At 65.4% G+C, this 47,462-nt stretch carries 50 protein-coding genes and 2 pseudogenes; 20 read left to right on the forward strand and 32 right to left on the reverse strand.

The genetic code is table 11. The annotated features are described in order from the left end of the window. Positions 1–164: 164 nt before the first annotated feature. Entirely contained in the window at positions 165–1,082 is a 918-nt protein-coding gene (locus tag NQJ30_RS16680) for a LysR family transcriptional regulator (RefSeq protein ID WP_255771235.1), read from the reverse strand. A 232-nt stretch (positions 1,083–1,314) separates the two neighbouring features. On the opposite strand from NQJ30_RS16680, the gene NQJ30_RS16685 reads away from it, so the two are divergent. Continuing rightward, a complete protein-coding gene (locus NQJ30_RS16685) occupies positions 1,315–2,703 on the forward strand; it encodes a short-chain fatty acid transporter (protein WP_255771236.1) in 1,389 nt (462 codons plus the stop codon). A 29-nt stretch (positions 2,704–2,732) separates the two neighbouring features. On the opposite strand, the gene NQJ30_RS16690 is transcribed toward NQJ30_RS16685, so the two are convergent. Then, entirely contained in the window at positions 2,733–3,386 is a 654-nt protein-coding gene (locus NQJ30_RS16690; protein ID WP_255771237.1) for a septum formation family protein, read from the reverse strand. A gap of 270 nt (positions 3,387–3,656) precedes the next feature. Between NQJ30_RS16690 and NQJ30_RS16695 the strand changes: the two genes are divergently transcribed. Together NQJ30_RS16695 and NQJ30_RS16700 are read left to right on the forward strand one after the other, a co-directional pair. After that, the gene (locus NQJ30_RS16695) at positions 3,657–3,890 is read left to right on the forward strand and encodes a DUF3073 domain-containing protein (RefSeq protein ID WP_190991276.1); all 234 of its coding nucleotides are present in this window, start codon (positions 3,657–3,659) and stop codon (positions 3,888–3,890) included. 231 nt (positions 3,891–4,121) lie between these two features. Further along, complete coding sequence (locus NQJ30_RS16700) at positions 4,122–4,901, forward strand: VOC family protein (RefSeq protein WP_255771238.1); 780 nt, start codon at positions 4,122–4,124, stop codon at positions 4,899–4,901. Between the two features lie 73 nt (positions 4,902–4,974). On the opposite strand, the gene purM is transcribed toward NQJ30_RS16700, so the two are convergent. The 3 genes from purM to NQJ30_RS16715 form a co-directional block, all read right to left on the reverse strand. Further along, entirely contained in the window at positions 4,975–6,144 is a 1,170-nt protein-coding gene (gene purM, locus NQJ30_RS16705) for a phosphoribosylformylglycinamidine cyclo-ligase (protein WP_255771239.1), read from the reverse strand. Continuing rightward, positions 6,141–7,829 (reverse strand): amidophosphoribosyltransferase, encoded by a 1,689-nt coding sequence (purF, locus tag NQJ30_RS16710; protein ID WP_255771240.1) that lies wholly within the window; start codon positions 7,827–7,829, stop codon positions 6,141–6,143. The genes purM and purF overlap by 4 nt, the downstream gene beginning before the upstream one ends. 80 nt (positions 7,830–7,909) lie before the next feature. Next, positions 7,910–8,224 (reverse strand): hypothetical protein, encoded by a 315-nt coding sequence (locus tag NQJ30_RS16715; protein ID WP_255771241.1) that lies wholly within the window; start codon positions 8,222–8,224, stop codon positions 7,910–7,912. A gap of 168 nt (positions 8,225–8,392) precedes the next feature. On the opposite strand from NQJ30_RS16715, the gene NQJ30_RS16720 reads away from it, so the two are divergent. Next, positions 8,393–9,631 (forward strand): GAF domain-containing sensor histidine kinase, encoded by a 1,239-nt coding sequence (locus tag NQJ30_RS16720; RefSeq protein ID WP_255771242.1) that lies wholly within the window; start codon positions 8,393–8,395, stop codon positions 9,629–9,631. Between the two features lie 75 nt (positions 9,632–9,706). On the opposite strand, the gene NQJ30_RS16725 is transcribed toward NQJ30_RS16720, so the two are convergent. From NQJ30_RS16725 to NQJ30_RS16740, 4 genes are read right to left on the reverse strand one after another with little or no spacing between them, the layout of a single operon-like run. Next, entirely contained in the window at positions 9,707–10,132 is a 426-nt protein-coding gene (locus NQJ30_RS16725; protein WP_255771243.1) for an ATP-binding protein, read from the reverse strand. Next, on the reverse strand, positions 10,125–10,457 hold the full coding sequence (locus tag NQJ30_RS16730) for an STAS domain-containing protein (protein WP_255771244.1): 333 nt from the start codon (positions 10,455–10,457) through the stop codon (positions 10,125–10,127). The genes NQJ30_RS16725 and NQJ30_RS16730 overlap by 8 nt, the downstream gene beginning before the upstream one ends. After that, positions 10,447–12,417, reverse strand: coding sequence for a glycosyltransferase family 2 protein (locus NQJ30_RS16735; RefSeq protein ID WP_255771245.1), 1,971 nt, complete (start codon positions 12,415–12,417; stop codon positions 10,447–10,449). The genes NQJ30_RS16730 and NQJ30_RS16735 overlap by 11 nt, the downstream gene beginning before the upstream one ends. Continuing rightward, positions 12,414–13,526, reverse strand: coding sequence for a PP2C family protein-serine/threonine phosphatase (locus NQJ30_RS16740; RefSeq protein ID WP_255771246.1), 1,113 nt, complete (start codon positions 13,524–13,526; stop codon positions 12,414–12,416). Before NQJ30_RS16740 ends, NQJ30_RS16735 begins: the two co-directional genes overlap by 4 nt. A 245-nt stretch (positions 13,527–13,771) precedes the next feature. On the opposite strand from NQJ30_RS16740, the gene NQJ30_RS16745 reads away from it, so the two are divergent. After that, the gene (locus tag NQJ30_RS16745; protein WP_255771247.1) at positions 13,772–14,059 is read left to right on the forward strand and encodes a hypothetical protein; all 288 of its coding nucleotides are present in this window, start codon (positions 13,772–13,774) and stop codon (positions 14,057–14,059) included. Positions 14,060–14,344: 285 nt separating this feature from the next. On the opposite strand, the pseudogene NQJ30_RS19155 reads toward NQJ30_RS16745, so the two are convergent. Both NQJ30_RS19155 and bcp read right to left on the reverse strand, forming a co-directional pair. Next, a pseudogene (locus NQJ30_RS19155) lies at positions 14,345–14,425 on the reverse strand (GNAT family N-acetyltransferase); the annotation flags it as partial. Beyond that, positions 14,426–14,905, reverse strand: a complete 480-nt coding sequence (gene bcp, locus NQJ30_RS16750) for a thioredoxin-dependent thiol peroxidase (RefSeq protein WP_255771248.1) — start codon at positions 14,903–14,905, stop codon at positions 14,426–14,428. It abuts the pseudogene before it with no gap. A 255-nt stretch (positions 14,906–15,160) separates the two neighbouring features. Here bcp and NQJ30_RS16755 point away from each other — a divergent pair, with 255 nt between their 5' ends. After that, entirely contained in the window at positions 15,161–15,559 is a 399-nt protein-coding gene (locus tag NQJ30_RS16755; RefSeq protein WP_255771249.1) for a cupin domain-containing protein, read from the forward strand. A gap of 12 nt (positions 15,560–15,571) precedes the next feature. Here NQJ30_RS16755 and NQJ30_RS16760 read toward each other — a convergent pair whose 3' ends face one another. Together NQJ30_RS16760 and NQJ30_RS16765 are read right to left on the reverse strand one after the other, a co-directional pair. After that, positions 15,572–16,222, reverse strand: a complete 651-nt coding sequence (locus tag NQJ30_RS16760; protein ID WP_255771250.1) for a LysE family translocator — start codon at positions 16,220–16,222, stop codon at positions 15,572–15,574. A gap of 4 nt (positions 16,223–16,226) precedes the next feature. Next, a complete protein-coding gene (locus NQJ30_RS16765) occupies positions 16,227–16,571 on the reverse strand; it encodes a hypothetical protein (RefSeq protein WP_255771251.1) in 345 nt (114 codons plus the stop codon). A 448-nt stretch (positions 16,572–17,019) separates the two neighbouring features. On the opposite strand from NQJ30_RS16765, the gene NQJ30_RS16770 reads away from it, so the two are divergent. Further along, positions 17,020–17,322: a DUF4193 domain-containing protein gene (locus tag NQJ30_RS16770; RefSeq protein ID WP_255771252.1), complete on the forward strand. Its 303-nt coding sequence runs from the start codon at positions 17,020–17,022 to the stop codon at positions 17,320–17,322. A 92-nt stretch (positions 17,323–17,414) separates the two neighbouring features. Here the strand turns inward: NQJ30_RS16770 and NQJ30_RS16775 are convergent, their stop codons facing one another. The 5 genes from NQJ30_RS16775 to NQJ30_RS16795 all read right to left on the reverse strand — a co-directional run bounded on the left by NQJ30_RS16775 (position 17,415) and on the right by NQJ30_RS16795 (position 22,670). Continuing rightward, on the reverse strand, positions 17,415–18,236 hold the full coding sequence (locus NQJ30_RS16775; RefSeq protein WP_255771282.1) for an SDR family NAD(P)-dependent oxidoreductase: 822 nt from the start codon (positions 18,234–18,236) through the stop codon (positions 17,415–17,417). Positions 18,237–18,331: 95 nt separating this feature from the next. Further along, positions 18,332–19,300 (reverse strand): PEP/pyruvate-binding domain-containing protein, encoded by a 969-nt coding sequence (locus NQJ30_RS16780; protein WP_255771253.1) that lies wholly within the window; start codon positions 19,298–19,300, stop codon positions 18,332–18,334. 126 nt (positions 19,301–19,426) lie between these two features. Further along, positions 19,427–21,307, reverse strand: coding sequence for a PEP-utilizing enzyme (locus NQJ30_RS16785; RefSeq protein WP_255771254.1), 1,881 nt, complete (start codon positions 21,305–21,307; stop codon positions 19,427–19,429). Then, complete coding sequence (locus NQJ30_RS16790; RefSeq protein WP_255771255.1) at positions 21,304–22,161, reverse strand: HAD-IIA family hydrolase; 858 nt, start codon at positions 22,159–22,161, stop codon at positions 21,304–21,306. The genes NQJ30_RS16785 and NQJ30_RS16790 overlap by 4 nt, the downstream gene beginning before the upstream one ends. Beyond that, positions 22,158–22,670 carry a hypothetical protein gene (locus NQJ30_RS16795; RefSeq protein WP_255771256.1) on the reverse strand — a complete coding sequence of 171 codons (513 nt, stop codon included), beginning with the start codon at positions 22,668–22,670 and terminating at the stop codon, positions 22,158–22,160. Before NQJ30_RS16795 ends, NQJ30_RS16790 begins: the two co-directional genes overlap by 4 nt. A 195-nt stretch (positions 22,671–22,865) precedes the next feature. Here NQJ30_RS16795 and NQJ30_RS16800 point away from each other — a divergent pair, with 195 nt between their 5' ends. Further along, positions 22,866–23,783, forward strand: a complete 918-nt coding sequence (locus NQJ30_RS16800) for a LysR substrate-binding domain-containing protein (protein ID WP_255771257.1) — start codon at positions 22,866–22,868, stop codon at positions 23,781–23,783. Between the two features lie 212 nt (positions 23,784–23,995). On the opposite strand, the gene NQJ30_RS16805 is transcribed toward NQJ30_RS16800, so the two are convergent. The 5 genes from NQJ30_RS16805 to NQJ30_RS16825 all read right to left on the reverse strand — a co-directional run bounded on the left by NQJ30_RS16805 (position 23,996) and on the right by NQJ30_RS16825 (position 28,218). Then, a complete protein-coding gene (locus NQJ30_RS16805) occupies positions 23,996–24,403 on the reverse strand; it encodes a hypothetical protein (RefSeq protein ID WP_255771258.1) in 408 nt (135 codons plus the stop codon). Positions 24,404–24,450: 47 nt separating this feature from the next. Further along, positions 24,451–25,695 carry an ABC transporter permease gene (locus NQJ30_RS16810; RefSeq protein WP_255771259.1) on the reverse strand — a complete coding sequence of 415 codons (1,245 nt, stop codon included), beginning with the start codon at positions 25,693–25,695 and terminating at the stop codon, positions 24,451–24,453. Beyond that, positions 25,695–26,423, reverse strand: coding sequence for an ABC transporter ATP-binding protein (locus NQJ30_RS16815; RefSeq protein WP_255771260.1), 729 nt, complete (start codon positions 26,421–26,423; stop codon positions 25,695–25,697). The genes NQJ30_RS16810 and NQJ30_RS16815 overlap by 1 nt, the downstream gene beginning before the upstream one ends. A 6-nt stretch (positions 26,424–26,429) precedes the next feature. After that, positions 26,430–27,971 (reverse strand): efflux RND transporter periplasmic adaptor subunit, encoded by a 1,542-nt coding sequence (locus tag NQJ30_RS16820; RefSeq protein ID WP_255771261.1) that lies wholly within the window; start codon positions 27,969–27,971, stop codon positions 26,430–26,432. Between the two features lie 118 nt (positions 27,972–28,089). Further along, entirely contained in the window at positions 28,090–28,218 is a 129-nt protein-coding gene (locus NQJ30_RS16825) for a hypothetical protein (RefSeq protein WP_255771262.1), read from the reverse strand. Positions 28,219–28,411: 193 nt separating this feature from the next. On the opposite strand from NQJ30_RS16825, the gene NQJ30_RS16830 reads away from it, so the two are divergent. Continuing rightward, complete coding sequence (locus tag NQJ30_RS16830) at positions 28,412–29,023, forward strand: NADPH-dependent FMN reductase (protein WP_255771263.1); 612 nt, start codon at positions 28,412–28,414, stop codon at positions 29,021–29,023. 24 nt (positions 29,024–29,047) lie between these two features. Here the strand turns inward: NQJ30_RS16830 and NQJ30_RS16835 are convergent, their stop codons facing one another. The 8 genes from NQJ30_RS16835 to NQJ30_RS16870 form a co-directional block, all read right to left on the reverse strand. Then, positions 29,048–29,521, reverse strand: a complete 474-nt coding sequence (locus tag NQJ30_RS16835; protein ID WP_255771264.1) for a sensor histidine kinase — start codon at positions 29,519–29,521, stop codon at positions 29,048–29,050. A gap of 139 nt (positions 29,522–29,660) precedes the next feature. Next, complete coding sequence (locus tag NQJ30_RS16840; protein ID WP_255771265.1) at positions 29,661–30,524, reverse strand: 3-hydroxyacyl-CoA dehydrogenase family protein; 864 nt, start codon at positions 30,522–30,524, stop codon at positions 29,661–29,663. After that, positions 30,521–31,312: an enoyl-CoA hydratase/isomerase family protein gene (locus tag NQJ30_RS16845; RefSeq protein ID WP_255771266.1), complete on the reverse strand. Its 792-nt coding sequence runs from the start codon at positions 31,310–31,312 to the stop codon at positions 30,521–30,523. The genes NQJ30_RS16840 and NQJ30_RS16845 overlap by 4 nt, the downstream gene beginning before the upstream one ends. Continuing rightward, on the reverse strand, positions 31,312–32,523 hold the full coding sequence (locus tag NQJ30_RS16850) for a thiolase family protein (RefSeq protein WP_255771267.1): 1,212 nt from the start codon (positions 32,521–32,523) through the stop codon (positions 31,312–31,314). The genes NQJ30_RS16845 and NQJ30_RS16850 overlap by 1 nt, the downstream gene beginning before the upstream one ends. A 99-nt stretch (positions 32,524–32,622) precedes the next feature. Next, positions 32,623–33,243, reverse strand: coding sequence for a TetR/AcrR family transcriptional regulator (locus NQJ30_RS16855; protein WP_255771268.1), 621 nt, complete (start codon positions 33,241–33,243; stop codon positions 32,623–32,625). A gap of 98 nt (positions 33,244–33,341) precedes the next feature. Continuing rightward, on the reverse strand, positions 33,342–34,706 hold the full coding sequence (paaK, locus tag NQJ30_RS16860; protein ID WP_255771269.1) for a phenylacetate--CoA ligase PaaK: 1,365 nt from the start codon (positions 34,704–34,706) through the stop codon (positions 33,342–33,344). Positions 34,707–34,712: 6 nt separating this feature from the next. Further along, positions 34,713–35,177, reverse strand: a complete 465-nt coding sequence (locus NQJ30_RS16865; RefSeq protein WP_255771270.1) for a hotdog fold thioesterase — start codon at positions 35,175–35,177, stop codon at positions 34,713–34,715. A gap of 84 nt (positions 35,178–35,261) precedes the next feature. Beyond that, positions 35,262–35,708: a PaaI family thioesterase gene (locus NQJ30_RS16870; protein ID WP_255771271.1), complete on the reverse strand. Its 447-nt coding sequence runs from the start codon at positions 35,706–35,708 to the stop codon at positions 35,262–35,264. 141 nt (positions 35,709–35,849) lie between these two features. On the opposite strand from NQJ30_RS16870, the gene paaZ reads away from it, so the two are divergent. The 9 genes from paaZ to NQJ30_RS16915 all read left to right on the forward strand — a co-directional run bounded on the left by paaZ (position 35,850) and on the right by NQJ30_RS16915 (position 45,148). After that, positions 35,850–37,961, forward strand: a complete 2,112-nt coding sequence (gene paaZ, locus NQJ30_RS16875) for a phenylacetic acid degradation bifunctional protein PaaZ (RefSeq protein WP_255771272.1) — start codon at positions 35,850–35,852, stop codon at positions 37,959–37,961. 98 nt (positions 37,962–38,059) lie between these two features. Beyond that, on the forward strand, positions 38,060–39,085 hold the full coding sequence (gene paaA / locus NQJ30_RS16880) for a 1,2-phenylacetyl-CoA epoxidase subunit PaaA (RefSeq protein WP_255771273.1): 1,026 nt from the start codon (positions 38,060–38,062) through the stop codon (positions 39,083–39,085). Further along, positions 39,082–39,459, forward strand: coding sequence for a 1,2-phenylacetyl-CoA epoxidase subunit PaaB (paaB, locus tag NQJ30_RS16885; RefSeq protein ID WP_255771274.1), 378 nt, complete (start codon positions 39,082–39,084; stop codon positions 39,457–39,459). The genes paaA and paaB overlap by 4 nt, the downstream gene beginning before the upstream one ends. After that, on the forward strand, positions 39,456–40,373 hold the full coding sequence (paaC, locus tag NQJ30_RS16890) for a 1,2-phenylacetyl-CoA epoxidase subunit PaaC (RefSeq protein ID WP_255771275.1): 918 nt from the start codon (positions 39,456–39,458) through the stop codon (positions 40,371–40,373). The genes paaB and paaC overlap by 4 nt, the downstream gene beginning before the upstream one ends. After that, entirely contained in the window at positions 40,370–40,894 is a 525-nt protein-coding gene (gene paaD / locus NQJ30_RS16895) for a 1,2-phenylacetyl-CoA epoxidase subunit PaaD (protein ID WP_308215273.1), read from the forward strand. Before paaC ends, paaD begins: the two co-directional genes overlap by 4 nt. Positions 40,895–40,905: 11 nt before the next feature. After that, positions 40,906–42,147: a 1,2-phenylacetyl-CoA epoxidase subunit PaaE gene (paaE, locus tag NQJ30_RS16900; RefSeq protein WP_255771276.1), complete on the forward strand. Its 1,242-nt coding sequence runs from the start codon at positions 40,906–40,908 to the stop codon at positions 42,145–42,147. A 66-nt stretch (positions 42,148–42,213) separates the two neighbouring features. Then, positions 42,214–43,008 carry an enoyl-CoA hydratase/isomerase family protein gene (locus tag NQJ30_RS16905; protein WP_255771277.1) on the forward strand — a complete coding sequence of 265 codons (795 nt, stop codon included), beginning with the start codon at positions 42,214–42,216 and terminating at the stop codon, positions 43,006–43,008. Between the two features lie 146 nt (positions 43,009–43,154). Beyond that, positions 43,155–44,486, forward strand: coding sequence for an MFS transporter (locus NQJ30_RS16910; protein WP_255771278.1), 1,332 nt, complete (start codon positions 43,155–43,157; stop codon positions 44,484–44,486). 275 nt (positions 44,487–44,761) lie between these two features. Continuing rightward, on the forward strand, positions 44,762–45,148 hold the full coding sequence (locus NQJ30_RS16915) for a hypothetical protein (RefSeq protein WP_255771279.1): 387 nt from the start codon (positions 44,762–44,764) through the stop codon (positions 45,146–45,148). A gap of 11 nt (positions 45,149–45,159) precedes the next feature. Here the strand turns inward: NQJ30_RS16915 and NQJ30_RS16920 are convergent, their stop codons facing one another. Further along, complete coding sequence (locus tag NQJ30_RS16920; RefSeq protein WP_255771280.1) at positions 45,160–46,035, reverse strand: sugar phosphate isomerase/epimerase family protein; 876 nt, start codon at positions 46,033–46,035, stop codon at positions 45,160–45,162. Between the two features lie 245 nt (positions 46,036–46,280). Here NQJ30_RS16920 and NQJ30_RS16925 point away from each other — a divergent pair, with 245 nt between their 5' ends. Then, positions 46,281–47,273: a substrate-binding domain-containing protein gene (locus tag NQJ30_RS16925; protein ID WP_255771281.1), complete on the forward strand. Its 993-nt coding sequence runs from the start codon at positions 46,281–46,283 to the stop codon at positions 47,271–47,273. Positions 47,274–47,327: 54 nt separating this feature from the next. After that, a pseudogene (locus tag NQJ30_RS19160) lies at positions 47,328–47,462 on the forward strand (ABC transporter permease); the annotation flags it as partial.

Consider the following 47,462-nt stretch of genomic DNA (forward strand, 5'->3'; position numbering starts at 1 on the left):
CGGAAATGGCGCTGCCGGGTTGAAGTGTTGCGACGGCGTCGGGATGAATCGCGGGCGAGCAGGCACCGAGGACCGCGGCCATGGCAACGAGCCAGGCAAGGAGTCGGGCGCGGGCGCCGGTCATGATCCAGTTTAGCGCGGCGCGATATGCGGCGCGGTATGCCTCAGCTGAGCACGCGCCCGGCCGGCGCGGGCGGCGTCGGCATGATCTGCTCGAAGATGTCCAGCACTGCCTGGGTTGCCCGGCCAACGCCGTGCTGGCCCCAGACCACCGCGACGGCGAGGTGAACGGGCGGACCGGCCAGATCACGGTAGACCAGGCCCGGAGGGTTGATGTGCCGGACCGAGGACAATGTGAGGGTGACGCCCACGCCGGCGGCCACCAGGCTGAGGACGGCATAGGAGTCGGGCGCTTCCTGCATCACGTGCGGCGAAAAGCCTGCTTCGAGGGCGAGCCGGGTGGTGGCCTCCCGGAGGTTAGAGCCGATGGCTGCCGGTAAGGCGACAAAGGGCTCCTTCGCGAGATCCGCCAGCCGGACCGTATCCGCTGCGGCAAGGGGGTGGTCCTCCGGCAAGGCGACCAGCAGGCGTTCATAGGCAAACACGCGCGTCCGGACGTCCTTGTCCCGCACCGGAAGGCGTCCGAATCCGATGTCGATGGCTCCGGAGACCACCTCCGCCGGCGCGAGGCCACCGTAGACCAAGGACTTCAGCTGCAGTTCGATGCCGGGTTCTGCGGCCCGCACGGCCTTGGCCAGCGGCGGTACAACATCCCGGCTGCTGGCGCCGGCATACCCCACCACAACCTGGCCCACCACGGCAGAGGTTCCGAGCGTTGCAGCGCGCTCAATGAGGCTGGCGCTTTCCAAGGTCTGCAGGACGGGTCCGAGTACTGCCTGCCCTGCATCCGTCAGGCGGACCGCCCGCGAGGACCGTTCAAAAAGCTCGACGCCGAGTTCCTGTTCCAGCCGCCGGATCCACACGCTGAGCTGCGGTTGTGCCACCGCCAAGCGCTCGGCCGCCCGGCCGAAGTGCAGTTCCTCGGCAAGGACGGCAAAAGCACGAAGGTACTTCAGGTGCATCGCGCCTCAACCATTCATAAGGGTTTCGTAATCGGTTCCGTATGGAAAGTTTATTGGACAGCTATGGCTTGATTCCGGACCCTTAACTGTGCGCCAGGTAACCCCCGGCCGTGATCCTGCCCATGATGGCCGGTCCGCCGCAGGCTTTCCCGGCTTCTCCCCAAGGCCAACTGCAGGCACCCCCGTGCCTTGCCGGGCGCCAAAGACTTCGTACAACTCAATGAGGACAATCATGACCAAAACTATGGACAGGGCCGGGCTCCCCGTCGCCAAGCGTGCTGTTGGCATGCAGAAGGTGACCGGCTTCTTCACTGAGCTAATGCGGCGCTTCCTGCCGGATCCCTTTGTGTTCGCCATCATCCTGACCATCCTGACGGTCATAATGGCCATCGTGATCGAGGGCCAGAGCTTCGACGACGTCACGGCCTCCTGGGGCAACGGCTTCTGGTCCCTGCTCGCCTTCACCACCCAGATGGCCGTCATCCTGGCCATGGGTTACGTCCTGGCGAACGCGCCCGTCGTCGAGCGCTTGCTGAATGCGATTGTCAGCCGCGTGGAAACACCGCGCACCGCCGTGATCGTGGCAACGCTGGTGGGTGCCGTGGGCTCCTACCTCAACTGGGGATTCGGCCTGGTCATCGGCGGAATTGTTGCCAAGAAGCTTGCCCTCCACGTCAAGGGCGTCCACTACCCGCTGATCATCGCCGCGGCGTACAGCGGGTTCACCATGTACGGCCTGGGCCTTTCCGCCACCATCCCGATGGTCATTTCGACGCCGGGACACCCGATGGAGAAGCAGATGGGCCTCATTCCGCTGGCCCAGACCATTTTCTCGCTGCCCATGCTGGTCACCGCCGCCGTGGTCCTGGTGACGCTCCCGCTGCTGAACGCGATGCTGCACCCCAAGCCCGGCCAGCCGGTCACCGAGATCAACCGGGACCTCCACTTCGCCGAGCCCACCAAAAACGTGGTGGTGGATGGCGACGCCGGTACCTTTGCCTCAAAGCTCAATAACAGCCGGATCCTCGCCATGGCGATCGGCGCCCTGGGCATGGCCTACGTGGTGGTCCACTTCATCCGGGGCGGCGGCGTTGACCTGAACCTGATCAACTTCTTCATCCTCTTCCTCGGCGTCCTGCTGCTCGGCACTCCCAACGCCTACCTCAAGCAGCTCAACGAGGGCATCAAGACCATCTCCGGCATCATCCTGCAGTTCCCGTTCTACGCCGGGATCATGGCCATCATGGCCGCGTCCGGCCTGGTGGTCACCATCTCCGGCGTCTTCACCAGCATCTCGACGCCGGAAACCCTGCCGTTCTGGGGCCTGATCAGCTCCTTCGTGATCAACTTCTTCGCCCCGTCCGGCGGCGGCCACTGGATGATCCAAGGCCCCTTCATGATCGATGCGGCGAACGCCATCGGCGCCTCCACGGCCCAGACGTCCATGTCCGTCATGCTGGGCAACGCCTGGAACGACCTGGTGCAGCCGTTCTGGATCCTGCCGGCACTGGCCCTTTCCAAGCTCAAGCTCAAGGACATCATGGGCTACACCGTGATCATGATGTTCTGGGTGGGAATCGTGTACATCACCGCCATCCTCCTCTGGGGCTACCTGGGCTAAGCCCACCCGCTTTCGTGCTCCCCTCAAACTCAGGGGAGCACGCTGGCGTTAATGACGTTCCCGGCGTCGGCCGTCACGTAGCAGTCCACCCTGCGGTCACCGGAGTCCCAGCTTGTGCCGCTGGGATAGGCGCGCTGGAAGTTCAGCGTGTAGTTGTTGGACGCGGAATTCAGTGTCGCCGCCCGGCACGCCTCCAGGGCCTTGGCGGCGAGTGCCTCCCGGCCCGGGTACGAATCCTTGCCCGGGTACCGGAACACGGCCACCAGTTGGGCGGAGTGGCCGGTATCGCAGGCCACCACTGTTGACCGGAGGGCCGCAGGGTCAAAGTCCTTGAAACAGTCGCCCAGCCGGTAGTCCGGCGGCGTCACACCCTCCCGCGGCAGCGGGAGCGGGGTGGGCAGGGGAGTGGGGGAGGTCTCAATAGTGACCGAGCCCGGATCGCCGGGCGGGGCGGCCGGCTGGGATCCCAGCTGGTTGGCGAGCCACACCAGGGCCACCACCACGGCAATCAGGACCAGCGCGAACACGGCCTTCAGCAGCCATGACACGGCCCGGCGGGGCGTCGCCGGGGAGGGTTCCGGGCCCTCTGGCGGGGCAGCCGGCGCGGCCGTGACCTGCGGAAAGCCAACGGTGGGCGGGGCGGAAGGCCTGGGCGGGAGGGGGCGCTGTTCCTGGTTGTCCATCCAGATACCCTCCTGGGTTTTGGCCTCGTCCGTGTGCCGTTCCGTGCCCGGACCGGCAACTCTTGAAGAGACTCTATCCAACAAAAAAGCCGGGAACCCGCGGTTCGCCGCGGAAAGGGTACCGGACATGGCGTCCGGACGCACAGGCTGGCAAGCATCGGCCGCAGAAAGCATGTAATCTAGGTGTACGACAAATTGACCAAACATTCCGGGGCCTCACCGATAGCCAAGGTGACCACCTCCGGTCCGAGTACAAAAGGGGGTCACGCCATGGGGCGCGGCCGTCAAAAGGCAAAAGCTACCAAGCAGGCTCGGGATATTAAGTACTATTCCCCGAACACTGATTATTCGGCCCTTCAGCGTGAGCTCAAGGGTCGTGAAGGTCTTGCCACGAGCCATTTCGCGAATGACCCGGTTGAACCGGACTATTCGGCTTACGTGGATAAGTACGCGGAAGATTTGGAAGAAGACGACGACGAGGTGCACACCCGTCGGATCGGCTAGCTGTCGCAACCGGCCCGCCCCAGGCGGCCGGTCCCGTGGCACCGCAGTACGATCGGAAGCCATACCGGTTCACTGGTACGGCGCTTCTTTTCAGCACCTTGGTTCCAGAGGACCCCGGTGTTGGCCTCAGTTATCAGGCCCGTTGCCTGTACCGTAATCCGGTGCGGGCGGCGGGCTTTTTGGTGTTGACTGGACCCTGGACGCGATGTGCCACCCGCGAAAGGACGCCCGATGCCAGAGAATTCCCCCTCACCGCGCTACCGTCACGGCGAGCCGTGCTGGGCTGACGTCCAGACCCTTGACGTCCAGGCGGCCAAGGCCTTCTACGCCGCCGTGTTCGGCTGGACCTTCCAGGACCTGCCCACGCCCGATGGCCGCAGCTACGCCCAGGCCTTTGCAGACGGGGACCTGGTGGCAACCGTTGCGCCGCTGAGCCCGCACCGGGCAGCGCTGGGTACGGCCGCCCAGTGGAACATCTACTTCGCGGCGGAAGACGCCGCCGCGCTGGCCGGCGAAGTGCCCCACGCCGGCGGTGCCGTGCAGTTCGGGCCCGAGGAGATCGGGGACACCGGCGTGATGGTCTTTATGGATCCTCCCGGCGGCGGGACCACCGGCGTGTGGCAGCCCGGAACGCACACCGGCACCGCCAGGTACAACGAGCCCGGCGCCCTCTCCTGGACGGAACTTCTGACGCCCGAGCCGCAGGCCGCCGTCGGGTTCTTCCAGCAGCTGTTCGGCCACGAGGTGACCGAGTACCCCCAGGACGACGGCGGGACGTACTCAACGCTGATGGTGAACGGTGCGGAGGTGGCCGGGATCGTCGCGGCTGAGGCGCCCGCGCGGTGGCAGATCTACTTCGGCGTCGCCGACGTGGCCGATGCCGTAGGGAAGGCTGTGGCAGCCGGTGGCGAGGTGCTGATCGCCCCGGAGGCCGAGGACGACGAGACACCCGGCGCCACGGCCACCCTCAGGGATCCGCAGGGCGGAGTGTTTAGCCTGCTGGAGGTTTAAAAACGCATCGAGTGCTCCGTAAGCGCCGTTATGAGGGGTCATAAGGGCGCTTACGGAGCACTCGATGAGGAATCTATGCGTAGGCGTTGACCAGGCGGACGGCGCCGCCGTCCACACCCTTGGCGCCCTGCACGTAGTCCGGTCCGGTCTTGAGGATCGAATCTGAATCCTCGGTAACGGTGCCCATGATCCAGGACGGCAGGCCCCGGTCGTTGAGGCGTGCCACGGCGGCGTCGGCGGCTTCGGCGGACACGATGGCCACCATGCCCACGCCGAGGTTCAGGGTGCGCTCGAGGTCGGCCAGCGGGACGTTGCCCAGCTCGGAGACCAGCTTGAAGATGGCCGGCAGTTCCCAGGTGGCGCGGTCAACGGTGGCGACGAGGCCCTGCGGCAGGACCCGGGCCAGGTTGGCGGCCAGGCCGCCGCCGGTGACGTGGCTGAAGCCGTGCACGGCTGCACCTCCGGCGGAGCCGCTTACCGGGAAGGCGCGGGCCAGGTCCAGGCAGTCGGCGGCGTACACACGGGTGGGTTCGAGCAGTTCCTCGCCCAGGGTGCGGCCAAGTTCGGAGACCTGGCGGTCCAGGGCCCAGCCGGCGTGGTTGATGACGCGGCGCACCAGGGAGTAACCGTTGGAGTGCAGGCCCGAGGACGCCATGCCGATCACCACGTCACCGGCGCGGACACGTTCCGGGCCCAGCAGCTGGTCGGCTTCGATGACACCGGTGGCGGCACCGGCAACGTCATACTCGTGTTCGCCCAGCAGGCCCGGGTGCTCGGCGGTTTCGCCGCCCACCAGCGCGGTGCCGGCCACTGAGCAGGCGGCCGCGATGCCACGGACGATGTCCGCGATGCGCTCCGGCACCACCTTGCCGCAGGCGATGTAGTCGGTCATGAACAGCGGCTCGGCGCCCACCACCACGATGTCGTCCACCACCATGCCCACCAGGTCGAACCCGATGGTGTCGTGGATGTCCATGGCCTGGGCGATGGCTACCTTGGTGCCCACACCGTCGGTGGAGGTGGCCAGCAGCGGGCGCTTGTAGGTCAGCAGCTTGGAGACGTCGTACAGTCCGGCGAAGCCGCCTACGCCGCCAAGAACCGAGGAGTTGTGGGTGGCCTTCACGGCACCCTTCATCAGTTCGACGGCGCGGTCGCCTGCTTCAACGTCAACACCGGCAGAGGCGTAGGTGATGCCTGCGGGGGTACCGGGGGTGTGGCCGGCGGCGGGGGTTGCGGAAGTCATACGGACTCTTTCTTGTCGGCGCCGGGGATGGTGGCTGCGTGATGAATCTCGGGCACGCGGTCTTCTTCGGTGAGCAGGTCCTCAAACTCGGCATCCGGACCCGGATCGCAGCCGTCGGAGCCTTCGGCGTCGGCCGGATCCTCACGGTCATCGATGGCGGGCTCGGACAGCGCAGCTGTGGCGCCGGGCAGCGCCGAGGGCGACGGCGTGAGGCCGCCGAGGTCGGTGCGCTCCAGCAGGTTCTTGCCCAGTTTGTCCGCGCTGGGGAGTTCAATGGGGTACTTGCCCGTGAAGCAGGCGGTGCAGAGGCGTTCGCGGGGCTGCCGGGTGGCGTCGATCATGCCGTCTTCGGAAATGTAGGCGAGCGAATCGGCTCCGATGGCCTGGGAGATTTCCTCGATGGTGGCGCCGTTGGCGATCAGTTCCGCCCGGGAGGCGAAATCGATGCCATAGAAGCAGGGCCACTTGACCGGCGGGGAGGAAATCTTGATGTGGACTGACGCGGCACCGGCTTCGCGGAGCATCCGGACGATGGCGCGCTGCGTGTTGCCGCGGACAATCGAATCGTCCACCACCACAACACGCTTGCCGCGGATCACGGACTCAAGGGCATTCAGCTTGAGCCGGATACCCAGCTGGCGGAGCGTCTGCGAGGGCTGGATGAAGGTCCGGCCCACGTAGGAGTTCTTGACGAAGCCGTGCGCGAATGGGATGCCGGATTCCTCGGCGTAGCCTACGGCGGCAGGGGTACCGGACTCCGGCACCGGGATGACGATGTCCGCTTCCTGGGTGTTTTCGCGGGCCAACTGGCGGCCCATCTCAACGCGGGACTCGTACACGGAACGGCCGGAAATCGCGGCGTCCGGGCGCGCGAGGTAAACGTACTCGAAAACGCAACCCGCCGGCGTCGGCTCCGCGAAGCGCTGGGAACGTACGCCGTCTTCGTCGATGGCGATGAATTCACCAGGTTCGATCTCACGGATGAAGCTGGCGCCCACGGTGGCCAGGGCCGACTGCTCGGAGGCGACCACCCAGCCGCGTTCCAGCCGGCCCAGGACCAGCGGGCGGATGCCGTAGGTGTCGCGTGCTGCGTAGAGGGTGCCTTCGTCCATAAAGACAAAGCAGAAGCCGCCCTTGATCTTGGGCAGCAGTTCCATGGCGGTCTCTTCGAGGGTTTTGCCCTCTTCGCCTTCCAGGAGTGCGGTGACCAGGGCGGTGTCCGAGGTGTTGCCCTGCTTCATTTCGCCGCTGAGCTGGCCGCCGTTGCGTTCCTGGATCATGGCGTTGAGCTCTGCCGTGTTGGTCAGGTTGCCATTGTGCGCCAGCGCCACGGTGCCGGTGCTGGTGGCGCCGAGGGTGGGCTGGGCGTTGGCCCAGTGGCTGGCTCCGGTGGTGGAGTAGCGGCAGTGTCCCACCGCCAAGTGCCCGGTCAGGGTGTTCAGCGTTGTCTCGTCGAACACCTGGGAAACGAGGCCCATGTCCTTGTAGACGTTGATCCGCTTGCCGTCACTGGTGGCTATACCAGCCGACTCCTGACCGCGGTGCTGCAATGCATACAGCCCGTAATAAGTAAGTTTTGCTACTTCTTCACCTGGTGCCCAGACCCCGAAAACGCCACAAGCGTCCTGAGGGCCTTTTTCGCCAGGGAGAAGATCATGAGAAAGTTTTCCATCGCCGCGTGCCACTGGTCGATTATCTCACGAGATGCGGTATGACTTGGCCGCGCCCGGGTTTGTGACCCCCCGGCCGTGACCCGGCCGAAAACCTACTGGCCGGTACCGTCGTCGGGCTCGGAGTCAGGAACAGCTTCGACGACGGCGCGTTCCTGGCGCTTGACGCTGCGCCGGTCCAGGATGAGGGCCGCCACCGCGCCCAGGATGGCCCCACCGGCGCCGAACATGACCAGGAAGAAACCGAACACCGCTCCGGGATCGAAGCTTTCGTCACCGGGGATGGCAAACGCCACCACCGCGGCCACCGCGACGCCCACCAGTGCGCCGAGGATGAGGAACGGCACATACTTCGGTGCCCGGCGGACGGTAACCTGGCGCCGCTCGGCGGGGATTTCTTCGGAAGACATGCCCTCTAGCCTACTCATTCCCCCGAATCCCGCGTTCCCCGCCAGTTGCTCTATCACTTCCAGCTGCCAAACCGGCCGAATGGGAACCAGGAGTGATAGAGCATCCCGGCGGCCGGATAGGATCGTCGGAGGTCTGGGGCGTTGGACATACAGGGGGACACACAAAGCATGGATACCGTCACGTTCGGGTGGACGGCCACGGAGTCGGATCGCGCCGCCGCGATCAGGAACTACGGGCTGGCTCCCACAGCCGCCGGACGGCCGCCGGCCTTGCGCCAGGAAGACTCGGCGGGGGCGCTGACCAACCTTGTCACTCTTGCCGCCCGGCTGTGCGCCGTGCCGTTCAGTGTGGTGAACATCATCACCGAGGACCAGCAGGTGCAGATCGCGGCATGGGGCGTGGACCCCGGAGTGTGCTCCAGGGAAGACTCCATGTGCGCCAAGGTTTTCCTGAGCGGCCAGACAACCGTGGTGCCCGACGCGTCCCGGGATGTGCGGTTCGCTGACAATCCGTTTGTCACCGGCGAGATCGCCGCAGTGCGTTTCTATGCCTCTGTTCCGCTGGCAACGGCTTCGGGATTCGTGCTGGGCTCGCTCTGCATTTTCTCCGACGGCCCGGCCAGCCCGACGGCGGAGCAGATCGGGATGCTGGAAGTGCTGGCCCACCAGGTGGTGGAGGTCCTGGAGCTTCAGCACCGCACCCTGCAGCTGAGCGAGGCGCTGGCCGAACTGGAGCGCAGCAACGCCATGCTGGGGGAATTCGCCGGGCGCGTCAGCCACGACCTCCGGATCCCGTTGACCACCATGCTGGGTTACGTGGAGCTCGCCGAGGACGATCCGGACATCCCGCCCGGACATCCTGCCGTTGAGTACCTGGAATTCATCGGGGGCGGCGGGCGGCGCATGCTGAAGACCCTCGAGGACGTGCTTCAGTATTCCCGGGTGGACGGCGCACTGCACCGGGAACAGGTCTCGCTGCTGGCCGTCACCGAAATGGCCGCCCGTGATCTCGGCGTGGACCTTGGACCTTCGAGCGGCATCTTCTGCGATGACGCCGAGCTGCTCGCGGACCCTGTCCAGCTGCGGGTGCTGCTCCAGAACCTGATGGCCAACTCGCTGAATTACCGGAGCCCGGAGCGTGACCTCCATGTTGCCGTGTCTGCTTCGGCCGGCGAGCGCGGCGTGACGGTCAGTGTCGCGGACAACGGCGTGGGGATCAGCCCGGCGGACAGGAATCGTGCCGTGGAGCCCCTGGTCCGGCTGAACCGGGCAGGGGACGGCCCGGGCACAGGCCTGGGCCTGGCGACCTGCCGGCGGATCGCCCACGCCCATCTCGGGGAACTGGAGATCCGGGACTCGCCCGGAGGCGGAGCCACCATCTCGGTGCTGTTCAGCCGGGACCTGTAGGCACCTTCTGCTCCGCGAAACCCGGCCCCTGCCACGTCCTACGTCTCTGCCACGAAACCTGGGCGTGTTTGAGGCCTAAGCCTGCTGGGACTTGGACAGGATCCAGGTGTTGGTGCCGTCCTGCCGTTGAAAGGTCACGGTGGTCACCAGCGCCTCGATCAGTGCCAACCCGCGGCCGGACTCTGATTCGTCGTCCGGGGTCCCTGGTTCCAGGGGGCCGAACGGGGGCTTCGCATGGAAGGCGCTGACCCGGGCCTGCAGCAGGGTGGGTTGCACGCTGATATCCACGCCCAGCTCCACCGGCCGTTGGGTTTTTGCCGGTTGGGCGTGCTGGACAATGTTCGACGCCGATTCGATGACGGCCGTGGTGAACGTCATCTGGTCCATGGCCTGGACGAACGGGGCATCGTGCCAGAGGCCGTCCAGTTCGTCATGGACAGACTCGATGGCCTCCGCCGCCGCGAGCCCCCGGAAGCTGCGCTCGGCCAGGATGTCAGTCATTGCCGAACGCTTCGTCGGCGGAGGCGTAGGCGTTGAGCACCCGGTCCATGCTGGTCAGCTCGAGCACCATTTTGACCTGCGGCTGAACGGCTGCGATGCGGAGGTCACCGCCGGCCTGCCGGGCGGCCTTGAGGCAGCCGATGAGTGCTCCCAGCCCGGAGGAGTCCATGAACGCCGTGTTCTCCAGGTTCACCACGATCCGGGACGTCCCGCCCGCGATCACGTCCGTCACGAACTCGCGCAGCTTGGGCGCGGACACCATGTTCAGCCGCCCGTCCGCCCTGACTTCCGCGTACGAATCCTTGACCTCATAGCTAAACTTCACGGGGTTTCCTCTCTCCAGCATCAACGTCTTGAACGGGTTCGTAGCCCTTGTACATAACGGCCCGAACCAGGATGCTCATGACCACCAGGTCAAAAATAACCCAGGCCACGTTCACCAGGGTGCCAAGGGGCTCGGACAGTCCCGTGGCCAGGCGGACGATACCGACGACGGCGGCCACCGCCAGCAGCACCGCCACAATGATCTGCGGCTGGATCAGGCTCCAGCTGGGACCGCCGGTCTGGCGGGATTTCGGTGTCACCGCGAACCCCAGGGGGCGGCCGAACCAGACGTTCTTGGCCGCCGTCGAACATGCCTTGATCCAGGTGGGGAACAGCGCCAGGCTGTACTGCTGGCCGCGCCAGGTGGGGATGCCGCGGCCGGCGACTGCGAACAGCAGTTGGTTGGCAATCATGAACGGGATGAACCGGAGGAAGAAGTCCCAGCTCAGGCTTGTGACGGGCAGGATGCCCAGCAGCAGGTAGATGATGGGCGCCGCGAAGTAGATGACCGCCGCGTAGCCGCTCAGGTAGGTCCACATGGTGGCGAAGTACATCAGCCGCTGGCCGATTTTCAGGCCCTTCTGGACCAGCGGGTTCTCCCGGAGCAGCACCTGGATGGTGCCCTGCGCCCAGCGGAGCCGCTGGGTGAGCATGGTGGCGATGTCCTCGGGGGCCAGGCCATAGGCGAGGATCTCGTGGTGGTAGACGCTTTCCCAGCCCATGGCGTGCATCCGCATGGCGGTGGCCATGTCCTCGGTGACGGAGATGGTGGCCAGCGGCATGACCGGCTGGGCTTCATCATTTCGCTCGACGTTCAGGGCGTCCAGCACGGCCTGCACGGATTCCAGGGCACCCAGGGGGGACCAGTCGCGGGCGGACATGCGCTGCACGGCGTCGTCGGCCACCACGGGCACGCCGGCGTCGCCCACGTGCGCGAGTTCCATGGCGGCAATCTCTTCAAGGTCTGCCTGCAGGGCGGACATGTCTGCCGCTACCAGCGTCTGGACGGCGGCATCGACGCGGCGGCGCACCCGGTAGGTGATCTCGCTCATCGGCTCGCCGGCGGCCAGCTGTTCCTGGGCTTCCAGGGTGGCGGCCTCCACCTCGTCCAGCACTTCAGAGACCAGGGGAGCGCCGACGTCGGCCGATTTCCGTGCCTGGCGGATCGCGGAACGGGACGCCGTGAGGGCGCGGCGGATGCTCTTCTCGGTCTCCTTGACGTAGCCCACCAGGCCCAGCTGCATCAGCGCCTCGCGGCGCAGGATGGCGTTGGAGCCGCAGAAGAAGGCCGCGTTCCAGCCGTCCTTGCCCTGCTGGATGGGGCCGTAGAAGAGGGGCGCCTGGCTGCCCAGGGGATCGTCCGCGGGCACGTTGGTGAAGTATTGCGGAGTCTGGACCAGGGCCACCCGGCGGTTGTTGAAGTAGCCCAGGGTCTTTTCCAGGATGTCCGGTTCCGGGATCTGGTCGGCGTCCAGGATGAGCAGGAATTCGCCATGGGTGACCATCAGGGCGTTGTTCAGGTTGCCGGCCTTGGCGTGGCGCGGCACGTTGGCGGTCCAGTCTTCACTGCGGGTCACATAACCCAGCCCGTGCTCTTCGGCGAGGGCTTTCAGCGCGGGCCGCGCGCCGTCGTCGAGGATCCAGGTGCTGTGCGGGTGCCGGATCCGCTGGGCCGCCAGGGCGGTGGTCATCACCATGTCCAGGTCTTCGTTGTACGTGGTGATGAAGACGTCCACGGTTGCATCGGCGGGCGGTTCGGGGGCTGCCTTGCGGAGCTTGAGCTTCCACACGGTCATGCCGAACAGCATCACGTCGATCAGGCTGTATGTCTCTGCAACCACCAGGGGTACCGCAATCCACCAGGCGTCCCAGTTGAGGGAGGCGGCCCAGCGCCAGGCGACGTAGTTCAGGCCGAATATGACGGTGAGGACAACCACCACTCGCGTCCAGAAGCGCGTCACGCGGCTGATCCTTCCAACAGGCGGCGTACCACGACCACCGTGACATCGTCTTCAGCTGTTTCGGCAGGGGCCAGGGCCATGATGGCATCACTGGCTGACTGGGCGGACGCCTGGCCGTGGGCCGCGGAGCACACCGCCCGGGTGAAGGACTCCACGGAGTCAAAGACATCCAGAACGCCGTCGCTGACCACCACCAGGGCATCGCCCGGGGCCAGCCCGATGGCGGACTGGCGCCAGTCGGAGTCCGCCCAGGCACCCACGGGCGGGCCGCCGCTCGGCAGGCGGTGCATGGCGCCGGCCGCGGTGAGGTGCAGTGCCAGCCCGTGCCCGGCGTCGACATAACTGACGACGCCGGACGCGGCGTCCAGCCGGGCGTGGAAGAGGGTGGCGAACGAGTTTGAGGAGTCAAGATCGGCCGCGATGGTCGCGGCGGCGGAGGCGAAGGCCGCGTCGAGGTCGTGGCGGTGCCCGGTGGACCGCATGACGGCCCTGACAGTGGCCGCAATCAAGGCGGCACCCATACCCTTGCCCATGGCGTCGGCGAACGTAAGGTGCAGGCCCTCCGGTGTGCGGTACCAGTCGTAGAAGTCCCCGCCCACGCTGCGGGAGGGGCGGAAGACGCCGGCGAGGTCGTACCCGTCCACCGTGACGTCCTCTTTGGGCAGGAGGCTCTGCTGGACTTCGGTGGCGCGCTCAAGCTCGCTGCTGGCGGCGGGGTCCGCTGCTCCCGGCCGGCGGCGGCGGAACAGGGCGTTGATTCTGGACTGGAGTTCACGCGGGCTGAACGGTTTGCTGATGTAGTCATCGGCGCCGTTGTCCAGGCCTGTCAGCTTGTCCAGCTCCTCGGTGCGGGCGGTCAGCATCACAATGAAGGCGTCGGAGAATTCGCGCAGGAGCTTGCAGACTTCCAGGCCGTCCACATCCGGGAGGTTCACGTCCAGGGTGACAAGGTCCGGCTTCGCACGGCGGACTTCCTCCACGCCCGGCAGGCCCGCGCCGGCCTGGGTGACCTCGAAACCCTGCTTCACGAGGACCCGGACCAGCAGGCCACGAATATCGGGATCGTCCTCGATCACTACGGCACGGCGGACTTCGGGCATGGATGACATAACTCTACTTCTACCGTATTGAGACCATTGGGGCATGTCACAGGGCTGACACTGACGGTTAAGTGACGAGATGGGAGCCCGCTTCAGGCTATCGCACCCCGAAGCGCGGGTGACAGGTCTTGCGGGAATATTGGCGTCGCCTTGATGGTGCCTTGAGCGTCACTGGCCACACTCGAAGCAGGAGCTTCAGCGGAGAGCTTCGAGGAACGCGCGGCTGGCCTGAGGACGGTGCAGGGGTTATGGAAATGGCTGGATCCGATAACGGGCTGCGGGGCAGGCTGACGGGCTCGTGGCGTTTTCTGAAGCAGGGCCACCGCCCCCGGCGCACTGTTCATTACCTGAGCCATTCCTGGCGGCTCCGGTCCCTGTCCCGGGCACTGGCCCGGGCACTGGGTGAGTCGTGGGAGGCATCGAGCTGGCCCGGGGACCGGCTGGCCGTGGGGGCTGAACTCTCCGAAAAGGTGGAGAAACTGACCCGGCGCCTGAACCGGGAAACTGAAATCCACGGCCGGCTGGCGGCACTGCTGAAGTAGCCGTTCCTTCCTGACCCAATCCATGCCAGACTTACCACCATCGAGTGGCTGGGGGTTACCGAGTCAGGAGATGCCGTGCATTGGTATACGGGTTGGGCTTACCTCTTAGCTGGGCTTATGACAATGGACGCGCTCCTGCTGGCCTTGTGGGTGATCGACTCCGACTGGCCCAACAATTGGCGGAAGAAACCCTGACTGCAGCGCCCGGCCTCAGCGCAGGTTCAGGCGCATCAGCACCCCCGGGAACCCGTTGAACACTGATTCGGCGTCCGCGGTCTTGACGATGGTGTCCGCGCGCTGACGGACGGCCGCCCACCCAACCATGTCACCGCCGTCGTATGCCAACGCCCCCGGCGGGGGATCCTGCTAGACCCCGAGCGTCTCCCTGAGGGCTGCGACGTGGCCCTGTGCCTTGACCTGGTACTGGGCCAGTTCCACGTTGCCCTGCGGGTCCACCACCACGGTGGAGCGGACGAGGCCTTCGACGATTTCGCCGTTCACCAGCTTCTCACCCCAGGCGCCGTAGGCGAGCGCCACGCTGTGGTCTTCATCCGAGAGGAGCGGGAAGGTCAGGCCGAAGTCGCCGGTGAACGCGGCCAGCTTTTCCGGGGCGTCCGGGGAGATGCCCAGCACTTCGTAACCGGAGCCCTGCAGGGAAGCGAGGCTGTCGCGGAAATCGCAGGCTTCGGTGGTGCAGCCCGGGGTTGCCGCGGCCGGGTAGAAGTACACGATGACGCTCTTGCCACGGTAGTCCGACAGCGAGATGCTCTTGCCGGCAGCATCCTGGAGGGTGAATTCCGGGGCCTGCGTACCTGGCTGAAGCTTGATGGTCAGTTGGTGGCTCATGGCGTTCCTTTGGGAGACTCTGACGGCTTAAAGGCAAAACCAGTGAAGCGGGCTTTCCCCTGTGGAAACAACTCCGGCGTCATGTGGAGTATTCCGCAGGTCATGCATTGTCCATTGACTTCGGCGGCGGCAAGGATACGGTTAAAGATACTCAGAAATGGTCTCTGCAGTACGTCGCCGCCCGAACTTTGCCACGCTTGACGGCGTGGTTCCTGCCCCCATAAGCCCGCGAATCATTTCCTAGGCTGTGTCTTCATGACCGCAAATTTCATCAGAGAACTGGCCGTTAAGTCCCTGGACATCCCGGACAAAAAACGGTGCCCGGACAAGGCCGAGTTCGATCTTGTCACCGTGGACGACTATTCTGTGGCCCGGCTGATCCTGGCGCCCGGCTGGCGCTGGTCCGAATCCGCCAAACCCACCGAACTGACGGACTTCTGCCAACACAACCACCTGGGCTACTGCGTCTCCGGCACGCTGGAGATTCAAACGTCCGACGGCGTGAGGTCCACTATCAGGGCCCACGACACCTATGCGCTGCCTCCGGGGCACGACGAGTGGGTGGTCGGCTCCGAGCCGTTCATCGCCGTGGAGTTCCTCGGGACGGCGTCCTTCGGCCGGCCGCGGAGCCGGGGCATGCACGCGCTGCTCTGAGCCGTCGGGTCGTCACAGGCGCGGTTCGAGGGCCAGCTTCACTCCGAAACCGACCAGGGCCGTGCCCGTGATCCGGTCAATGATCTGGACGCTGCGGCGGCCTTTCAGCCACTTTGAGGCGAAGCCGGTCCCGACGATCAATGCGGACAGCCACACCAAGCCCAGGACGCAGTGCATTCCCGCGAGCAGGACGCCCATCAGCAGCGGGGACGTTCCGGCCGGGATGAACTGGGGGATGGTGGCGATGTAGAACACGCCCACCTTGGGGTTGAGGAGGTTGGTGCCGGTGCCGGTAAGCCAGCCCCGCAGGAACTGCCGCCCGGAGGACGCCGGAAGCTCGACGGCAGCCGGGCCCTCCGCCGCCAACCCCTTGGTGCGGCTCTTCCACAGCAGGGAGGCGCCCAGCCAAACCATGTAGGCCGCCCCGGCCATCGACAGGATCCGGTAGGCGAGTTCCGAGGCGGCCAGGAGCGCGGACACGCCCACTGCCGCGGCGATTCCCCAAGCCATCAGCCCCGTGGTGATTCCCAGGGCCGCAGCGAAGGCGTACGTGCGGGACCGGGCAACGGCTGCGCGGAGCACCAGAGCCGTGTCAATGCCCGGGACGAGCGTCAGCAGACCCGCAACAACTGCGAAGGAGAGCAGTGCTTGGGTGAGGTTCACGTGCCTACTGGCAGAACGTGGACAGTGCCGTGTTGGCTGCCTGGTTATTGGCCTGCATCTGCGCGATCTTGGCCGTGTCCGGGTTCTCCTTGGAAGCCTCGTCCGCGTACTCGATCAGGGATCCCAGCGCAGGCTTAAGGTCATCGGACGCCACAGCTTCGATGGGCCGGATCTGGTTGGCGAGGCGCACCAGGCCGGTCTTGGTCTGACCGCCGCCGTTTGACGGGTTGGACAGGACAACCTGGATGCGTTCGCAGGTCTGGGCGGTGGAAAGCTGCGTGGGTGCGGTGCAGGCGGAAGCGGTCAGCACGAGGCCTGCGGCGATCAGGGCGGTGGCGAGTTTCTTCATGGGTCCCTCAGTAGGCGGTTGAGGTTTCGATTGTAAGCAGAGAGCGTCCTCCGGCGCCTTTCGGGCCGCTCCGGAGGGCGGAGTATGACCGGTCAGGGATGGGGATGGGGATTCGGGCTCTGGCGGCACGCGCCAGCCCGTCCTCCGCCCCGCCGCTAAAGCACATTCGGACGTTCTAGAACCACTAGAACCGTTCCGGGTGTTCACAGCGATTCCTCAGGTGCAGGACTGCATAATGTACCGAAGCTCCGGTCAACCGCTATTTGACCGGAGCTTCGCCAATTCAGGACGATGCCAAGCCAAAGGGCCCGGAACGAGAACACCCTTACTGCACGTCCACCTCGCAATAGATGGACGCGGATGGGCCACTTGCGGGAACATTCGCCCTTTGGTGTGCGTTGCAGTGTCGTCAGAAAAGAACACGACACCAGAAACGAGAAGTACCAAAGTGGCAACCGATTACGATGAGGTCCGTTCCGACGTCAAGGAATCCCAAGACCGTTCGCTCGAGGCGCTGCAGTCAGCGAATGCACCGGATGCCCGCAGTGTCGTCACTGAACTGGACGAAGCTGACGCGCTCGATGAGGGCCTGACTCCCGGTGGAGAGATCGTCTCCGAGGAGCTTGTCGTCCAGGTCATTCCACAGGCCGCGGATGAGTTTACCTGCTATTCCTGCTTCCTCGTCCGGCACCGCTCGCAGCTCGCGCGTGAGAGCAACGGCCATTCCTACTGCATCGAGTGCGAGGGCTAGTAGCGGCGAGTTTTTATCGCAGGCTCAGCGGACGTGCTTCAGGCCGAAAGCGCACTCAAAACCCCGAGAGGCACTTAAAGATCCACCATGCTTCACAGCGCTGACCCTGGCGCGTCCCCAGGAGTGGGACCAACTGAACGGCCGTCTGGGGCGCCGTGGACAGCCAGTGCTGTCAGGTTTGAATTTGAGGCCCTCTTACCCAGCAGTCCGGCAAAAGCGTTTCGGAACCTATCCTGACGCGTCTCGACCGGACTACCTGAAGTCAGGTTCGGGTGTCGGTCAACCTGATGCAGATCTTGTCGCGGCCGCGCGTCAGTGAGCAGTCCGTCTACTGGATATATTGCTCCAGTGATCGCCGACGCCATGTCCGAGGCAAGGAAGAGCACGGTGCCGGCAATTTCCTCCGGCGCCGCAGCTCTGCGAATCGGCGAGTCGGCAAGAACCAATTCCCGCATCTCGGGGTCTTCCAACCAACGCTCAGTCATGGGCGTCCGCACAAGCCCAGGGGCTATCGCATTCACGCGAATCTGAGTGTGGGCGTAATCGATAGCTGCAGCTTTGGTAAGACCCACGACAGCGTGCTTTGCAGCAACATAAGGGGCCATACCCGGATCCGCGCGAAGACCAGCGACCGAGGCAGTGTTGATGATCGCGCCCGTACCGGATTTGGCCATTTCTGCTAGCTCGTACTTGAGGCCCAGGAAGACACCCGTAACATCCACGCTGATGATGCTGTTCCAGTCTTCTTCGCTTTGCTCGGCAAGGGGCGCCGTTGGAGGCAAGATGCCAGCATTGTTGACCGCGACATCCAGGCCGCCATACTGCTTCACGGCACGCTCCACCAGTGCCTCGACCTCCTCCGCCTTGCTTACATCCGTCTTCAGGAATGAACTCTTCCCGCCGGCAGCCTCGATGGCCCTACTCGCCGGACTTCAAAGAACGATTGCGCCGGTCCAGATTGCTTGTGCATGTCTGGACCGGCGTAGTCGAACGCGGATGTGATGCGTTTCTAGTGTTGGTGGGAGGCGTTGTGGGCGTGTGCGGGGGGACGGGTGGCACCGGAGATGCTGCCGGTGATCCAGGACATCATGCTGGCCCCGGCGTCGAAGGCGGGCTTGCGGGCGGCGTTGGACCAGACGGTTTCCGGCCGGCACTGGAGCAGGATCAGGTTGCTGCCCTCGGGGAGCTCTTCGTCCACGGCAAACTCGATGTCCTGGGGTGCCTGATGGATCCGTTCGAGCTTCTTGCCGAGCGTTGCCAGGGCCACTACCTCGTCGTCCAGCAGGCACAGGATGTCCCGGCGATCAGCAGGAACGTCCACCGGCGCGTCACCGCGGCGGTATTCGATGATCTTGTTACCCAAAGTCCGGTCGGCGATGCCCAGACCCACCTTGTCCACCACAAAGCGGTCCGGTGTCACCTCACCACCCACCACCGACAGCCCCAGGCCCCAGCTGGCTTCCAGCACAATCTTGGAGCGGTCACCGCTGGTGGGGCTGAGGGTGAACATCACGCCTGCCGCGCGTGCCCGCACGGTCTTCTGGATCACCACAGCCATCTCAATGGCGTGCGGATCGATGTCCTTCTCGGCGAGGTAGGACAGGACCCGCCCGGCAAAGACGCTGACATAGCACTCATGCACGTACTTCAGAACCTCGTCCGCCCCCACGATGTCCACCCAGGTTTCGAACTCGCCGGCAAAACTGGCGCCTACGGAGTCCTCAGCCGTGGCGCTGGAGCGTACGGCCACCGCGATGTTCTCCACACCGGTTTCGCTGCATAGCTTCGCGTACGCGCCACGCACTGCGTCCGCCACCTCTGCCGGGATAGGCACCTCGGTGAACCGTTGGCTGATGCGGTGCGCGGCGTCGTCGAACGCTGCCTGGTCCCGGCCGCTGCCCAGCCCCTCCAGCACGCCCCGGGTGAACTCCTTCAGGCCGTCCGACTCGAGGTAAGCGCGGTAGGCCGCGGCGGTCACCGCGAAGCCGGGTGCAACGGGAGCCCTTCGGCGGTCATCTGGGCGAGGCCGGCGGCCTTGCCGCCCACTTCGCGGACGTCCTGGCAGCCGGGGTCGTTGAATTCCTGGATATACACTTTCGAACTCCTAGCTGACCGCAGCGGCGGTGTCAGTGGCATGGGTGGTTTCGGGTGCGGGGTCAAGAACGACGACGGTGCCTGCCTTGCCGTCGATCCGTACCCTTTGTCCGGTGGTCAGGCGGGCTGTGGCGAAGCCGGTGCCAACCACGGCGGGTATGCCGTACTCGCGGCACACGATGGCGGCGTGGCACATCATCCCTCCGATGTCCGTGATGACGCCGGTAGCCACGGCGAAGGCCGCCGCCCAGGACGGAGCGGTGATCGGAGCCACCAGGATTTCGCCGGGCTGCAGGAGCGGCAGGTCCTTTTCGGAGCGCAGCACCCTGACGGGGCCTTCGACGATGCCGAGGGAGCCCGGGATGCCATTGAGCTTGTCCTGGGCGCCGTCGGAGGCGCCGAGCCAATCCTGCACGCGTTCGGTGGTGACGCCGTAGTTCATGACGGCAAACGGGTCCGTGACCTGCTGCGGCGGGATGCCGTAGGCGGGCGGGGCGCTGGCGGTCTGAAGTGCCGCGACGATGGGGCGGCGGCGGGCGATTTCTGCCTGCCAGCGCTTCTTGCCGCGGGCAGGAACGCCGATGGCCCACGAATCCACCACGTCGAACAGCGCAGTGTCCAGCTCAAAGCGGTTCAGGTAGAACATGTCTTCGGCGGTCTCGAGGAACCCGGCATCGACCAGGAAGTTGGCGAGGTCCCAGGCTTTTTCCCAGAACACCTTGTGGGACCAGTGCTCCACATAGATGTTGTGTTCTTCGATGTACGGGAAGACCTTCCGGGCGAGGCCGAGCAGTTCGTCGAACTGGCTTGCCTCATCGCCGGTGAGCAGGGCGCGGTATTCGTCTACGATTTCGTCGCGTTCGTCGCGGAGCCGCTCGATGGGCCGGGAGATGTCTTCGCCGTTGGCAATCTTGAGCGCGTACCGTGAGATGCCCTGCAGGGGGATGGAAAGGTCGCTGGCCCAGGTTTCCTGGTCATGGGTGAACCCGTACTCGGCGAAATAGTTGAACCAGGGGTCCTTGGCCTCTTCGAACGCCGCCAGCCAGGTCCGGCCGCTGCTGGTTTCCGCCAGCGCAGCCAGGATGTCTTCCGGGCCGGTGTCACCGGTGATGATGCTGTTGAGGCCCAGCTCGTGGGAGAGCGCGGCGAGCTTGCGCAGTTCATCGTCGGGGCGGAAGGCAAGGACATCGACGCCGGCCACCATGCGGGAGATGGACTGCTCGCTGATGAGCGGGAAGGCCTGCTTGCAGAACTGGAAGAAGGTGATGTAGCCGCCGTAGCCCAGGTTCAGGAATTCGAAGTGGTACTGCCAGATGGAGAAGAACTCATCGATCAGCCGGTGGTAATTCTCGATGACGGCCATGGCCGAGGACCGGCCGCGGGCTTCGGTGACCACCTCGGCGGGGTCGTAGTCGGCGAGCCGGGGAAACTCGATGGTGCGCAGGGAATCGATGGCACCTTCCATCTTGGTCTTCCACTTGCCGTACAGCTCGTCCCAGTTCGCGTAGTAGTAGCCGGCCCGCTCCTGGAAGATGGCCACGCGCTCCTGGATCCGGGCCGGGTCCTCAACGCCCAGCGGCGAGATGTAGACATACCCGTTGACCACCCGGACGTCCAGGCCCAGGGACACGGGCAGCGCGAAGATGCGGGTGCTGAACGTGCCCACGCCCAAGTACACTGCCTCGGCACCGATGCTGTCGAACGGGTGGCAGCCGCGCGACCAGTGCATGGTGTCGGCGAACCAGAACTGGGCATTCTCGTGTTCAGTAGTTTCCTCGCTGGGGACGAGGTAATAGGGATACATCGACTCCCAGCCCTCACCCCCGGCCGGGGCGGTGGACTCGCTGAAGAACGGGAAGCGGGCTGCGCTGCCCGGGCTGGTTTCGGTCATGATGTGGCTCCTTGCGACAGTGAAAGGGAACGGGTGAGGAATTCAAGCAGTTCGGCGACGTCCGCCAAGGCGAGATCCGGCCTGGCAGCTCCTTCGAGCGTGGCAAGCAGACCGGGAGAGGTTGCACCGGAGAGGACCAGGGCGCTGTTGGCACCCATGGACCGTGCGAGGTCGATTTCGACGGTGGCATCGCCCACCACGGTGACCTCTCCGGCGGGAAGGCCCAGGCGGCGCAACAGGGTCTCGCCCAGCGCGGCAGAGGGTTTCCCGACGACCTGCGGCACGGCTCCGGCAGCCCAGCCGACGGCGTTGGCGATGGCTGCCGACACGCATACAGATTTGCCGAGACCGCCATGGAACCACGGCACGTCCACGGTCGTGTAAAGCGGAGCGCCCGCGTCGACGGCGAGGCTGGCCGCGTTAATCTGTTCAGTGCTGAACCCGGTTGCGGCACCGACAACCACGACGTCGGCCAGTTCCGATTGTGCGGGGTCGGCGAGGTCCACGCCCAGGCTGCGCAACGGGGCGCTCAGACCCTCCGCTCCGAGCGCCAGCACCCTGGCCCCGGGATGCCGGTGTGCAATGTACTCGGCGGCTGCGCTGCCGGCGGTCACGAAGTCCTCGTCGCGGATTCCGATTCCCTGCGAGCGGAGGTGTGCGGCGTATTCGGCCGGGGTCTTCTCCGACGCGTTGGTGCAGACAACCACGGCGTGGCCGGCAGCGTAGAGCGCTGCCACCAGCTCCGCGGCCCCCGGCATGGCTTCCCCGCCGGCACCGCCGGCGCGCTTTGTGCGCATCAGGCAACCATCGACATCCAATACCCAGCCGCGGGAATTCTGTATCAGATGGTTCATGCTGTAGCCCCCTGTGCGGCGTTTTCGGAAGGCCCGCGTTGAATGGAAAATTTCGTGGTGCCGTCGCTGACGGACACCAAGGTGGAGGGCCGGTCATCCACTGCTGCGAGCAACCGCTGCAGCGTTGACGTGGCCGAATTCTTCTTCGCGGCGTACATGGTGTCCACCTGCTCGGCCGGCATGACCGCCCGGAGCAGCAGTTCCTCGTCGCTGATGGTGGCCCCGAAGCGCCGCCGCAGGTCCGCGATGGTGACCTCGCCGCCGTCGTTGACGGGCTGTTGTCCGCGTTTGGTGGCCATGGCCCGGTCCATCAGTTCGGGGTTGACGGCCCCGGGCAGGGGCCCGAAGTCGCCGCGCAGGAGGTCGATGACCTCATCGGAGATCTGTTTGTACCTTTCACCGGTGATGACGTTGAGGGTGGCCTGCGTGACGATGTACTGCGCAGTAGGGGCCGGCGAGCACGCGGCTGAAGTCGGCGATGACGATTCCGGCCAAAGGCCCGCTGGCATTGCGGCCGAAGGCGTCCTGGCGTGCGCGTGCGGCTTGCCGGCCGGGGGATGCCACCTTCTCGCGGGGAGCTACGCTGCTCTGCAGTTTCATGGGTCCTCTTCCATTGGGATCTGTTTCACTATCCCACCAGCGATTACACCGCGTCCAATACCTATTAGGGCACGGATTATTGCCATCTGTGAAAGAATGTCCGTATGGAGATTCAGCAATTGCGAGTGTTTCTGGCCGTGGCGGAGGAGCTGCATTTCGGCCGGGCGGCGGAGCGGCTCCGCCTGGCACAGCCGCCGGTGAGCCGTACCGTACGGCAGCTGGAGCGGGACCTCGGCGCTGACCTGTTTGTCCGCAGCACGCGCAGCGTCCAGCTGACAGCTGCAGGCGCGGCCCTCATCACGCCGGCCCGGGAGATCCTTGCTGCAGCGGACAGTGCCAAAGCGGGCGTTCTCGCCGCTAACCGCGGGGAAGCGGGCACGGTCAAGCTCGCCTATGCCGGTGCGTCAACCCATGTACTGGTGGGTGTCCTCGCCCGGGAAGTCCGGAGGGTCCACCCGGGCATCGAGTTCCGCCTGAACAGCCAGGACTTCGCCCTGCCGGCCCTGGCCAGGGTGCTCCGCGGCGAAGTGGACATCAGCCTTGGCCGGTGGGATTTTGTGCCGGCCGGCGTGAAGTCCCGCATCATCGTGGAGGAACATTTGGTGATGGCCGTGCCAGCATCCCACCGGCTGGCCTCGCAGGAGGACGTGCACCTGGCGGACCTTGCCGGCGAGCCTTTGGTGGCACTGCCCCCGCACGAGGGCTCTGTCCTGGGCGACCGGCTGCTCAGGCTCAGCCTGGGTGCCGGCTTCGATCCTGATATCGTACAAAGGGCGCCGGACTCCTGGACCGCAATGGCTCTGGTCGGAGCCGAAGTCGGATGTTCGCTAACTGTTTCCTCTGTGGCAGAGAATGTTACCGACCCCCATGTACGGTTCGTACGTGTCCTCGATGAGACCCTGCCGATCTACCTGCGGATGGCCTGGCGCGGAGACTCGGACAACCCTGCCCTCCCTCCGGTGCTCTCGCTTGCCGAACAGGTCTGGCCCGGCCCGGCTCACAGCGCTGGCGCGGAGCAATAGCGCAATCACGCTTAGGCCCCCACTGCTGCTAATGCGCGGGGAGCCCGCCTTGACGGTAAAACACCAATTCCTCTTCACCCCAAAAGTCAGGTCTCACCATGAGGACCGACGACGGTGACAGGTGGGAACTCAAGTAGCGGTGACATAAACGAGCCGGTGTCGGGCCGGCACCGTGAACCCTATCCTTTGACAAACTGGATCTGTTTGGGTGATTACGGCGCCGCTGTGGCGGGCGCGGTGGGAACAGCGCTCGGCGATGTCCCGTTGGCGGGCGCCCCGTTCTGGCGGTTCCTGCCTTGGCCGCCGTTTAGATTCTGGAACTGGCCGCGGCCCGGGCGGGTCTGGCCCGCGTCCATAAACTTGGTCACGCCTACGCCTCCAAAGAACCCGACGGCAACCAGCAGCACGGCAAGGAGGATCTGCGTCACGCGTCCCATCTTGAACCGTTTCTTTGGCACGAACGGTTCCGGCGTCTGTGGTTGGCCCCAGCCCTGGCCGACAGGTTCTTGACCGATGGTTTGCAGTACTACGGTCGGCTGTCCCGCGGAAGGATTTCGGGTGTGCGGCTGCTGGGGCTCCGGCTCGTTGGTGGAACCGGGCTCCGGTGCTGAATAGGACATTTATGGATCTCCTGTGTTAGTTGCTGGGGGAGTGGGGCTGTGGGCGGTTATTCGTACCGCAGGGCGTCGATCGGCCGGAGTTTCGCTGCTTTGTTGGCCGGGTAGATTCCGAAAACAAGGCCGATGGCTGCGGACACGAGGAACGACAGCCACACGGTCCACCATTGGACCTCGGGCTGGGTTCCCAGCAAGGGGAAGGCACTGCCGAGGTAGCCTGCGGCAATACCCATCACCCCGCCGATCAGCGAGATGATGAGCGATTCGATCAGGAACTGACTCACGATGCTGCCCCGCGAGGCCCCTATCGCCTTGCGTATGCCGATCTCGCGGGTCCGTTCCGTGACCGTGACCAGCATGATGTTCATGACTCCGATCCCACCCACTAGAAGCGAAATGCCGGCCACGGCGCCCAGGAGGACGGTCAGGGTGGCTGTGGTATTGGTGGCCGTCGTGAGGATCTGGGCCTGGTTCCGTACTTGGTAGTCACGGTTGGCGGACGTGACGTTGTGCCTGGCGTCGAGAATCATCTGGACCTCGTTCTGGGCCTGGTTCATCACGTCCGCTGACTGCGCCTGGACACTGATGGAGGCCAGGGAAGGCGAGTACCCGGTGAACTTGTCCTGGGCGGCGCCGTAGGGGATCACCACAATGTCATCCGGGTCGTTCAGGCCCGAGGACCCTTTCTGGGCCAAGACCCCGGAGACCACGAAGTTCTGGCCATTGAGGGCGATTGTTTGCCCCACGGCGGACGTTACTGCGCTTCCCACCAGATCCTGTGCGACGGTGTTGCCGATCACGGCTACCGCGGTGCCGCTGCCAGCGTCACCGTCGCTGAAGTAGGAGCCCGCCGCCAGTGTGTCGTTCGAAATGGCAAAGTACGACGGCGTGGTCCCCACGAACGTTGCGACGGTGTGGGTTGCGTCCTGGAAAGTTCCCGTGACGTTCTGTGCCGTGACTACGGGCGCTGTCGTGGCGACGTCGGGGGCCATGACGGGATCAGTCAGCGCCGCCATGTCTTGGAGGGTCAGGTTGGTTCCGCGGGACCGGGGCCCGGTGACGGTTTGTCCGCCGCCTGCGGCGCGCCCGCCCGCCGTCGTCTGGCGGCTCACGGTGAGCACGTTCGTTCCCAGTTTGCCGATCTGGGCCTTGATGGCGTTCGAGGTCCCGGCGCCCACGGCCAGCAGGATGATCACGGATGCGATGCCGATCAGGATGCCCAGTGTGGTGAGTATGGAGCGCATCTTGTTGGCCAGCACCCCCGTCAGGGCGAAGCGTACGGATTCGGCGATCATCAGGCCGGCACCGCCGTCGCCACCGGGTGGGCGTGGACGTCGCGGATCCGGCGGTCCTCAATGATGTGCCCGTCCTGGAACCGCACTACGCGATTGGCCCGTGCCGCGACGTCGGCCTCGTGAGTGATCATCACAATGGTCCGTCCGTTGGCGTGCAACGACTCGAAGAGGTCCAGAATCTCGTGCGAGGACTTGCTATCCAATGCTCCCGTCGGTTCATCCGCCAGCAACAACACCGGGTTTGTCACGAGGGCACGGGCGATGGCAACACGCTGCTGCTGGCCACCGGAGAGCTGTGAAGGCTTATGGTCGGCCCGTTCCGCCAGGCCTACTGAGCGGAGCACTTCCAAGGCCCTCTCGCGTCGTTCCTTGCGGTGCACTTTTGCGTACGCGAGCGGCATGGAAACGTTGTCCACGGCGCGGGTGCGCGGAATCAGGTTGAAGTTTTGGAAGACGAAGCCGATTTTGCGGTTGCGGATCTGCGCGAGTTGGAATTCGTCCAAGGTCCCGGTATCGATGCCGTCCAGGTGATAGGTACCCCGGGTGGCGCCGTCGAGGCAGCCGATGATGTTCATCATGGTGGACTTTCCGGAGCCTGAGGCGCCGATGATGGCCACAAAGTCGCCGCGGTCAATGGAGATGCTGACGGAATCCAGTGCCCGCACTTCGGCTTCCCCTTTGCCGTAGGTCTTGCTCACGGAGTCCAGCTGAATAACTGCGTCGCTCACGGCCTCCTACCCGCCATTTCCACGGGTGCCACCGGTGCCGCCGGTAAAGCCGGCGCCACCTGTGCCACCGAACCCACCCGTGCCGCCGACGCCGGCCGCCCCGGTTCGTCCGGTAGTCCCGGTGGTGTCCAACGTGGATGAGATGACCGGGAGTTCAATCTGATCGCCTGCGCTGAGGCCGGTAAGCACCTGCGTGCGTCCGTTGTCCGTGATCCCGGTGGTGATGGTCACCGGCGTCGACGTCCCGTTCTTGAGGACATCAACGGTTTGCCTGGTTCCGGTGCTGGTGATTGCCAGGGTAGGCACCGCCAGGGCGTTCTTTGCGGTGGCGGTGGTCACGGAGATATTCGCGCTCTGGCCGAGCCGGAGGTCGGCAGGGGGATTACTGATCGAGATGGTCACCGGGTAGCTGACCACGTTGTTGGCGGTGGTGGCGTTCTGGGCGATCGCCGTGATGGTGCCGGTGACGGGTGCCGCAGAGGAATCGGTCTTGAGCGCCGGGAACGTGAAGGTCGCGGAGTCGCCGGTCTTCATGGCGGCAATGTCCGATTCGGCGAAGTTGGCAATGACCTGCAGATGGGCGGTGTCGCTGATCGTGATGAGTCCGGAGGACGATGTGCTCGCGGCGCTCGCCGATGCGCTGCCCGCGGCGCCGGATGCTCCCGAGGAGCCGGATCCGGCTCCGGTGCCGGACGAGCCGGAGCTGCTGCCGGCGTTGCCACCGACGACGGCGTTGATGGCGGTGACCGTGCCTGCAACCGGGGCCGCGAGGGAGCAGGACGCCAGGTTCTTGGTTGCAGTGTCGACCGCGACCAGGGCGGCGGTGGTGTTCGACGTCGTGCCGCCGCCATTCTGGGCGGAGTTGAGGGCAGTCGCGGCCGAGGCGAGCTGCTGTTTGTCCTTAAGGGCTGAGCTTGCTTGCTGGTTGACCGCCTGGGTCAGTGCCTGGTTGTCCTTCGCCAGCTGGGCCTGCGCCGCGTTGAGGGCAATCTGGGCCGGTTGGCTGGTGGGCTGGGCGCTGGCAGCGGTCTGGGCAGACGCGACAGTTGCGTTGTCAGTGTTCACGGCAGTCTGCGCCGCGGCCACGGCACCGGCCTGCTGGCCGGCGTCCAGGTTGGCCGTTTGCTGGGCGTTGGCCAGGCTTTGGTTTGCCGCAGCTACCTGGTTGCTGGCCGCAGCCTGCTGTTGATTGGCCTGCGCCGCGGCGGAATCCAGTTGGGCCTGGGCAACAGCCAGGGCGTTTTGGGCGTTGGTCGGGTCAATCGTCACCAAAACCTGCCCTGCTGTGACTTGCTGACCCGTCGCTGCCGAGACCGTAGCGATTGGTCCGCTACAGTTCTGCGCGTTGATGACAGTGGTGCTTGCCGGCGAAACGTTCCCGCTGGCAGTGGACACGGCAGTGAGGTCCGCCGCGCTGACCGAGACGGTACGGGCTGTGGTGTCAAAGGCCGCTTGCGGCACACCATTAATCACGAAAAATGCGCCGGCAACAATGCCGACGACAGCCACCCCGATGCCGGTGTTAAGAAGTTGAAGCTTTGTGAGCATGCCCGAACACTATGGCCGCTTGCTGCAAGCATCCCGAGTGCTGCCTGACGATTTACCCCATGTGAAGCGCGCACCGGGGCGCGCGGGTGCCTTTTAGTGGCCCTGCCCGCTCCCTCGGCTAATCGTCGTCCGGGTCTGCACCTTCGGCGGGGTCCTGGGAGTGCTCGCGGACGTCGGTGGGGTCCGCTGCTTCGTCGCCCTCTGCCGGGGCGTCGCTGTGGATCCGCTGCGCTGGCTTGTCCTTCAATGGATCTCCTTCGAATGCTGTGTGGATGGAGGCATATTCATCATTCAGCGCTTCCCGCTGCGGGGTGTCAATAACCCCGCAGCAGCTATGGCTGCGGGTGTGAATCTGTGCTGGACTGGTGGGGCACTGTGCCGCTTCACCATCCAAATTCTTTGGCCAGCCGGCCTGCCGGCTGTTGGGAAGGAACAATCGCATGGCAACGTTTAGGATCGGATACTTTGTGGGGAGCCTCGCGACAGGGTCCATCAACCGCAAACTCGCTCAGGCGCTCGTCAAACTCGCGCCGGAGGAACTCGAATTCACCGAGATCCCCATCAGGGACCTGCCGCTGTACAGCTACGACTACGACGCCGATTACCCGGCGGAAGGCCGTGCCCTCAAGGAAGCCATCGAGGCCTCCGACGGCCTACTCATTGTGTCCCCCGAATACAACCGGTCCATCCCCGGTGCGCTTAAGAACGCCATCGACTGGGGCTCCAGGCCCTGGGGAACCAACTCGTTCGCCCGCAAGCCCACCGGCATCATCGGCGCCTCGCCGGGCAGCATCGGCACGGCCGTGATGCAGTCCAATATGCGCAGCGTCCTGAGCTTCCTCGACGCGCCCCAGCTCAACGCCCCGGAGGCCTACATCCAGTTCAAGCCCGAGGTCTTCGGGGAAGACGGCGGGATCCGGGATGAATCGACGGCCAAGTTCCTGCGGCACTACATGGAGGAATACAGCGCTTTCGTTCAGCGGGTACTGGACGCCAATGCGCCGGGCCACATCGGCGATCCGGAGCCGGACCCTGACAAGCTTTCACGGTAGGCCTGCCTTTCGGAGTCCATAGGTTCAGTCCAGGGGCAGGGTGACGGTAACGGTGGTGCCCTGCCCCGGCGTCGAAGTGACCTGCACGGTGCCGCCGGCCTCGTGCACGGCCACCGACATCAGCCGCAGCCCGTAGCCGTGGTGACGCCCGCTCAGGGCAAGGTGGCTGTCAAAGCCCAGGCCGTCGTCGGACACCATCAGGCGCACGCCGTGACCCACGGCGGCCAGCTGGACGGTGAGTTCGGAGGCCGCTGAGTATTTAAACGCGTTGCTCAGCGCTTCGCGGGCTGCCTGGTAAAGGAGGGACGCGCAGTCCGCCGGGATCTCGATGCCCCAGTGCGGAGTATCCCAGCGGACTGCCGTCCCTTGTTGGCGGAGAGGGCCGGTGAGCCGGTCAATACAACCGGCCAGCCCCAAGCTGTAGAAATCGATGGGATGGTGATCGGTGATCACTCCACCCTCCGCGACTACCTCGTCGAGAGCTGATTCGTTCCCCATTGAACTACCTTCCCCGCCGTTTCCTGCTGTGATAAATCCAGAGTGAACCCCGAACTGCATGGGTTGCGAAGGGTTAGCTCAAGATCTCATCAAATTTTCAGGAATCAGTTGCGGCGGGGACCATAGGGGAGCAGGTAGGTCAGGACCAGTCGAAGAAGCCCTTTCCGGACTTGCGGCCCAGCTCGCCGCGGGCCACCTTATCGCGGAGGATCTGGGGCGGGGCGAACCGCTCGCCCAGCGTGGACTGCAGGTACTCGGCGATGCCCAGCCGCACGTCCAGGCCCACAATGTCAGTGGTCCGCAGCGGTCCCGTGGGGTGCTTGTATCCCAGCACCATGGCGGCGTCGATGTCCTCGGCGGACGCCACGCCCTCCTCCACCATGCGCATCGCTTCGAGCGCGATCGCCACGCCGAGCCGAGACGAGGCGAAGCCGGGCGCGTCATTGACGACGACGGCGGTTTTGCCGAGTGCCTCGACCCACCCTTTAGCCGCGGCGGCCGCGGCCGGGGAGGTTTGCTCGCCGAGCACCACTTCAATGAGCGTGGAGGCGGGGACGGGGTTGAAGAAGTGCAGGCCGAGGAAGTTCTGCGGGCGCTTCAGCTCCCGGGCCAAACCGTTCACGGACAGGGACGACGTGTTGGACGCCAGGAACGCGTCCTCGGCCAGGCGTGCTTCGATGCCGCGGAGGGCCGTGACTTTCAGGTCCCAGTCCTCGGGTACGGCCTCCACCACCAGCTTGCGGTCCGCGAAGTCGTCGTAGTCCACTGTGACGGCGAGGCGGGAGACCATCTCATCCAGGTTGACGTCCGTGGCGCCGCGCTCGATGCTCTTGGCGGCCGCGGATTCCACCCGTTCCCGGGCGGCTTCGGCAGACTCGTCGTCGCGCTCCACCACCAGGACGTTGGCTCCGTTGAGCAGGAAGGCGTGGGCGATTCCGGCGCCCATGCGGCCCCCGCCGAGGACACCGACGGTGGCGGGAAGGTTGGGATTCGGGTGGCTCATGGCTGCTTCTTCTCTGCTTTCTTGTCCAGGAACTTCTGCATGCGGTCAAACTTGGCCTGGGATTCAAACAGGATGCCCTGCGCCAGCTGGTCAATCAGCGGGTGCGCCTCGGCCGGGGCATGGAACACCGACTTGGTGATGCGGACGGCCAGCGGGTCCTGCCGGCCAATCCTGTCCGCGAGGTTGTGGGCGGCGTCCATCAGCTCGGGGGCCTCGTGGATTTCCGTTATGAGGTTTGCCCGCAGGGCGTCGTCGGCCCGGAGCACCAGGCCGGCCAGCAGGATCTGCTTCGCCAGCGGCTCGCCCACCAGTTCCTTCAGCCGCCAGCTGGCACCGGCTGCAGCGAGGATGCCCAGGCCTGTTTCGGGGTTCCCGATCCGGACGCTCGGCGTACCGATGCGGAAGTCCGCGGCGTAGGCGAGTTCGGCACCGCCGCCCAGGCAGTAGCCGTCCAGCGCGGCGATCACGGGCATCGGAAGCTTGGCGATCCGGACGAAGATGGTGGAGTTGATGCCCATCAGCGCATCGTCACGACGGCGTTCGCGCAGCTGGGCGATGTCCGCTCCGGAGGCGAAGACACCGTCCACGCCGGCGATGATCAGGACTTTGGGGTTCTGTTCAAGCGCGGCGCAGACCATATGGAGTTCGTCCACCATCTGCTGGTCGATGGCGTTCCGGACTTCCGGCCGGTTAAGGAGGACCACCACACGGTCCTCCCGCTCCTCCACCAGGAGCGTGCTGAACTGTTCGGTTGCGAGGGTTCCGGTGCCCTTCTCCGGCGCCGGCATTACACCCGCTCCAGCAGCATCGCAGTGCCTTGGCCCACGCCGATGCACATGGTGGCGAGGCCGAGTTTGGCGTCCTCACGTTCCATCCGCCCCAACAGGGTAATGGCGATCCGTGATCCGCTGGAACCGAGCGGATGGCCCAAACTGATGGCGCCGCCGTCGTTATTCACAATCTCCGGATCCAGGCCCAGCCGCCGCATGGTGGCCAGCGACTGCGTGGCGAAAGCTTCGTTCAGTTCGACGGCGCCGAGGTCGCCGACGCTGAGGCCGGTTCGCTGGAGCACCTTCTGGGTGGCCGGGACCGGGCCGATGCCCATGATCTCGGGTTCGCAGCCGGCCGAGGCGCCGTCAATGATACGGGCACGCGGCACCAGGCCGAGCCGTTCGATGGCGGCTTCGGAGGCCACGATGATGGCCGAGGCGCCGTCGTTAAGGGTGGAGGAGTTGCCGGCGGTGACCACGGATCCGCCCTTGACTACCGGGCGGAGGCCGGCGAGCACGTCCATGGTGGTGCCGGCGCGGGGGCCTTCATCGGTGTCCACCACGGTTTCGGCCTTGCGGGTCTTGACGGTCACGGGGACGATCTCGTCCTTGAACCGGCCGCCGGCAATGGCGGCGAGGGACCGCTCGTGGGACCGCACAGCGAACGCGTCAGCGTCCTCGCGGGAGATGCCGTCCACCCGGGCCACTTCCTCAGCGGTCTCCGGCATGGAGTAGGTCATCTTGCCGTCGCGGGACAGCTCACCCTTGGTGAACAGGGGGTTGGCGAACCGCCAGCCGATGGACGTATCGAAAATGGCGCCGGGCTTGGCGAAGGCGGTGGCGGGTTTTTCCTGGACCCACGGCGCGCGGCTCATGGATTCCACGCCGCCGGCGATCACGATGTCAGCGGCGCCGGATTTGATCATGTGGCTGGCCATGATTATGGCGCTTAGGCCGGAGGCGCAGAGCCGGTTGACCGTGATCCCGGGGATGTGGAGGGGGAGCCCTGCCAGCAGGGTGGCCATCCGGGCCACGTTGCGGTTTTCTTCGCCGGCGCCGTTGGCGTTGCCGAGGATGACTTCCTCAATGCTGTCCGGATCAAGCCCGGCGCGGGAAACTGCCTCGCGGACCACCAGGGCCGCAAGATCATCCGGGCGGACCGCCGAGAGTGCTCCGCCGTACCGGCCTACAGGCGTCCGGACGCCACCAACAAGAAATGCCTCAACCATCAGAACAAGTCCTTTTCGCCAGTGAAATGGGCCGGGCTGGATTTAGTGACCGACCGTTCGTTCTATAAAGATTGTATGCCCTGCCGGGTTGGCAGCTGCTTAGCGGGGGTTGTGGAGGCCGTCGAACGCGATGGTGATGACGTCGTCGGCGAGCTTTTCGGGGGAGAGGGACCCGCCCGGCTTGTACCATTCCACGATCGAGTTGATGGTGCCGAAGAGCAGCCGCGTGACCGTGCGAGGGTCGATGTCCTGCCGCAGCGATCCCTCATCCCGGGCCGCGGAAATGAGCCCGGCCACGGCATGGTCGAAGGCGCGGCGGCGTTCCAGCGCGTCGCGTTCAATTTCGGTGTTGCCGCGCAGGCGCAGGAGCAGGGTGACGAACGGCAAGCGCTCCACCAGCACGGCCACTGTCTGGCGCAGCACAAATTCAAGCCGCGTGTCAGCCGCTCCCACCCTGGCCTGGGGGGCTTCCAGGATGGCCTCGAGGCCGCCGAGCGCGTGGTCCAGCGCCAGCTTGAGGAGATCGCCCTTGGACGGCACGTGGTGGTAGATGGCCGACTTGGAGATGCCCAGGTTCTCGGCCAGGATGCCCATGGAGGTGGCGTCGTAGCCGTGCCGGTTGAAGACGTCGACGGCGATGAGCAGCACGGACTGCTGGTCGTAGCCGGGGCGGCCGCGCTTGGTGGCGGCAGGGCTGGCAGTATCAGTGGTGCTGGGCATGGTGCCTAGTTTCTCATGAACGGTGATTCTTCTGACCGGTCGGTCAGGCAACGGGAGGCGGGCGGGGCAGCCGGTAGGCCGCACCGCCCGGGGTCTCCCTACTGCTTGGGACGCATGTCGTAGATCCGGCGCAGCTTGCCGTTGGACCGCTCCAGCGAGCCCGGGTCCACCACGTCCACGGTGCATGAAGAACCCACGTGGATCTTGATTTGCTCCTGCAGGGCGCGGGCCGCCGTCGAACTTTGTTCCAGGGTGACGGTTTCGCGGCGTTCGATCCGGACGGTCAGCCGGTCCATGCGCTGGCCCTCGGGGCGGGTGAGTTCCAGCTGGAAGTGCGGGCTGAGCTCGGGGATCCGCAGCGCGATTTCCTCGATCTGGGACGGGAAGACGTTGACGCCGCGCAGGATGATCATGTCGTCGCTGCGGCCGGTGATGCGTCCCATCCGGCGGTGCGCGGGCCGGGCAGTGCCGGGCAGCAGCCGGGTGAGGTCCTTGGTGCGGTACCGGATGACCGGCAGCGCTTCCTTGGTCAGCGAGGTGAAGACGAGCTCGCCGTGTTCGCCGTCGCGCAGGACGTTTTCGGTGCCCACCTCGGGTTTGAAGGGATCGATGATTTCCGGACGGAAGTGGTCCTCCCAGATGTGGCACCCGTCCTGCGTCTCCACCGCTTCGCCGGCGACGCCCGGGCCCATCACCTCGGAAAGGCCGTAGATGTCGCAGGCCTTGATGTTCATGGTGACTTCGAGTTCGTGCCGCATCTCCTCGGTCCAGGGCTCGGCGCCCAGGACGGCGAACTTCAGGGACGTGGAGGCGGGATCGATCCCCATTTTCGCCATCGCGTCGGCAATGGTCAGGAGGTAGGTGGGCGTGGCCAGGATGGCGTCCGGCTCAAAGTCCTGGATGAGCTGGATCTGGCGTTCGGTCTGCCCGCCGGAGATGGGGATGACCGTGCAGCCCAGCGCCTCGGCGCCGGCGTGTGCGCCCATGCCGCCGGTGAACAGGCCGTAGCCGTAGGCGTTGTGCACCTTCATGCCCGGGCGGATGCCGGACGCGCGGAAGCTGCGGGCCACCAGTTTGGCCCAGTCGGCGAGGTCCTGCTTGGTGTAGCCGACGACGGTGGGCCGGCCCGTGGTGCCGGAGCTGGCGTGCACGCGGGCTACTTCGGACTGCGGCACGGCGAACATGCCGAAGGGGTATTCCTCGCGCAGGTCGTCCTTGGTGGTGAAGGGGAAGTTGCCCAGGTCGCTGAGTTCGCGCAGGTCATTCGGGTGGATGCCGGCGGCGTCGAACTTGCGCTTGTACAGCGGGACGCGGTCGTAAGCGTAGGCCACGGTGTGCTGCAGGCGGCTCAGCTGGAGTGCTTCGAGCTCGTCGCGGGAGATGGTTTCCTCGCGGTCCAGGACGGCGTCGCTGCCCGCTGCGGCTGTCTTGGAGGCGGGGGTTTCGGGGGCATGGAGGGTCATGGTTTCCTACTTCTTGGGGATGGTTCGGCTGCGCCCGCGGAACTCGGCTATGAGTTCACCTGGCTGGCCTGCGTCAGGCTGGTGCTGCGCAGCGTCCGCGGCGAATACTTGGATGTCGTACAGGCCGCTGCGTCCTGCACTCGATCGGCGGTCCGCCACGGCGGTGATCACCTGACCGCGGTAAGCGGGTTTGAGGAAGTTGATGTCCACGCCGGCGGCAACGGTGATTGTACCTTCGTCTGCAGGGCCCGGGTTCACGGGGTTGCAGGCCAAGGCGAAGGCGGTATCGGCAAACGCGAAGATCATTCCGCCATGCGCCATGCCGAAGCCGTTGAGCATTTCCTGCCGGAGGGTCATGCGGACGGTGGCGTGGCCATCGGTGAGCGCGAGGACTTCGATACCCATCCATTCGGAGGCGTAGTCGTTTTCCAGGATGGGGTGGGTTGCCCCGGAGATAGCTGCTTCAGTCATGCGTCATTGCCTCCAGCTTTATTTACCGAATGTTCATTAGGTAATCCCAAAAGGGGTGCCGGTGTCAAGGGTGGCGGGCGCTGCCTAGTGTTTCCGCTTCCGCAGCATATTGGTGATGCGGAGGGTGCAGAGCCGCTGGCCTGCGTCGTTGGTGATCAGCACTTCGTGGGTGGTCAGCGTGCCACCGAGGTAGATGGGTGTGGCCGTGATGGTGATCAGGCCTTCGCGTGCGGAGCGGTGATGCGTGGCGGACACGTCTACGCCCACCGCGGTCTTGCCCAGCGTGCTTGCGTGGATCACGGCCGCCCAGGAGCCCACGGCCTCGCCGACTGCAAGGGAGGCGCCGCCGTGCAGCAGCCCGAAGGACTGTCGGTTGCCTTCGACGGGCATGGTGGCCACCACACGGTCGATGGACTCCTCGATGATCTTCACGCCCATTTTCTCGTCGAGCTCACCCAGGGTGATTTTCCAGAGTTCTGGGTCGGTGACTTCCGGAGTTGCTTCGGGGGTGTTCCGGGCTGGGGCAGTCATGGGCTCTCCTTGGTGCGGCATTGATTCTTTTCAGTGTGCAGCACACGGCATTCATGTACTGTAGATATATTACCGAACGGACGGTCAGTAATGCGCTGGCCGGTAACCGTTTGTCCCCCGTTTTGGAAGGACCTGTCAACGATGACCACCACCGCAACTGCTGAAGCCACCGTGAATACCGTCGAGACCGTTCCCAGTTTCGTGCGGGATTCATGGTGGACGCCCGACGCCGATTCGACCGCTCCCGCCGTCCCCGTACGGGATGCGAGCACCGGCGAAGTCCTGGCCAAGGTTAGTGCCGACGGGCTGGACCTTGCCGCCGTCGTCGATTACGGCCGCACCACCGGACAGACGGAACTCGGCAAGCTCACTTTCCACCAGCGCGCGCTCAAGCTCAAGGAGCTGGCCCAGTACCTGAACGCCCGCCGCGAGCACTTCTACACGTTCTCGGCCCAGTCCGGCGCCACCAAGATTGACTCGATGATCGACATCGACGGCGGCATCGGCGTGCTGTTCACCTTCGGTTCCAAGGGCCGGCGCGAACTGCCCAACTCGCAGGTAGTGGTGGACGGGCCCATGGAGATCCTCTCCAAGGACGGCTCCTTCGCCGGCGAGCACATCTACACCCGCATCCCGGGCGTCGCGGTCCAGATCAACGCGTTCAACTTCCCGGTGTGGGGCATGCTGGAGAAGCTGGCCCCCGCGTTCATTGCCGGCGTGCCAACCATCGTCAAGCCCGCCACCCCCACCGGCTACGTGGCCGCGGCCGTGGTGAAGGCGATCATCGAATCCAACATCCTGCCCGCCGGCTCGCTGCAGCTCATTTCAGGCTCGGTCCGGGGCCTGCTGGACGTCCTGGACTACCGCGACCTGGTGGCCTTCACCGGATCCGCCTCCACCGCCCTGACGCTGAAATCGCACCCCAATGTGGTGGAAGGCGGCGTCCGGTTCACCTCCGAAACGGACTCCCTGAACGCCGCCATCCTCGGCCCCGATGCCGTGGAGGGCACGCCGGAGTTCGACGCCTTCGTCAAGTCCATGGTCACCGAGATGACCGTCAAGGCGGGCCAGAAGTGCACGTCCATCCGCCGCGCCATCGTCCCGCAGGAACTGGTCTCCGCCGTGACCGCCGCCGTCGGCAAGCGCATCGAGGAGCGCGTTGTCCTCGGTGACCCGCGCGCCGAGTGCGTCACCATGGGTGCCCTGGCATCGCTGGAGCAGCTCGCGGACGTCCGCGCCGCCGTGCAGTCCATGCTCGACGCCGGCGGTGAGCTTGCGTACGGAACCCTCGATTCGCCGTCGGTCACCTCGGCTGACGGATCCACCGGCCCGGTGGAAGGTGGCGCGTTTATGTCACCCGTGGTGCTCGGCTGGGATGACCCCGAAACGGAGGCCATCCACTCCCTGGAGGCCTTCGGCCCCGTCGCCTCCGTGATCGGATACAAGGACATCCCCGACGCCGTCCGCCTCGCCGCCAGGGGTGGCGGCTCCCTGGTGGCCACCGTCTGCACGAACGATCCGGCCGTGGCCCAGGAACTGGTCACCGGCATCGCCGCCCACCACGGCCGTGTCCTGATGCTCAACCGCGAGGACGCCCGCAGCTCCACCGGCCACGGCTCTCCGGTCCCGCACCTGGTCCACGGCGGTCCCGGCCGCGCCGGCGGCGGTGAGGAACTGGGTGGCATCCGCTCGGTCATGCACCACATGCAGCGCACCGCCATCCAGGGCTCACCCAACATGCTCACCGCTGTCACCGGCATCTGGCACACCGGGGCGGACCGGAACTTCACCCTCGAGACCGAGGGCCAGCACCCGTTCCGGAAGGCCCTGGCCACGCTGCACATCGGCGATGCCATCCGCTCCGACCTGCGCGAGGTCTCGCTCGAGGAAATCACCAAATTCGCCAACTCCACCGGCGATACCTTCTACGCCCACACCAACCAGGAAGCGGCCGAAGCGAACCCGTTTTTCCCGGGCATTGTGGCCCACGGCTACCTGCTGCTGGCCTGGGGCGCCGGACTGTTCGTGGAGCCGGCGCCGGGCCCCGTCCTGGCCAACTATGGGCTCGAGAACCTGCGGTTCATCACGCCCGTGGCGGCCGGCGATTCCATCCGGGTGACCCTGACGGCCAAGAAGATCACCCCGCGTGAAACCGACGAATACGGCGAGGTGGCCTGGGATGCGGTACTGACCAACCAGAAGGACGAAATCGTGGCCACGTACGACGTCCTCACGCTCGTGGAAAAGAACTGAAACTTCACTTGCCTCCATCCCACACCGGCCCATATACTGAACGAACGGTCGGTAAATAATTGAGCGCCTTTCACAGGCCTTTGCTAGAGGAGCAACCCATGGCAGTGCAGAATCTGCAGTCAGTGACCGCTGAACTGTCCCCGGAAGAACTGGAAGCCGCCGCGCAGCGCGACGCCCAGGGCCAGGCCAACTTCGACCGCGTGATCGCCGATGACTCCCGGATCGAACCCAAGGACTGGATGCCGCCGGCATACCGCAAGACCCTCCTGCGCCAGATCTCGCAGCACGCGCACTCGGAGATCATCGGCATGCAGCCGGAAGCCAACTGGATTTCCCGCGCCCCCAGCCTGAAGCGCAAGGCCATCCTGATGGCCAAGGTCCAGGACGAGGCAGGCCACGGGCTCTACCTCTACTCGGCCGCCGAGACGCTGGGCCAGTCCCGCGACGACATGATGGACGCGCTGATTGCAGGCAAGGCCCGCTACTCGTCCATCTTCAACTACCCGGCACGGACCTGGGCGGACATGGGTGCCATCGGCTGGATGGTGGACGGCGCCGCCATCTGCAACCAGGTGCCGCTCTGCCGCGCCTCGTACGGCCCCTACGGCCGTGCCATGGTCCGCGTCTGCAAGGAGGAATCCTTCCACCAGCGCCAGGGCTTCGAAATCCTGCTGGAACTTTCGCACGGCACGCCCGAGCAGAAGCAGATGGCCCAGGACGCCGTGAACCGCTGGTACGCCCCGGCCCTGATGATGTTTGGGCCGCCGGATGACGATTCGCCCAACTCCAAGCAGTCCATGGCCTGGAACATCAAACGCTTCAGCAACGACGAGCTCCGTAACCGCTTCGTCGGCATGATGATGGAGCAGGTCAAGGTCCTGGAGCTCACCCTGCCGGACCCGGACATCCGCTTCAACGAGGACACGAAGAAGTGGGAGCACGGCCCGCTGGACTGGGACGAGTTCCACGAGGTCCTGGCCGGCCGCGGTCCCTGCAACGCCCAGCGGCTTGAGCGCCGGAGGGAAGCGCACGACGACGGCGCCTGGGTCCGCGAAGCGGCTGCGGCTTATGCAGCAAAACAGAACGCAAAGCAGTCAATGACGACGAAGGAATACGCAGCATGACCCCCCACGGCAACCCGGAAGTTCCGGCCAGCGCGGCAGCAGAAATCAACCGCGAAGCCCCGAAAGTCAGCACGGCTCCCGATCACCACGACCGCAACGCCTGGGGCCTGTGGGAAGTTTTCGTCCGGTCCAGCCGCGGCCTGAGCCACGTCCACGCTGGCTCCCTGCACGCGCCGGACGCCGCCATGGCACTGCGCAACGCCCGCGACCTCTACACCCGCCGCAACGAAGGCGTGTCCATCTGGGTGGTCCCGGCCGACGCGATTGCCGCCAGCGATCCGGACTCCAAGGGCTCGTTCTTCGAGTCGCCGCAGGGCAAGGATTACCGGCACGCCACCTACTACACCAAGAGTGAAGGAGTGAAGCACCTGTGAGCAGTCCTGAAACCGCAACGCCGGCAACCGGCCACGGTGACATCTCCACCGGTGTAGCCGCGCCAATGGTAGGTGGTGAGAGTAGCGCCTCCGCCACCCGGATCACCCCCGGCAACGCCCTCCGCCCGGAGGACATCGCCCTGGAGGTCCGCACCGGACTGGCCAAGCCCACCGAGGACGTGGCCCAGTTGGCACTGCGCCTCGGCGACGACGCCCTGATCCTGGCCCAGCGGCTGGGCCACTGGATCTCCCGCGCACCCGAACTGGAGGAGGACATCGCCCTGGGCAACATCGCCCTGGACCAGCTGGGCCACGCCCGGTCTTTCCTCAGCTACGCCGGCGGCGCCTGGGACAAGACCGAGGACGAGCTCGCCTACTTCCGCGGCGAAACAGAGTTCCGGTCCGTGCAGATCTTCGAACAGCCCAACGGTGACTTCGCGGCCACCATCGCCCGTCAGTTTGTGGTGAGCTACTACCAGTACGAGCTGTACCGCCGGCTCACCCAGTCGACCGACGCCACCCTGGCCGCCATCGCGGCCAAGGCAGTGAAGGAAGTGGACTACCACCGGGATCACAGCGCCCAGTGGGTCCTCCGCCTGGCCGGCGGCACGGAGGAGTCCCGCCGTCGGATGGCCCACGGCCTGCAGACCATGTGGCCCTACGTCGAAGAGCTCTTCCGCGACGACGAACTGACCGGCCGCCTCGCAGAGTCCGGAGCCGCCGTCGAGCCTTCCTCGTTGCGGAACGACTTTGACCGCCTGACCGGGGAAGTCCTGGCCGAGGCGGAGCTGGACGTACCGGACGTTCCCCCGGCGCCGGGCGGCGGACGGAACGGCAAGCACTCGGAGCACCTGGGCTACATTCTTGCGGAGATGCAGGTGCTGGCCCGGGAGCATCCCGGAGCCACCTGGTGACCGCCGTGGCTATCGAACAGCAAACCGAGCAGAAGACAGCGCAACAGCACGCGTGGGACGTTGCCGCCATGGTGTGCGATCCTGAAATCCCGGTGCTCACCATCGCGGACCTGGGCATCCTGCGGGATGTGCGGGTCGACGGCGGTGCAGTCCGGGTCACCATCACTCCCACCTACTCGGGCTGCCCGGCCATGGATGCCATCCGCGACGACCTGAAGACCGCGTTCGCGAAGGAAGGGTACGCGGACGTTGAGGTGGATCTAGTTCTGGCCCCTGCCTGGACCACCGACTGGATGACCGAGGCCGGCAAGGCCAAGCTGCAGGAGTACGGCATCGCGCCGCCCACCGGCAAGTCCGATGTACGGCACGCCGGGCCCATCCGCCTCACCATGGCGGTGAAATGCCCGCAGTGCTCGTCGCTGCACACCAAGGAACTCACCCGCTTCGGTTCCACCTCCTGCAAGGCGCTGTACGTCTGCCAGGACTGCAAGGAACCGTTCGACTACTTCAAAGTCCTGTAAGGAAACCCCTCATGCCTGTTGTCCGCCAGACCGCCGCCGAATCGGCGCAGGCCACCGGCCGCCGTCGTCCGTCCTTCCACACGCTCGCCGTCAAGGAGGTGCGCCGGCTCACCGAGGACGCCATCGAAGTCTCCTTCCACGTTCCGGTCGAACTCGCCGGCCAGTTCGACTACCTGCCCGGCCAGTACGTGGCGCTGCGCACCACGCTCCCGGACGAGGACGGCGAGCCGAAGGAGATCCGGCGCAGCTACTCCATCTGCGCCGAGCCGCGCAGCTTCGAGGACGGCAGCAGCGAGATCCGTGTTGCCGTGAAGAAGGACCTCGGCGGGCTGTTCTCCACCTGGGCCAATGCCGAGCTGAAGGCCGGCGACGCCCTGGACGTCATGAGCCCCATGGGCGCGTTTGTGTCCAAGCACGGCCGCGATGGCCAGGCCGTGGAGCAGAACCGGATGAACTCCATGAACCACCCGGAGGAACTGGCCGGCGAAATCGCGTCCACCGGCGAAGCCAGCTTCGTGGCCATCGCCGCCGGCTCCGGCATCACCCCGGTGATCGCGATCGCCCGCACGCTGCTGGCGGCGAATCCTGGAACCCGTTTTGACCTGATCTACGCCAACAAGGCCGCCATGGACGTCATGTTCCTGGAGGAGCTCGCGGACCTGAAGGACAAGTACCCGCAGCGCCTGGCCATCCACCACGTGCTGTCCCGCGAACAGCGGATCGCACCGCTGCTCAGTGGCCGGATCGACGCCGAAAAGCTCCAGCAGCTCCTCGGCACCGCCATCCACGCCGATGATGTGGACGAGTGGTTCCTTTGCGGGCCGTTCGAGCTGGTGCAGCTGTGCCGCGACACCCTGGCTGAGCGCGGTGTCAATCCGGACAACGTCCGGTTTGAGCTGTTCTCCTCGGGCAAGCCAGACCGCCCGGAAGGTCACGCCGGGCGCCCGGTGCTGGTGGACGAGTCCAAGGAGACGTATAAGATCTCCTTCAAACTGGACGGCCTCCAGGGCGAGGTGGCCAGCCCCACGCACGCCCGCGAATCCATCCTCAACGCCGCGCTGCGGGTCCGCCCGGACGTGCCGTTCGCCTGCGCCGGGGGAGTCTGCGGCACCTGCCGCGCCAAGGTGGTGACCGGCACGGTGACCATGGATGAGAACTACGCACTGGAGCAGGACGAGCTGGATAAGGGCTACGTCCTCACCTGCCAGAGCCACCCCACCAGCAAGGAAGTCATGGTCGACTTCGACGTCTAGTCCCGGCGGTGGCCGGGCTGGTTCACGTCGGCCTGGCCATACCCGAAACCCAACCTTAGGAGCCCCATGATCTCCCTTTCCATCGCCAACAACATCGCCGAAGTTGTCCTGGACGCGCCGCACAAGCTGAACTCGCTGGACGAGCAGGCGCTTGCGGAGCTGTCCCAGGCGTACGACGACGCTGCTGCCGCCGCCTCCCGTGGTGAGGTGCGGGCGCTGCTCCTGCGGGGAGAGGGCCGCGCCTTCTGCGCGGGCCGCGACATCCAGAACGTGACGCCGGAAAGCGACGACGCCGAGGCGTACCTGGCGGGCCTGGTGCAGCCGCTGCTGAAGAAAATGAGCGCTTTCCCGGCGCCCACGTTCGCGGCGGCCCAGGGCGCGTGCCTCGGCGTGGGGCTGGGCCTGCTGCTGGCCACCGACGTGGTGTACGTGGCGGAGAACGCCAAGTTCGGTTCGCCGTTCGCCAAGCTGGGCGCCACCCTGGACTCGGGCGGCCACTGGTACTTTACCGAGCGGCTGGGCATGCACCGGACGCTGGACCTGATCTACACGGCCGAGCTGATGTCCGGAACCGAAGCCGTGTCCCGGGGGATGTTCAGCCGCGCCATGCCGGCGGATTCATTGTTGGAGTCCACCCGGGCCATCGTGGCGCAGGTGGCCGCCGGTGCCACGGGCGCGTTCACGGCGAGCAAGGAGCTCGTGGCGCACATCCGTGACCAGCGGCTGGGCCTGTGGGACGCCATGGCCGAAGAGAACGCCGAGCAGGCACGGCTGTGCCAGAGCGAGGACTACGCGGAAGGTTTCCGCGCGTTCCAGGAGAAGCGGACGCCCGTGTTCAGCGGAACGCCCTCTGCCCGCTGACCACGGGCAACTCCGGCTAAATACCTGCACGCAGAGTGTGTTTCACGACACATTCATAGTACGATCTTGGTAACTGAACGTTCGATCAGTAAATCACTCGGCCGTCCCCCTCTTCGCAGCAGAGCTGCCCCAGCCACGGAGTTCCAATGACCGCAACTTCACACGTCGATTCAGAGTCAGGTCCCAGCACCAAACATGAGGAACGCAAAGTCCTCGCCGGTACCCTGGTTGGCACCACCATTGAGTGGTACGACTTCTTCATCTTCGCCCAGCTGACGGCAACGCTGCTGTCGCCGCTGTTCCTCGCACCCCTGAACGATTCCAACCCGGCCCTCGCGCAGATCCTGTCCTTCGCGCTCATCGGCATCAGCTTCCTGTTCCGCCCGCTCGGCGCCATCATCGCCGGCCACCTCGGGGACCGCCTGGGCCGCAAGGCCATGCTGGTGTTCACCCTCGTCATGATGGGCGCCGCGACGGCGCTGATCGGCATGCTGCCCACCTACGCCCAGATCGGCTTCTGGGCCCCGGTGCTGCTGATCCTGCTCCGGGTCATCCAGGGCTTCTCCGCCGGCGGCGAATGGGGCGGCGCTGCCCTGATGGCCGTGGAGCACGCTCCCATGAGCAAGCGCGGCCTGTTCGGCGCCTACCCGCAGATCGGTGTCCCCGTGGGGATGATCCTGGCCACGGGCCTGCTGTTCTTCCTCAACACCGGCATGTCCAAGGAAGACTTCGCGTCATGGGGCTGGCGGGTTCCGTTCCTGCTGTCCATCGTGCTGATCGTGGTGGGCTACCTCATCCGCCGCGCCGTGGCCGAAAGCCCGGTCTTCAAGGAGATGCAGGAGCGCAAGGAGGAGAGCAAGGCACCTCTGGGCGAGCTGATCCGCAAGCACAAGAAGGCCGTGCTCTACTCCACCATGATCTTCATCGGCAACAACGCCGCCGGCTACCTGCTGATCGCCTTCTTCATCTCCTACGCCACCAAGACGCTGAAGATGCCCACCGCGCAGATCCTGCTGGCCACCACGCTGGCTTCTTTCGGCTGGCTCATTTTCACCCTGGTGGGCGGCTGGCTTTCTGACCGGATCGGCCGGGTCAAGACCTTCCTGATCGGCTACGGACTGGTCTTTGCCTGGATGATCCCGATGTTCGCCCTGATCGACACCAAGGACATCATGCTGTACGGCATCGCCCTGTTTGTCCTGACCATCGGCCTGGGCCTGTCCTACGGACCCATGTCCGCCATGTACGCCGAAATGTTCCCCGCCAATGTCCGGTACTCGGGCATTTCCATCGGATACGCCTTCGGCGCCATCCTGGGCGGCGCCTTCGCAGCCACCATCGCCGAGTCGCTCCTGCAGGCCACCAAGTGGACGGGATCCGTGGGCATCTACATCATGATCCTCTGCGTCATCTCGGCCGTCGGCGTCATCCTCGCCAAGGAAACCAAGGGCCGTCCTCTGGGCGTCAGCCACCACTGATTCCTCTCCGGCCGGCGGGAGTTGGTGCCCTCGGGCGCCCGCTCCCGCGGGCCGGCTCAAGGTTCAGGCAAGATTTCCACAATCGGCCCTGTGGGTGCCTTAGCGGCAGTTCACCGCCGGTAGATTAGTCTCGGTTTCGATACCCCCAACGAAGCCGAGGAAGCCCCCGCGCTCGAGGTCGCTCGCGCGGGGGCTTCCAGTCAACTGGGGGCTACCACCCCAAAAGAGCGTCCGACGTCGGCACGGGAGTGTGCGGCATGGGATACGTTCGCTTCATGAACCTGATCCGGTGGCGTGAGGGACTCTGGGCCCTCCTGGTTCTCGTGGCGGCAGCGCTGATGGCCTGCGGCCTGGCCGATGTTTTCACGTTCCTCGTCGAACCGCCTACCTATCCCGAGGGGCATCGCCTGGTGCTGCTCGGATCCCTTGCCTTCGCCGGTGCGGCCGTCTGGTCCTGGCTGCGCCAATCACCGCGCTGGGTGTCGGTGCTGACGGGACTGCCGGCGCTGGTGGTTGGCGGCCTCGCACTGCAGTTTGCCGATGGCGCCCTGGATGTTCTGGCCGGGTTCTTCCTGATCCCCGCCGCGCTGATTGCCATGCTGGTGGAGCTCATCACGCCGTACCGCGCCAGCGAACTGTCGCGAAGCGCGCGGATCGATTGAATGTTCACGAACTACATTGCGGGACGGTCTGCCGGGAAGCACTCCAAACTTGTGGCGAGGGCCGCCTGCAGTGCCTCCTTGACGGGAAGCGCACGGTGCTCGTCTGACAGGATCTCCACGCCCCACGGACCATTGAAGCCCAGCGACGCCAGTGTCCGGATGAACCCGGTAACATCCTGGTCACCTTGGCCGCACAGGCGGCGATTGTCCCGGGTGTCCTCGAAAAGCGTGCCGCGGACTTCCGCTGCCGCGTCATTGAGCTCGACGCCGAAAATCTGGTCCGCGTCAAGGCTCGCGGACAGCTCGTCCAGCGTTGTTCCTGCGCGGAAGACGTGCCAGTAGTCCACCACCAGCCCGCATCCTGGCATGTCCACTTTCCGCATGAGGTCAGCGGCGGCCGGCACGCTTCCGACCATCGAAAACGGCATCGGCTCGAGGGCGATGCGCGTACCCCGCAGCGCGGCCTCAGCGGTCAAGCGCCGGAGGGGTTCAACCAGGAAGTCGAGGTTGTCCAAGGGATCACCCATGGCGGTCCCTACTTTGATGAACCGTGCTCCAAGTGTCTCTGCAGCCTCCAGGAGGAGGTCGAACTGCGGCCGCCAGCGTGGGGCGAGGTCCTCGTCCCACCAATCCGTGAGCAGCTCGACTTCAACGTAGCGCAGGCCGGCGTCGTCAATAAGTCTCCGCAAAGCCGGAAAGCCCAGGGTGGCCCGAGCGGCGGCGAGATCATCGTGCGCGAGCCCGAAGCCTGACCACCCAGTGGCAGCGATGGCTTCGACGCGGTCCGCAATCGGCACGGGGCTGGTCTCCGGGTTGTCCAGCGGAGCCGCGCTGCCGGCGCTGGTCCAACACGATGCGACAAGTTCCGGGGCAGGGGTGGTGGGCATTGTTCTCCTTTGAAGCCATGAAGGCCGCCGCGTAGGGAATTGACGGCGTAGAAGTATGTAACCACAAATGATTGGAACGGTCTATTGACTTCCATAAACCCGGCGTTCTAGAGTTGGACCGTTCCACAAAGCGACATTGATCACATCCGTTCAAGATCAACGACCTCCCGTTTTCGCTCCACGCCGTTGCGTGAGCCTGAAGCGTTCCCGACGGTCGTCATTGCGCGAATCAAAGGAGATTTCACGTGGCAAAATTCAACTGGCACCGGGGCGCTATGGCCCTCGCCATCGTTCCGCTTCTGACGCTGGCGGCATGCTCGGCCGGTGGCGGCAAGACCGAACCGGCAGCGTCCGGGGGAGGCGGCCAGGTCGCCGGCACTGACCGGATCAAAGTGGCCCTCATTACCCATGCCGAGGCGGGCGATACGTTCTGGGACATCGTGCGCAAGGGTGCGGAGGAAGCCGCTGCGAAGGACAACGTCGAGATCCTTTACACGAATGATTCCGAAGCCGGCCGGCAGGCACAGCTTGTTCAGCAGGCCATCGACCAGAAGGTTGACGGGATCGCGGTCACCATCGCCAATCCGGGCGCTATGAAGGACGTGATGAAGAAGGCTGCTGACGCGGGCATACCGCTGGTCAGCTTCAACGCCGGCGGGGATGTCTCTGCACAGTTGGGCGCCTTTACCCACTTCGGCTCCAACGAGAACCTGGCCGGTGAAGCGGTGGGTTCCAAGCTAGCGGCCGACGGCTACAAGCATCCTATTTGCGTAATCATGGCCCAGGGGCAGGTGCAGCTTGAACAGCGGTGCGCGGGCGTGAAAGCGAAGGTCCCGGCCACCGAGATCCTCTACGTTGACGGGAAGGACATGACCTCGGTCCAGTCCACTGCGACGGCGAAACTCCAGGCCTCCAAGGACGCCGACGTCATCATCGGCCTCGGCGCCCCGTACACGGTCACGCTGCTGAAAGCAGTGACGGACGCGAACAGCTCGATCAAAGTGGCGAGCTTCGACCTTAACCCTGCGCTGGCCCAGGCGATCAACGACGGCAAGGTTCTCTTCACGGTGGATCAGCAGCCCTACTTGCAGGGTTACCTGGCAGTGGATGCGGTGTGGCAGAACAAGCGCGGCGGCTTCAAAGTTGGCGGCGGCCAGGCGGTTCTGACCGGCCCCGCCATCGTGGACAAGTCCAACATCTCCGACGTGCTCAAGTACGTCCAACAGGGCATCCGCTAACAATCCCGCTGGCCGGGCCGGCCCCGGGCCGGCCCGGCAGCAAGGAGACTTATTATGACCATCACCCAAACAAAAACAAAAACAAAGACAAAGACACCGGCGCCCGATGAGCGTGTGGGGCGGCAGAGCCCGTTTCAGAAGCTTCTGGGCCGTCCCGAGGTGGGTGCCCTGGTGGGGGCGATTGTCCTG

Source organism: Pseudarthrobacter sulfonivorans, from assembly GCF_024391045.1.
Lineage (GTDB): Bacteria > Actinomycetota > Actinomycetes > Actinomycetales > Micrococcaceae > Arthrobacter > Arthrobacter sulfonivorans_B.

Excerpts from the sequence above, each read along its gene's own strand:
- NQJ30_RS16905 (WP_255771277.1), top strand. The coding sequence starts at position 42,214 with ATGATCTCCCTTTCCATCGCCAACAACATCGCCGAAGTTGTCCTGGAC.
- NQJ30_RS16755 (WP_255771249.1), top strand. The coding sequence starts at position 15,161 with ATGACCGCAAATTTCATCAGAGAACTGGCCGTTAAGTCCCTGGACATC.
- NQJ30_RS16870 (WP_255771271.1), bottom strand. The coding sequence starts at position 35,708 with ATGACTGCCCCAGCCCGGAACACCCCCGAAGCAACTCCGGAAGTCACC.
- NQJ30_RS16785 (WP_255771254.1), bottom strand. The coding sequence starts at position 21,307 with ATGACCGAAACCAGCCCGGGCAGCGCAGCCCGCTTCCCGTTCTTCAGC.
- NQJ30_RS16855 (WP_255771268.1), bottom strand. The coding sequence starts at position 33,243 with ATGCCCAGCACCACTGATACTGCCAGCCCTGCCGCCACCAAGCGCGGC.
- NQJ30_RS16695 (WP_190991276.1), top strand. The coding sequence starts at position 3,657 with ATGGGGCGCGGCCGTCAAAAGGCAAAAGCTACCAAGCAGGCTCGGGAT.
- NQJ30_RS16725 (WP_255771243.1), bottom strand. The coding sequence starts at position 10,132 with ATGACTGACATCCTGGCCGAGCGCAGCTTCCGGGGGCTCGCGGCGGCG.
- paaZ (WP_255771272.1), top strand. The coding sequence starts at position 35,850 with ATGACCACCACCGCAACTGCTGAAGCCACCGTGAATACCGTCGAGACC.
- NQJ30_RS16740 (WP_255771246.1), bottom strand. The coding sequence starts at position 13,526 with ATGTCATCCATGCCCGAAGTCCGCCGTGCCGTAGTGATCGAGGACGAT.
- NQJ30_RS16915 (WP_255771279.1), top strand. The coding sequence starts at position 44,762 with ATGAACCTGATCCGGTGGCGTGAGGGACTCTGGGCCCTCCTGGTTCTC.
- paaK (WP_255771269.1), bottom strand. The coding sequence starts at position 34,706 with ATGACCCTCCATGCCCCCGAAACCCCCGCCTCCAAGACAGCCGCAGCG.
- NQJ30_RS16920 (WP_255771280.1), bottom strand. The coding sequence starts at position 46,035 with ATGCCCACCACCCCTGCCCCGGAACTTGTCGCATCGTGTTGGACCAGC.
- paaE (WP_255771276.1), top strand. The coding sequence starts at position 40,906 with ATGCCTGTTGTCCGCCAGACCGCCGCCGAATCGGCGCAGGCCACCGGC.
- NQJ30_RS16715 (WP_255771241.1), bottom strand. The coding sequence starts at position 8,224 with ATGTCTTCCGAAGAAATCCCCGCCGAGCGGCGCCAGGTTACCGTCCGC.
- paaB (WP_255771274.1), top strand. The coding sequence starts at position 39,082 with ATGACCCCCCACGGCAACCCGGAAGTTCCGGCCAGCGCGGCAGCAGAA.
- paaA (WP_255771273.1), top strand. The coding sequence starts at position 38,060 with ATGGCAGTGCAGAATCTGCAGTCAGTGACCGCTGAACTGTCCCCGGAA.
- NQJ30_RS16685 (WP_255771236.1), top strand. The coding sequence starts at position 1,315 with ATGACCAAAACTATGGACAGGGCCGGGCTCCCCGTCGCCAAGCGTGCT.
- NQJ30_RS16810 (WP_255771259.1), bottom strand. The coding sequence starts at position 25,695 with ATGATCGCCGAATCCGTACGCTTCGCCCTGACGGGGGTGCTGGCCAAC.
- NQJ30_RS16820 (WP_255771261.1), bottom strand. The coding sequence starts at position 27,971 with ATGCTCACAAAGCTTCAACTTCTTAACACCGGCATCGGGGTGGCTGTC.
- NQJ30_RS16800 (WP_255771257.1), top strand. The coding sequence starts at position 22,866 with ATGGAGATTCAGCAATTGCGAGTGTTTCTGGCCGTGGCGGAGGAGCTG.
- NQJ30_RS16680 (WP_255771235.1), bottom strand. The coding sequence starts at position 1,082 with ATGCACCTGAAGTACCTTCGTGCTTTTGCCGTCCTTGCCGAGGAACTG.
- NQJ30_RS16795 (WP_255771256.1), bottom strand. The coding sequence starts at position 22,670 with ATGCCAGCGGGCCTTTGGCCGGAATCGTCATCGCCGACTTCAGCCGCG.
- NQJ30_RS16840 (WP_255771265.1), bottom strand. The coding sequence starts at position 30,524 with ATGAGCCACCCGAATCCCAACCTTCCCGCCACCGTCGGTGTCCTCGGC.
- NQJ30_RS16805 (WP_255771258.1), bottom strand. The coding sequence starts at position 24,403 with ATGTCCTATTCAGCACCGGAGCCCGGTTCCACCAACGAGCCGGAGCCC.
- NQJ30_RS16700 (WP_255771238.1), top strand. The coding sequence starts at position 4,122 with ATGCCAGAGAATTCCCCCTCACCGCGCTACCGTCACGGCGAGCCGTGC.
- NQJ30_RS16865 (WP_255771270.1), bottom strand. The coding sequence starts at position 35,177 with ATGACTGAAGCAGCTATCTCCGGGGCAACCCACCCCATCCTGGAAAAC.
- NQJ30_RS16845 (WP_255771266.1), bottom strand. The coding sequence starts at position 31,312 with ATGCCGGCGCCGGAGAAGGGCACCGGAACCCTCGCAACCGAACAGTTC.
- NQJ30_RS16690 (WP_255771237.1), bottom strand. The coding sequence starts at position 3,386 with ATGGACAACCAGGAACAGCGCCCCCTCCCGCCCAGGCCTTCCGCCCCG.
- NQJ30_RS16830 (WP_255771263.1), top strand. The coding sequence starts at position 28,412 with ATGGCAACGTTTAGGATCGGATACTTTGTGGGGAGCCTCGCGACAGGG.
- NQJ30_RS16720 (WP_255771242.1), top strand. The coding sequence starts at position 8,393 with ATGGATACCGTCACGTTCGGGTGGACGGCCACGGAGTCGGATCGCGCC.
- NQJ30_RS16850 (WP_255771267.1), bottom strand. The coding sequence starts at position 32,523 with ATGGTTGAGGCATTTCTTGTTGGTGGCGTCCGGACGCCTGTAGGCCGG.
- NQJ30_RS16835 (WP_255771264.1), bottom strand. The coding sequence starts at position 29,521 with ATGGGGAACGAATCAGCTCTCGACGAGGTAGTCGCGGAGGGTGGAGTG.
- NQJ30_RS16745 (WP_255771247.1), top strand. The coding sequence starts at position 13,772 with ATGGCTGGATCCGATAACGGGCTGCGGGGCAGGCTGACGGGCTCGTGG.
- purM (WP_255771239.1), bottom strand. The coding sequence starts at position 6,144 with ATGACTTCCGCAACCCCCGCCGCCGGCCACACCCCCGGTACCCCCGCA.
- NQJ30_RS16790 (WP_255771255.1), bottom strand. The coding sequence starts at position 22,161 with ATGAACCATCTGATACAGAATTCCCGCGGCTGGGTATTGGATGTCGAT.
- NQJ30_RS16765 (WP_255771251.1), bottom strand. The coding sequence starts at position 16,571 with ATGAAGAAACTCGCCACCGCCCTGATCGCCGCAGGCCTCGTGCTGACC.
- NQJ30_RS16910 (WP_255771278.1), top strand. The coding sequence starts at position 43,155 with ATGACCGCAACTTCACACGTCGATTCAGAGTCAGGTCCCAGCACCAAA.
- bcp (WP_255771248.1), bottom strand. The coding sequence starts at position 14,905 with ATGAGCCACCAACTGACCATCAAGCTTCAGCCAGGTACGCAGGCCCCG.